59 protein-coding genes, 1 other RNA gene and 1 pseudogene (2 of these 61 only partly in view) are annotated in these 56,437 nt (G+C 62.4%); 39 read left to right on the forward strand and 22 right to left on the reverse strand.

The genetic code is table 11. The features are described 5' to 3' along the window. Positions 1 to 693, reverse strand: partial view of an FAD-dependent oxidoreductase gene (locus A5673_RS07180; protein WP_068229117.1) — the 5' portion only. Its footprint begins 669 nt before the window's first position; 693 of the gene's 1,362 nt are visible here — the first part of the coding sequence; the start codon lies at positions 691 to 693; the stop codon falls past the left edge of the window. A gap of 90 nt (positions 694 to 783) precedes the next feature. Between A5673_RS07180 and prfB the strand changes: the two genes are divergently transcribed. From prfB to A5673_RS07245, 13 genes are all read left to right on the forward strand, one after another. Further along, a complete protein-coding gene (gene prfB / locus A5673_RS07185; protein WP_068229120.1) occupies positions 784 to 1,896 on the forward strand; it encodes a peptide chain release factor 2 in 1,113 nt (370 codons plus the stop codon). After that, on the forward strand, positions 1,886 to 2,881 hold the full coding sequence (locus tag A5673_RS07190) for a mechanosensitive ion channel family protein (RefSeq protein WP_068229123.1): 996 nt from the start codon (positions 1,886 to 1,888) through the stop codon (positions 2,879 to 2,881). Before prfB ends, A5673_RS07190 begins: the two co-directional genes overlap by 11 nt. Then, positions 2,878 to 3,345, forward strand: coding sequence for a hypothetical protein (locus A5673_RS07195; RefSeq protein WP_068229126.1), 468 nt, complete (start codon positions 2,878 to 2,880; stop codon positions 3,343 to 3,345). The genes A5673_RS07190 and A5673_RS07195 overlap by 4 nt, the downstream gene beginning before the upstream one ends. Positions 3,346 to 3,388: 43 nt before the next feature. After that, on the forward strand, positions 3,389 to 4,078 hold the full coding sequence (ftsE, locus tag A5673_RS07200; RefSeq protein WP_066908895.1) for a cell division ATP-binding protein FtsE: 690 nt from the start codon (positions 3,389 to 3,391) through the stop codon (positions 4,076 to 4,078). Beyond that, on the forward strand, positions 4,079 to 4,972 hold the full coding sequence (ftsX, locus tag A5673_RS07205; RefSeq protein WP_068229129.1) for a permease-like cell division protein FtsX: 894 nt from the start codon (positions 4,079 to 4,081) through the stop codon (positions 4,970 to 4,972). It begins immediately after the preceding gene. Positions 4,973 to 4,974: 2 nt separating this feature from the next. Further along, a complete protein-coding gene (gene smpB, locus A5673_RS07210) occupies positions 4,975 to 5,484 on the forward strand; it encodes an SsrA-binding protein SmpB (protein ID WP_068229132.1) in 510 nt (169 codons plus the stop codon). 92 nt (positions 5,485 to 5,576) lie between these two features. Further along, entirely contained in the window at positions 5,577 to 6,326 is a 750-nt protein-coding gene (locus tag A5673_RS07215) for an EamA family transporter (protein WP_197518320.1), read from the forward strand. Positions 6,327 to 6,346: 20 nt separating this feature from the next. Continuing rightward, positions 6,347 to 7,192: a maleylpyruvate isomerase family mycothiol-dependent enzyme gene (locus A5673_RS07220; protein WP_068229138.1), complete on the forward strand. Its 846-nt coding sequence runs from the start codon at positions 6,347 to 6,349 to the stop codon at positions 7,190 to 7,192. 134 nt (positions 7,193 to 7,326) lie between these two features. Then, on the forward strand, positions 7,327 to 8,289 hold the full coding sequence (locus tag A5673_RS07225) for a hypothetical protein (protein WP_068229141.1): 963 nt from the start codon (positions 7,327 to 7,329) through the stop codon (positions 8,287 to 8,289). 151 nt (positions 8,290 to 8,440) lie between these two features. Continuing rightward, positions 8,441 to 8,808: a transfer-messenger RNA gene (ssrA, locus tag A5673_RS07230) on the forward strand. An 87-nt stretch (positions 8,809 to 8,895) separates the two neighbouring features. After that, positions 8,896 to 10,011, forward strand: a complete 1,116-nt coding sequence (locus A5673_RS07235) for a site-specific integrase (protein WP_068229144.1) — start codon at positions 8,896 to 8,898, stop codon at positions 10,009 to 10,011. 910 nt (positions 10,012 to 10,921) lie between these two features. Beyond that, on the forward strand, positions 10,922 to 11,935 hold the full coding sequence (locus A5673_RS07240; RefSeq protein ID WP_068229147.1) for a hypothetical protein: 1,014 nt from the start codon (positions 10,922 to 10,924) through the stop codon (positions 11,933 to 11,935). Positions 11,936 to 12,508: 573 nt separating this feature from the next. Continuing rightward, positions 12,509 to 12,865 (forward strand): hypothetical protein, encoded by a 357-nt coding sequence (locus A5673_RS07245; RefSeq protein WP_068229151.1) that lies wholly within the window; start codon positions 12,509 to 12,511, stop codon positions 12,863 to 12,865. Positions 12,866 to 13,109: 244 nt separating this feature from the next. Here A5673_RS07245 and A5673_RS30560 read toward each other — a convergent pair whose 3' ends face one another. Together A5673_RS30560 and A5673_RS28195 are read right to left on the reverse strand one after the other, a co-directional pair. After that, on the reverse strand, positions 13,110 to 13,388 hold the full coding sequence (locus A5673_RS30560) for an excisionase family DNA-binding protein (protein WP_068229154.1): 279 nt from the start codon (positions 13,386 to 13,388) through the stop codon (positions 13,110 to 13,112). Positions 13,389 to 14,011: 623 nt separating this feature from the next. After that, entirely contained in the window at positions 14,012 to 14,740 is a 729-nt protein-coding gene (locus A5673_RS28195) for a GIY-YIG nuclease family protein (protein WP_197518314.1), read from the reverse strand. Between the two features lie 415 nt (positions 14,741 to 15,155). Here A5673_RS28195 and A5673_RS30565 point away from each other — a divergent pair, with 415 nt between their 5' ends. Beyond that, entirely contained in the window at positions 15,156 to 15,311 is a 156-nt protein-coding gene (locus A5673_RS30565; RefSeq protein ID WP_082958589.1) for a DUF4236 domain-containing protein, read from the forward strand. Between the two features lie 329 nt (positions 15,312 to 15,640). Then, positions 15,641 to 15,874, forward strand: coding sequence for a hypothetical protein (locus A5673_RS28925; protein WP_156747962.1), 234 nt, complete (start codon positions 15,641 to 15,643; stop codon positions 15,872 to 15,874). A 219-nt stretch (positions 15,875 to 16,093) separates the two neighbouring features. Here the strand turns inward: A5673_RS28925 and A5673_RS28930 are convergent, their stop codons facing one another. Together A5673_RS28930 and A5673_RS28935 are read right to left on the reverse strand one after the other, a co-directional pair. Beyond that, positions 16,094 to 16,870 carry a hypothetical protein gene (locus A5673_RS28930; protein ID WP_156747964.1) on the reverse strand — a complete coding sequence of 259 codons (777 nt, stop codon included), beginning with the start codon at positions 16,868 to 16,870 and terminating at the stop codon, positions 16,094 to 16,096. Positions 16,871 to 16,882: 12 nt separating this feature from the next. Beyond that, a complete protein-coding gene (locus tag A5673_RS28935) occupies positions 16,883 to 17,125 on the reverse strand; it encodes a hypothetical protein (protein WP_068229157.1) in 243 nt (80 codons plus the stop codon). 292 nt (positions 17,126 to 17,417) lie between these two features. On the opposite strand from A5673_RS28935, the gene A5673_RS28940 reads away from it, so the two are divergent. Both A5673_RS28940 and A5673_RS07265 read left to right on the forward strand, forming a co-directional pair. After that, positions 17,418 to 17,870 (forward strand): hypothetical protein, encoded by a 453-nt coding sequence (locus A5673_RS28940; RefSeq protein WP_156747966.1) that lies wholly within the window; start codon positions 17,418 to 17,420, stop codon positions 17,868 to 17,870. Next, positions 17,867 to 19,219 (forward strand): hypothetical protein, encoded by a 1,353-nt coding sequence (locus tag A5673_RS07265; protein ID WP_156747968.1) that lies wholly within the window; start codon positions 17,867 to 17,869, stop codon positions 19,217 to 19,219. Before A5673_RS28940 ends, A5673_RS07265 begins: the two co-directional genes overlap by 4 nt. Here A5673_RS07265 and A5673_RS30570 read toward each other — a convergent pair. After that, positions 19,216 to 19,335, reverse strand: a complete 120-nt coding sequence (locus tag A5673_RS30570; RefSeq protein ID WP_082958590.1) for a helix-turn-helix domain-containing protein — start codon at positions 19,333 to 19,335, stop codon at positions 19,216 to 19,218. The two genes, A5673_RS07265 and A5673_RS30570, sit on opposite strands and share 4 nt — an antisense overlap. Positions 19,336 to 19,415: 80 nt before the next feature. Further along, entirely contained in the window at positions 19,416 to 20,240 is an 825-nt protein-coding gene (locus tag A5673_RS07270) for a GIY-YIG nuclease family protein (RefSeq protein WP_068229166.1), read from the reverse strand. A 159-nt stretch (positions 20,241 to 20,399) separates the two neighbouring features. Between A5673_RS07270 and A5673_RS07275 the strand changes: the two genes are divergently transcribed. After that, positions 20,400 to 21,101, forward strand: coding sequence for an endonuclease NucS domain-containing protein (locus A5673_RS07275; protein ID WP_197518315.1), 702 nt, complete (start codon positions 20,400 to 20,402; stop codon positions 21,099 to 21,101). Positions 21,102 to 21,179: 78 nt separating this feature from the next. Here the strand turns inward: A5673_RS07275 and A5673_RS30575 are convergent. The 4 genes and pseudogenes from A5673_RS30575 to A5673_RS07280 all read right to left on the reverse strand — a co-directional run. Further along, positions 21,180 to 21,506: pseudogene (locus tag A5673_RS30575) on the reverse strand (HNH endonuclease); the annotation flags it as partial. A gap of 33 nt (positions 21,507 to 21,539) precedes the next feature. After that, on the reverse strand, positions 21,540 to 21,995 hold the full coding sequence (locus tag A5673_RS28210; protein ID WP_082958591.1) for an SHOCT domain-containing protein: 456 nt from the start codon (positions 21,993 to 21,995) through the stop codon (positions 21,540 to 21,542). Positions 21,996 to 22,259: 264 nt separating this feature from the next. Further along, positions 22,260 to 22,865 (reverse strand): hypothetical protein, encoded by a 606-nt coding sequence (locus A5673_RS28950; RefSeq protein ID WP_156747970.1) that lies wholly within the window; start codon positions 22,863 to 22,865, stop codon positions 22,260 to 22,262. 620 nt (positions 22,866 to 23,485) lie between these two features. After that, complete coding sequence (locus A5673_RS07280; RefSeq protein WP_082958592.1) at positions 23,486 to 25,642, reverse strand: AAA family ATPase; 2,157 nt, start codon at positions 25,640 to 25,642, stop codon at positions 23,486 to 23,488. A 362-nt stretch (positions 25,643 to 26,004) separates the two neighbouring features. Between A5673_RS07280 and A5673_RS07285 the strand changes: the two genes are divergently transcribed. After that, entirely contained in the window at positions 26,005 to 26,541 is a 537-nt protein-coding gene (locus A5673_RS07285) for a helix-turn-helix transcriptional regulator (protein ID WP_231970916.1), read from the forward strand. Positions 26,542 to 26,622: 81 nt separating this feature from the next. Here the strand turns inward: A5673_RS07285 and A5673_RS07290 are convergent, their stop codons facing one another. Continuing rightward, positions 26,623 to 27,213, reverse strand: coding sequence for a recombinase family protein (locus tag A5673_RS07290; RefSeq protein WP_068229175.1), 591 nt, complete (start codon positions 27,211 to 27,213; stop codon positions 26,623 to 26,625). A 255-nt stretch (positions 27,214 to 27,468) separates the two neighbouring features. Between A5673_RS07290 and A5673_RS28955 the strand changes: the two genes are divergently transcribed. Continuing rightward, entirely contained in the window at positions 27,469 to 28,347 is an 879-nt protein-coding gene (locus A5673_RS28955) for a hypothetical protein (protein WP_156747972.1), read from the forward strand. 29 nt (positions 28,348 to 28,376) lie between these two features. Here the strand turns inward: A5673_RS28955 and A5673_RS28960 are convergent, their stop codons facing one another. Both A5673_RS28960 and A5673_RS07295 read right to left on the reverse strand, forming a co-directional pair. Beyond that, positions 28,377 to 28,532, reverse strand: coding sequence for a hypothetical protein (locus A5673_RS28960; protein ID WP_156747974.1), 156 nt, complete (start codon positions 28,530 to 28,532; stop codon positions 28,377 to 28,379). Between the two features lie 79 nt (positions 28,533 to 28,611). Further along, on the reverse strand, positions 28,612 to 30,645 hold the full coding sequence (locus A5673_RS07295) for a serine/threonine-protein kinase PknH/PknJ (RefSeq protein ID WP_082958593.1): 2,034 nt from the start codon (positions 30,643 to 30,645) through the stop codon (positions 28,612 to 28,614). A gap of 54 nt (positions 30,646 to 30,699) precedes the next feature. Here A5673_RS07295 and A5673_RS07300 point away from each other — a divergent pair, with 54 nt between their 5' ends. Together A5673_RS07300 and A5673_RS07305 are read left to right on the forward strand one after the other, a co-directional pair. Further along, on the forward strand, positions 30,700 to 31,761 hold the full coding sequence (locus A5673_RS07300) for an HNH endonuclease domain-containing protein (protein ID WP_197518316.1): 1,062 nt from the start codon (positions 30,700 to 30,702) through the stop codon (positions 31,759 to 31,761). After that, entirely contained in the window at positions 31,743 to 32,063 is a 321-nt protein-coding gene (locus A5673_RS07305) for a nucleoside triphosphate pyrophosphohydrolase (RefSeq protein ID WP_068229184.1), read from the forward strand. Before A5673_RS07300 ends, A5673_RS07305 begins: the two co-directional genes overlap by 19 nt. A 1,059-nt stretch (positions 32,064 to 33,122) precedes the next feature. Here A5673_RS07305 and A5673_RS28965 read toward each other — a convergent pair. Next, positions 33,123 to 33,584, reverse strand: coding sequence for a hypothetical protein (locus A5673_RS28965; protein ID WP_156747976.1), 462 nt, complete (start codon positions 33,582 to 33,584; stop codon positions 33,123 to 33,125). A 67-nt stretch (positions 33,585 to 33,651) separates the two neighbouring features. Next, a complete protein-coding gene (locus A5673_RS07315; RefSeq protein ID WP_068229190.1) occupies positions 33,652 to 33,882 on the reverse strand; it encodes a helix-turn-helix domain-containing protein in 231 nt (76 codons plus the stop codon). Positions 33,883 to 34,316: 434 nt separating this feature from the next. Between A5673_RS07315 and A5673_RS28215 the strand changes: the two genes are divergently transcribed. From A5673_RS28215 to A5673_RS07350, 11 genes are all read left to right on the forward strand, one after another. Continuing rightward, complete coding sequence (locus A5673_RS28215) at positions 34,317 to 34,637, forward strand: DUF732 domain-containing protein (protein WP_156747978.1); 321 nt, start codon at positions 34,317 to 34,319, stop codon at positions 34,635 to 34,637. A 249-nt stretch (positions 34,638 to 34,886) separates the two neighbouring features. Next, the gene (locus tag A5673_RS28970; RefSeq protein ID WP_231970918.1) at positions 34,887 to 35,078 is read left to right on the forward strand and encodes a hypothetical protein; all 192 of its coding nucleotides are present in this window, start codon (positions 34,887 to 34,889) and stop codon (positions 35,076 to 35,078) included. 995 nt (positions 35,079 to 36,073) lie between these two features. Beyond that, positions 36,074 to 37,267, forward strand: a complete 1,194-nt coding sequence (locus A5673_RS07320) for a PE domain-containing protein (protein WP_068229193.1) — start codon at positions 36,074 to 36,076, stop codon at positions 37,265 to 37,267. Between the two features lie 155 nt (positions 37,268 to 37,422). After that, the gene (locus A5673_RS07325; RefSeq protein WP_156747981.1) at positions 37,423 to 40,455 is read left to right on the forward strand and encodes a patatin-like phospholipase family protein; all 3,033 of its coding nucleotides are present in this window, start codon (positions 37,423 to 37,425) and stop codon (positions 40,453 to 40,455) included. A 388-nt stretch (positions 40,456 to 40,843) separates the two neighbouring features. Beyond that, positions 40,844 to 41,146 carry an RNA 2'-phosphotransferase gene (locus A5673_RS07330; RefSeq protein WP_231970919.1) on the forward strand — a complete coding sequence of 101 codons (303 nt, stop codon included), beginning with the start codon at positions 40,844 to 40,846 and terminating at the stop codon, positions 41,144 to 41,146. Between the two features lie 9 nt (positions 41,147 to 41,155). Continuing rightward, positions 41,156 to 43,003, forward strand: coding sequence for a WXG100 family type VII secretion target (locus A5673_RS07335; protein WP_068229199.1), 1,848 nt, complete (start codon positions 41,156 to 41,158; stop codon positions 43,001 to 43,003). Positions 43,004 to 43,005: 2 nt separating this feature from the next. Next, positions 43,006 to 43,431 carry a hypothetical protein gene (locus tag A5673_RS28975; RefSeq protein WP_156747983.1) on the forward strand — a complete coding sequence of 142 codons (426 nt, stop codon included), beginning with the start codon at positions 43,006 to 43,008 and terminating at the stop codon, positions 43,429 to 43,431. A 10-nt stretch (positions 43,432 to 43,441) separates the two neighbouring features. Continuing rightward, the gene (locus tag A5673_RS28980; protein ID WP_156747985.1) at positions 43,442 to 43,852 is read left to right on the forward strand and encodes a hypothetical protein; all 411 of its coding nucleotides are present in this window, start codon (positions 43,442 to 43,444) and stop codon (positions 43,850 to 43,852) included. Continuing rightward, on the forward strand, positions 43,812 to 44,624 hold the full coding sequence (locus A5673_RS29895) for a hypothetical protein (RefSeq protein ID WP_231970920.1): 813 nt from the start codon (positions 43,812 to 43,814) through the stop codon (positions 44,622 to 44,624). The genes A5673_RS28980 and A5673_RS29895 overlap by 41 nt, the downstream gene beginning before the upstream one ends. Before the next feature lie 130 nt (positions 44,625 to 44,754). Further along, positions 44,755 to 45,087 (forward strand): Imm63 family immunity protein, encoded by a 333-nt coding sequence (locus A5673_RS28220; protein ID WP_082958599.1) that lies wholly within the window; start codon positions 44,755 to 44,757, stop codon positions 45,085 to 45,087. Between the two features lie 62 nt (positions 45,088 to 45,149). Further along, entirely contained in the window at positions 45,150 to 45,539 is a 390-nt protein-coding gene (locus A5673_RS07350) for a hypothetical protein (RefSeq protein WP_068229205.1), read from the forward strand. Positions 45,540 to 45,695: 156 nt separating this feature from the next. Here A5673_RS07350 and A5673_RS07355 read toward each other — a convergent pair whose 3' ends face one another. From A5673_RS07355 to A5673_RS07380, 6 genes are all read right to left on the reverse strand, one after another. Beyond that, the gene (locus A5673_RS07355) at positions 45,696 to 46,457 is read right to left on the reverse strand and encodes an enoyl-CoA hydratase/isomerase family protein (protein WP_068229209.1); all 762 of its coding nucleotides are present in this window, start codon (positions 46,455 to 46,457) and stop codon (positions 45,696 to 45,698) included. Continuing rightward, positions 46,454 to 47,218 carry an alpha/beta fold hydrolase gene (locus tag A5673_RS07360; RefSeq protein WP_068229212.1) on the reverse strand — a complete coding sequence of 255 codons (765 nt, stop codon included), beginning with the start codon at positions 47,216 to 47,218 and terminating at the stop codon, positions 46,454 to 46,456. The genes A5673_RS07355 and A5673_RS07360 overlap by 4 nt, the downstream gene beginning before the upstream one ends. Further along, on the reverse strand, positions 47,206 to 48,270 hold the full coding sequence (locus A5673_RS07365) for an acyl-CoA dehydrogenase family protein (RefSeq protein WP_068229215.1): 1,065 nt from the start codon (positions 48,268 to 48,270) through the stop codon (positions 47,206 to 47,208). Before A5673_RS07365 ends, A5673_RS07360 begins: the two co-directional genes overlap by 13 nt. Continuing rightward, positions 48,267 to 49,403 carry an acyl-CoA dehydrogenase family protein gene (locus tag A5673_RS07370; protein WP_068229218.1) on the reverse strand — a complete coding sequence of 379 codons (1,137 nt, stop codon included), beginning with the start codon at positions 49,401 to 49,403 and terminating at the stop codon, positions 48,267 to 48,269. Before A5673_RS07370 ends, A5673_RS07365 begins: the two co-directional genes overlap by 4 nt. A 106-nt stretch (positions 49,404 to 49,509) precedes the next feature. Next, the gene (locus tag A5673_RS07375; RefSeq protein WP_068229221.1) at positions 49,510 to 49,740 is read right to left on the reverse strand and encodes a hypothetical protein; all 231 of its coding nucleotides are present in this window, start codon (positions 49,738 to 49,740) and stop codon (positions 49,510 to 49,512) included. A 95-nt stretch (positions 49,741 to 49,835) separates the two neighbouring features. Beyond that, the gene (locus A5673_RS07380; protein WP_197518318.1) at positions 49,836 to 50,564 is read right to left on the reverse strand and encodes an N-acetylmuramoyl-L-alanine amidase; all 729 of its coding nucleotides are present in this window, start codon (positions 50,562 to 50,564) and stop codon (positions 49,836 to 49,838) included. Between the two features lie 212 nt (positions 50,565 to 50,776). Here A5673_RS07380 and A5673_RS07385 point away from each other — a divergent pair, with 212 nt between their 5' ends. The 6 genes in view from A5673_RS07385 to A5673_RS07410 are tightly spaced (at most 8 nt apart) and all read left to right on the forward strand, a layout consistent with a single transcriptional unit that may run on beyond the window. After that, positions 50,777 to 51,775, forward strand: coding sequence for an ABC transporter permease (locus A5673_RS07385; RefSeq protein ID WP_082958595.1), 999 nt, complete (start codon positions 50,777 to 50,779; stop codon positions 51,773 to 51,775). Continuing rightward, positions 51,775 to 52,635, forward strand: coding sequence for an ABC transporter permease (locus A5673_RS07390; protein ID WP_068229224.1), 861 nt, complete (start codon positions 51,775 to 51,777; stop codon positions 52,633 to 52,635). Before A5673_RS07385 ends, A5673_RS07390 begins: the two co-directional genes overlap by 1 nt. An 8-nt stretch (positions 52,636 to 52,643) precedes the next feature. Continuing rightward, positions 52,644 to 53,681: an MlaD family protein gene (locus A5673_RS07395; RefSeq protein ID WP_068229264.1), complete on the forward strand. Its 1,038-nt coding sequence runs from the start codon at positions 52,644 to 52,646 to the stop codon at positions 53,679 to 53,681. Then, positions 53,678 to 54,688 (forward strand): MlaD family protein, encoded by a 1,011-nt coding sequence (locus tag A5673_RS07400; RefSeq protein WP_068229227.1) that lies wholly within the window; start codon positions 53,678 to 53,680, stop codon positions 54,686 to 54,688. Before A5673_RS07395 ends, A5673_RS07400 begins: the two co-directional genes overlap by 4 nt. After that, entirely contained in the window at positions 54,679 to 55,710 is a 1,032-nt protein-coding gene (locus A5673_RS07405; protein ID WP_231970922.1) for an MlaD family protein, read from the forward strand. The genes A5673_RS07400 and A5673_RS07405 overlap by 10 nt, the downstream gene beginning before the upstream one ends. A gap of 1 nt (position 55,711) precedes the next feature. Next, positions 55,712 to 56,437 carry the 5' portion of an MlaD family protein gene (locus A5673_RS07410; protein ID WP_068229233.1) on the forward strand. It continues 432 nt past the right edge of the window, so 726 of the gene's 1,158 nt are visible here — the first part of the coding sequence; its start codon is at positions 55,712 to 55,714; its stop codon lies beyond the right edge, outside the window.

Below are 56,437 nucleotides of genomic sequence, written 5' to 3' on the forward strand. Positions count from 1 at the left end.
CTCCAGTTGCGCCGGGTCGACGATCACGTCAACCCCCTCGAGGTCCGCGAGTTCGCGCAACTCCAGCGTCGTGAACGCCGTCTGCAGCGGCCCGCGGCGGCCGATGATGACCACCTCGTCGACACCGCAGGGGCGCAGCGACTCCAGCGCGTGGTCGGCGATATCGGTCTGCCCGAGCACATCCGGGTCGGTGACCAGGATGCGCGCCACGTCGAGCGCCACGTTGCCGTTACCCACGACGACGGCCCGGGTGCCCGACAGGTCGGGAGTGCTGCGCTCGAAGCTGGGGTGAGCGTTGTACCAGCCCACGAAGTCGACGGCGGCGACGCTGCCTTGCAGGTCCTCACCGGGGATGTTCAGCGCGCGGTCGGACTGTGCCCCCACGGCATAGACCACGGCGTCATACCGCTCGGCGAGTTCGGCCGCCTCCACATGCTCGCCCACCACCACGTTGCCGAAGAAGCGGAACCGGGGGTCTTCCGCGGTCTTCTCGAATTGCTTGCTGATCGACTTGATCTTCGGGTGGTCGGGGGCGACGCCGGAGCGGACCAGCCCCCAGGGCGTCGGCAGCATCTCCAGCATGTCGACGGCCACGTCGACGTTGTCCGACGCGTCGGCGGCCTTCAGCAACGATGCCGCGGCGAAGAATCCCGACGGTCCGGAGCCGACGATCGCGACGTGATATGGGCGCATCCTCGAGCCTTCTGTTCGTGTGGGGGCTGTCACTTGATGCTAAACGCTGGCGCCCGGGCCACGACCTGAGCATTGGTAACGTGGGCGCCTGTGGAACCCGACCGTCAAGCCGATATCGCCGCCCTTGACTCCACCCTGACCACGGTGGAGCGGGTGCTCGATGTGGACGGTCTGCGCAGCCGCATCGAAAAGCTGGAGCACGAGGCGTCGGACCCCAAACTGTGGGACGACCAGACCAACGCGCAGCGCGTGACCAGCGAACTGTCCCACACGCAGGGCGAGTTGCGCCGAATCGAGGAGCTGCGGCAGCGCCTCGATGACCTGCCGGTGCTCTACGAGCTGGCGGCCGAGGAGGGGGAGGGCGGCGCCGACACCCTCGCCGAGGCCGATGCGGAGCTCAAGGCGCTGCGCGCCGATATAGAGGCCACCGAGGTGCGCACGCTGCTCTCGGGTGAGTACGACGAGCGCGAGGCGCTGGTCACCATCCGCTCGGGCGCCGGCGGGGTGGACGCCGCCGACTGGGCCGAGATGCTGATGCGGATGTACATCCGCTGGGCCGAGCAGCACAAGTATCCGGTCGAGGTGTTCGACACCTCCTACGCCGAAGAAGCGGGCATCAAGAGTGCCACCTTCGCGGTGCATGCTCCGTTCGCCTACGGCACGCTGTCCGTCGAGCAGGGCACCCACCGGCTGGTGCGGATCAGCCCATTCGACAACCAGAGTCGACGGCAGACTTCGTTCGCCGAAGTCGAGGTGCTCCCCGTGGTGGAAACCACGGACCACATCGATATTCCGGAAGGCGACGTGCGGGTGGACGTCTACCGTTCCAGCGGTCCCGGCGGTCAGTCGGTGAACACCACCGACTCCGCGGTGCGTTTGACCCACATCCCGACGGGTATCGTCGTGACTTGCCAGAACGAAAAATCGCAACTGCAGAACAAGATCTCGGCAATGCGAGTGCTTCAGGCAAAGTTGTTGGAGCGCAAGCGATCAGAAGAGCGCGCTGAGCTGGACGCCTTGAAGGGTGAAGGCGGCAGCTCCTGGGGTAACCAGATGCGTTCCTACGTACTGCACCCGTATCAGATGGTCAAGGATCTGCGAACCGAGTTCGAGGTGGGCAATCCGACCGCCGTCCTGGACGGGGACATCGACGGATTCCTGGAAGCGGGGATCCGGTGGCGCAATCGAAAAGATGCTGACTAACACGACAGTTACTGCCGCAACCGCCTCGATCCGGGCGCTGGGCTGGCACGAATTCTGGCGCGGCGACGCCGGCCAGTGGATCATCACCCGCGGTCTGCGGATCGTCATGGTGCTGATCGCGGCGGTGCTCGCGGCCCGCTTCGTCAACTGGGTGGCGCAACAGGTCACCCGCCAGCTCGACCTGGGCTTCGCCGAAAGCGACGCGCTGGTGCGCTCGGAGGCAACCAAGCACCGCCAGGCCGTGGCGTCGGTGATCTCCTGGGTGTCGGTCGTGATCATCGGCATCTGGGTCATGCTGCAGATCGCCGACATTCTGCGGTTTTCGGTGGGCGGCCTGGTCGCGCCGGCCACCGTGGTGGGCGCGGCGCTGGGCTTCGGCGCGCAGCAACTGGTGCGAGACCTGCTCTCCGGGTTCTTCATCCTGGTGGAGAAGCAGTACGGCTTCGGTGACCTGGTCACCCTCACGGTCGTGTCGGCGACGGAAGCCAGCGGCACGGTCGAGAACGTGACGTTGCGGGTGACCCGCCTGCGCTCGCCCGACGGCGAAGTGTTGACCATTCCCAACGGCCAGATCGTCAAGGTGGTCAACCTGTCCAAGGACTGGGCGCGCGCGGTCGTGGACATCCCGGTGTCGACGGGCGCCGACCTGAACCGGGTCAACGAGGTCCTGCATCAGGAGTGTGAGCACGCGATGGACACCCCGGTGCTCGGGGAGTTGCTGTTGGATCCGCCCACCGTGATGGGGGTGGAAAGCATCGCGGTCGACACCGTCACTCTCCGACTGGTGGCCCGCACCCTGCCCGGTAAGCAGTTCGAGGTGGGCCGGCAGTTGCGGGTGCTGGTCATTCGTGCGCTGGCCCGCGTCGGAATCGTGACCTCGGCCGACGCGACCGTGGGCCTGGTCGAAGATCCGTCCGTCCCCGTCGCCCAGGCCGCCGAGGAGCGGTCCGACGGCGAAACCAAGGACGCGGTACAGCGCCAGTGAAGTTCACCGTGAACGTCCTCGAGAAGCGCACCGACGGTACGCGACGGCGCTGGAGCCACCTCTTCGGCGGCCGGATACGCACGTCGACGCTGCTGCTGATCGCCGCGTTCTTGGCGGTGTGGTGGGTCTACGACACCTACCGGCCGGAACCGGCTCCCAAGCCGGCCCCGCAGGTGGTACCGCCGGGTTTCGTGCCGGACCCGAACTACACCTGGGTGCCGCGCAGCCGGCTGCAGCAGCCCCCGGCCACCGTCACCTTCACCCCGACCCCGACGACGACAGTGCCGAGCACCACGGTGCCGCCGCCGACGACGACCACGACGCCGCCGTTCGCTCCGCCACCCCCGCCGTGCCTGCTGCCGGCGCCCTTCTGCCCGCCGAGCACCAGCCCCACGCCGACCCCGCCGCAGCTGCCCCAGCCGGGGCCCGGCCCGGCCCCGAGTTCACCGGCGCCGGCCGGCTGACTTCGCTTGCCAGCGAAATTCACCGCTACACTGGCGTGCCGTGATGATCACCCTTGACAATGTCAGCAAGAAGTACAAAGCGTCGGCCCGTCCGGCGCTCGATGACATCAACGTCAAAATCGACAAGGGCGAATTCGTCTTCCTGATCGGCCCCTCGGGGTCGGGGAAATCGACGTTCATGCGGCTGCTGCTGGGCGAGGAGTCGCCCAACACCGGTGACATCCGCGTCTCGAAGTTCCACGTGAACAAGCTGCCCGGACGCCACATCCCGAAGCTGCGCCAGGTGATCGGTTGCGTGTTTCAGGATTTCCGGCTGCTGCAGCAAAAGACCGTCTACGAAAACGTCGCTTTCGCGCTGGAGGTCATTGGCAAGCGCCGGGACGCGATCAATCGGGTGGTTCCCGACGTGCTCGAGACGGTCGGCCTGTCCGGCAAGGCCAACCGGCTGCCGCAGGAGCTGTCGGGCGGTGAGCAGCAGCGGGTGGCGATCGCCCGCGCGTTCGTCAACCGGCCCCTGGTGTTGCTGGCCGACGAGCCGACCGGCAACCTCGACCCGGATACCAGTAAGGACATCATGGATTTGTTGGAGCGGATCAATCGCACCGGCACGACGGTGCTGATGGCGACGCACGACCACCACATAGTGGACTCGATGCGGCAGCGCGTCGTCGAGCTGTCGCTGGGCAGGCTGGTGCGCGACGAGCAGCGCGGCATCTACGGGATGGATCGCTAAGTGCGCTTCGGCTTCCTCCTCAACGAGGTCCTGACCGGCCTTCGCCGCAACGTCACCATGACGGCCGCGATGATCCTGACGACCGCGATTTCCATCGGCCTGTTCGGCGGGGGCCTGCTGGTGGTGCGGCTGGCCGAACACTCCCGGGCCATCTACCTCGACCGCGTGGAGACGCAGGTCTTCCTCACCGAGGACGTCTCCGCCAACGACCCGTCCTGCACCGCCAACCCGTGCAAGGCGCTGCGGGAGAAGATCGACAAGCGGGAGGACGTCAAAGCGGTTCGGTTCCTCAACCGGCAGGACGCCTACGACGACGCGATCCGCAAGTTTCCGCAGTACAAGGACGTTGCCGGAAAGGATTCCTTCCCAGCGTCTTTCATTGTCAAACTAAATAACCCCGAGCAGCACAAGGACTTTGACACCGCTATGCAGGGTCAGCCGGGGGTGCTGTCGGTGCTCAACCAGAAGGACCTGATCGACCGCCTGTTCGCGGTCCTCGACGGGTTGAGCAACGTCGCGTTCGCAGTCGCCCTGGTGCAGGCCGTCGGCGCGATCCTGTTGATTGCCAACATGGTCCAGGTGGCGGCGTTCACCCGCCGCACCGAGATCGGGATCATGCGCCTGGTCGGCGCCAGCCGCTTGTACACCCAGCTGCCGTTCCTGGTGGAGGCGATGGTCGCGGCGGCGGTTGGCGTGGCCATCGCGGTCGCCGGCCTGATTCTGGTTCGGGCAACGTTTTTGGACAACGCGCTGAACCAGTTCTATCAAGCCAATCTGATCGCCCGGGTCGACTATGCCGACATCATTTACATCTCGCCGATCCTTTTCCTGCTCGGCGTGTCGATGGCCGGACTGACCGCCTACGTGACGTTGCGCCTGTACGTACGGCGGTAGCTGTGGCCAAAGACTCTCCCCGGAGCAAGGCGGCGGGCGACAAGCGCGGCAGCAAACAGATCGTGGCCACCAATCGCAAAGCGCGCCACAACTATTCGATCGAGGAGCTTTACGAGGCCGGGGTGGCCCTGCAGGGTACCGAAGTCAAGAGTCTGCGCGAGGGCCACGCGTCGTTGGCTGACGCGTTCGCAACGGTTGACGACGGCGAAGTGTGGTTGCGCAACCTCTACATCCCCGAGTACCAGCACGGTAGCTGGACCAACCATGACCCGCGCCGCAATCGAAAGTTGTTGTTACATAGGCAACAAATCGACAGACTGGTCGGCAAGATACGAGATGGTAACCTCGCGCTCGTGCCAATGTCTCTGTATTTCTCCGAAGGAAAGGTCAAGGTCGAGCTCGCGCTCGCGCGCGGCAAGCGAGCCTACGACAAGCGCCAAGACATGGCCCGTCGCGATGCCAATCGCGAACTGCATCGAGAGTTGGGCCGGCGAGCCAAGGGCATGAACTGATCGGGGCGGCTTACGCCCAGCTGTCTGCCGTTACCTACGGGGTCAGCGATTTCGTGGGCGGTGTAGCCGCTCGACGGGTGGCCGCGCTGCGGGTGATGCTGGTGGCCTACCCGCTCGAGGCATTGATTCTGGGCGTGCTGGCCATCGCCGTGGGCGGCCCGATCCAGTCCGGCGCGATCATTTGGGGCAGCCTGTACGGCATTGGTATGGCGTTCGGCATGTGGGCGTTCTTCGCCGCGCTGGGCTCCGGGCCGATCTCGGTGGTCTCGCCGCTGGCCGCCGTCCTGAACGCGGCCGTGCCCGTCGCGGTCGGCGTGGCGCTGGGGGAGCGACCCGGCCAGGCGGCGTCAGTGGGCGTCGTCCTGGCCCTGATCGCGGTGACGCTGGTCAGCCGCGAGGCCACCACCGATGGCGTGACGCCCTACCGATTCACCCCAAAAGTGGCCTGGCTCACGGTGCTGGCCGGGTCGGCGATGGGGCTCAACATGGTGTTCCTGCATCAGGCGCCGCATGCCACCAAGCTCTGGCCGCTGGTATTCGCCCGGCTGGCCGCCACCGCGGTCGTGTTCGGCATGTCCGCGCTGAGCAACAATTTGCGGCTCCCGCGCGGCAAGCCGATGAAGATGGCGCTCACGGTGGCCCTGCTGGACGCCTGCGCCAACGTGACGATGTTGGCGGCGCTGCACACCTGGCTGCTCTCGCTGGCGAGCATCCTCATCTCGCTGTATCCGGCCGCGACGGTCGTGCTGGCCATGGTCGTGCTGCGCGAGCGGGTCAGTCGCCTGCAGGGCGTCGGCATGGTGATGGCCATGGGATCCGTGGCGATGATCGCCGCAAGCTAGCGACGGCCTAGTATCCGACCATGGCCGATCGACCGGTGACCAAGCTCGACAAATCCGAGGTGCTCGCTGGCCTCTTCGCGGTGTGGGACGGCATCGACGCCCTCCTGGACGGGCTCACGGAGGCCGAATGGCAGGCGGCCAGTCCGCTGCCGGGCTGGGACGTCAAGGCGCTGGTGGCGCACATGATCGGCACCGAGTCCTTCCTCGCCGGCGTCGCTGCACCCCAGCCCGACATCGACCTCTCGGCGCTCGAGCATGTCCGCAACGACATCGGCGTCATGAATGAGTGCTGGGTCCGTCACCTCAGCTCGGAGGCTGGCGCCGACGTGCTGGCACGGTTCAGGGACATCACCAGCGACCGGCGCAAGGCCTTGACGGGCATGTCCGACGAGGACTGGGACGCGGTCACGCCGACGCCGGTGGGCCCGGAAAGCTATGGGCGGTTCATGCGGGTCCGGGTGTTCGACTGCTGGATGCACGAGCAGGACATGCGGCAGGCACTGGCGCGCCCGTCGTCCGACGACGCGCTGCGCGGCCCGGCCTCGGAACTCTCCCTCGACGAGATCGCGGCCACCATGGGGTACGTGGTGGGCAAGCGCGCCAAGGCGCCCGACGGTTCGCGCATCCTCTTCGAGCTGACCGGCCCGGTGGCCCGCGACATCCGCGTCAACGTGGACGGTCGCGCTGCGCTGGTCGACGACTTCGGCGGCCAGGAGCCGACGGCCACGATCCGGCTGGACGGGCTGCAGTTCACCCGGCTCTCCGGCGGCCGCCCGATGAGCCCGGCCCGCGACCAGGACATCGAACTCGGCGGCGACAAAGAGGTCGCGTCCCGGGTCGTCGAGAACCTCAACTTCGTGATCTGACAGCGTTTTTCGCCGCGACATAGATCACACCGCGCGGCGTAGGTGTAGCCACGCGGCCTCATTGGGTAGCCGAGAACGTACCGGCGCGCCTTGCGCCGACACCGAATCGTCAATGCCAGGAGGGCTGAGAGTCCATGACCGCACCCGATACCACCCGTTTGCTCGCGCAGCTGCGCACGCTGCTCGATCTGACCAACACTGAGATCCAGGTCGCGGAAACCCGCGTCGTCCAGGCACGCACCGAGGCGGTGCGCCGCGAACTGTCGCAGAACGCCGCGAACGGCCGCAAGCGCGCCGAGGCCCTTGAGACCGCGATCCGCAAGCTGGGCGGTTACCCCGACGTCATCGGTCCTTTCCTGGGACGCGCCGCGGCGGCGGTCAAGGCGCTGACCGAGCAGGCGGAGCCGTTCGACGAGGCGCTGCTGGGCGACCTGGCGCTGGAGGACCAACTGCTGGACCGCGCCCGCTACACCAAGGCGCTGGCCGTCGCGGCCAAGCGCCAGGACATCGAGAACTTGGCAGAGCGCCTGATCACCGCGCACTCGGCCACGGTGGACTGGCTGACCACCGTGCTGGCCGAAGACGCGCTCGGCGGGCCGGCCGCGCTGCGGCGCACGCCGTTGCAGGCTGCCGCCGGCACCGCGGTGAAACTGGTCAACCTGCCCATGTCGTGGTCGGCCCGCGGGTTGGACAGGGCCGTCGACACACTGCGCTCCACCGGCCCGGCGCTGGGCGACCTGGTCAAGCGCGGCGGCAATGCGGGCGAGGTTGCGGCGAAGGCGCTGTCCGCGTCGCAGAGTGCGGCGTTGAAGGCCGCGGAGCGGGTCACCCGTTCCGAGGGGGCCGACGGCGCCGCCGACGCGCTGCACGCGGGCCGCACGGCGGCCGGTGTCCTGGACGCCAAGGAGCTGCCCATCCGCAAGTACGACGACCTGAACGTCAGCGAAGCGGTGGCCGCGATCAAGGAGCTGACGGCCCCCGACGACGTTCGCGCGATCCTCGCCTACGAGGAGGCGCACAAGAACCGGCAAGGCATCGTCTCGGCGGCGCAGACCCGCGTGGCTGCCATCGCACAGGACGTCGTGGGCATCAAGTAACGGCTAGCCGCCTTGGCCCGAGGGCCCCCCTGGAGTCGTCTGACCGGGGGGGTTCTCGGGTCTGGCGGCCGGCTCGGGAAGGTAATTCCGTTGCCCGTTGTTGTGCACCGCGTACCATTGATAGTCCTGCCGAAAGTCGGCGGGGATGCGAGGGGCTGAACGGCTTCGACTTCGCGCATCGAATCAAGGGAAGCGTGCCGGTGCAGGCAAGAGACCACCGTAAGCGTCGTTGCAACCATATAAGCGCCGATTCACATCAGCGCGACTACGCTCTCGCTGCCTAAGCGACAGCTAGTCCGTCAGACCGGGAACGCCCTCGACCCGGACCCTGGCGTCAGCTAGAGGGATCCACCGGTGAGTCCGGTCGCGGGACTCATCGGGACATATACAGCGACTGGGATCGTCATCCTGGCTGGTTCGCGTGACCGGGAGATCCGAGTAGAGGCATAGCGAACTGCGCACGGAGAAGCCTTGAGGGAATGCCGTAGGACCCGGGTTCGATTCCCGGCAGCTCCACTGTATAACTGCAGGTCAGAATACTAAATATAACCGAAGCTAGAGCCCCGTCAACGATCTGGTCAACATCGGGAGTGTAAGCTCCGGCTCGTGGCGTCCACGAAGATCCGTTACCGTGCCGACGGGAGCTCCTACACTGCCGTCCTGTACCGGCACGGCGGCAAACAGACCAGCAGCAGTTTCGGTGACCATGCCGAGGCCCTGCGATTCCAAGACGTCTGCAACCGGCTGGGTCCAGCCGAGGCCCTGAGGATCTGGGAATCCAAACAGCCGAAAGAGGGGCTCAGTGTCGCGGAGTTCATCGAGCGGCACATCGATTCCCTGTCCGGGTTGGAACGGAAAACCCTCGCCGAGTACCGGCGATATCTGACCCGCGATATCGATCCTGCCCTAGGTCCCATCCCTCTGAGCACCCTGGGCCGTACTGACGTGAGCCGGTGGGTGAACACGATGCGCGATGATGGTGCCTCGGGGAAGACCATCCAGAACAAGGTGGGCTTTCTCTCCGGTTGCCTGAATGCTGCCGTCCAGGATGGACTGCTACCTGCTAACCCTGCCATCGGTGTCCGGCTGCCGAGGACAGTCCGACGCGAGATGACCTTCCTGACGATGGACGATTACAGATTGCTTAAGGCCGCCTTTACTGAGCATTGGCATCCATTCTTGGACTTCCTAGTTGCCTCCGGCTGCAGGATCTCAGAGGCCACCGCATTGACCCCTGGTGACGTCGACACCGCCAGAGAAACCGTCCGCATCACCAAGGCCTGGAAGAGGATCCCCGGTGGTGTCGACGCCAAGTACGAGCTCGGCGCACCGAAGAGCCGGAGGTCCAACAGGACCGTGGCCGTCCCCAAGTCGATTCTGGAACAGCTGGATTACTCCAAGGAATATCTGTTCACCACCACCAAGGGTCTGCCCATCCGCGTCTACTCCTGGCGTACCAATGTCTGGATGCCCAGCGTGGCCAAGGCTAAGACAAAGGACGAGAAGAACCCGGACAAGGTGTTGCTTACTAAGCCAGTTCGTATCCATGACCTTCGCCATACTGCTGCGAGCTGGTGGCTTGGCAAGGGCGTCCCGCTGATTACCGTTTCGGCCCAGCTGGGCCATGACGACACCTCCGTCACGGCGAAGATCTATGGCCACCTGGACCAGGCTGCAGGCCAAGCTGCGGCAATTGCTATGGCTGAAATGATGAGCTTCTAAATGTGATGTTCGCCACCGTTTCTGACAATTGCGAGGGCTGCGTTATTTCCCACCAGGAGTTATGGGCGAACTCCCATAGTTGTCCGGCTTGTGTATTAATTACGTCTTTTGCCCAAATTAGCTGAGCGGTCTGCAGCGTAAGCTCCTGCCGTGTTGTCGAAGTCCCTGGCCGAGGCTGCAGCGGAAATCCCCTGCAGTGAGAGGTGGCTGGCCGATAACCTCAGGGCTGGCAAGTTTCCTGGTCGGAAAATTGCGAGGCAGTGGAGACTAACCGAGGACGATCTGCTGGCCATCCTTGATATCTGCCGGGTGAGACGGGATTCTCCTGGAACCTCGGCCACCCCCACAACTGCCCGCAAGCTCAGGAGGCGCTAGCTACAGCCCAAGAGCGGCTGAAAGATCCCCGAGAGAACCGCAGAGTTACGGGCAACTCGGGGTCTAATCAATTAAAACCCTGCGTATATATAGAGGTACGCGATCTGTAGATAAGATTATCCGTAAAAAGAATGGCTCGCAGCGGATGCTCCGAGCCAATCCAAGTAAAGGTTCCCCAACCTTATATAGGTTCTCCGCAAGAAAGAAACCCGTAATGACCATTCACCCTCAACCAGAAGTGAAGCAGTCAATGAAGAGTATACACGAACCAGAACAATTTAGTCAGTCTAAGTTATTTCCCACGATCACGCTAGCCGATCTTTTCTCGGAGCTAGATGATCGGATATTCGATGATCATTCTAAGCTGATCGGAGGGTGGTCCAAGGACCAGTTGACTCTCGATATCGACAAGGTGTGGCGGGACCTATTCCCTGGGCGCACCACAAGGCGGCTGCTGGCCATCGCTAGGTTCGCCAGATCGGTATATGTAGCCGAATGCCATCACCCTGGCCAGGGGTGCCACTACTCCCGAGCTATGTCGTCCTACAACGACCGCTACCGGCGGACCAATGACCCCTTCGATAGTTACCGGCTGACGACTGGTGCAGCCGATGACCTGCAGTCTCTGGGCCTGATTGATCAGGTCTGTGGCAGGCGCTGGGGGAAGGAAACAGCCGTCTACCCGACCCGTGAGCTAATGGATTTTCTTGCCTACATCGACCCCCAGGAGGCACCAGCATCGCCCCCAGTCCCTGAGATGCTCTTCCTGAAAAGCAAGAGCACTATCGGCAAAGACGGCAAGGAAATCCCCGGCTCCAACCTGCCATACCGGGATACCGCAGAGACTAAAGAGCTGAAGTCCAAACTGGCCATCATCCTGGCCAAGAGGCTGGGCACCACAATCAACTACCGGGAGGGCTCATTAGACGTCAGCAGGTTGCGAATGATCTTCGTGGAGTCGTTCGCCAGGATCGGCAGGATCTACGAGAAGTGGCAGAACATCGAGAGTTCCCAACGACAGCACTTCCGTTGGGTGATGAACGGCAAAGAGTACCGAATGGTTGAGCTGGACTACCGATGCATGATGCCCACTCTTGCTTACTATCTGTTGGGAGTACCGCCGCCCCCTGGGGACCTATATGAGATCCTTGGATGGGAAGGCAAAGAAGGAAGGAAGCTGGTCAAGCTGGGCATGATTGTGATGCTCAATGGCGGGGGAACAAGAAGTATCCGTCGGGAGGGCAAACTATTCCTGCAGGACGCCAAGCTGTTGGTGCAGGACATCAAGAAAGCACACCCAGCACTAGAACCTCTATTCGGTACAGATACCGGAGCTAACCTGATGAAGATGGATGGGCAGATAGCAATAGAAGTGATGCTCGCCATGATTGACAAGACTGGTATCTGTCCTTTGCAGGTCCACGATTCATTCCTCGTGCCAGACATCTATGAGGACATCCTCAGGGGCGTCATGAAAGAGAAGGGAAGGCCCTATGGATTGATCGTTGATGGGGGAGCAGGAGGGGAAGGAAGGAAGGAACCTTCATAATGGGGTTACATTATTTCTCATGCCTCTGAACTGCAGGAACACGAACCTTTGAGGCGAGGCGCAGACACGCTCAAGAGGTCAAGCACTTCTCGCCTTGCGACTTTGTGTCACTCGCTAGCAAGGTACCGAGTCAGGAAATTACGCAGGGGAGGCTGTCGTACGCCTGGGAACATGTAGGGCTTTTAGGACACGTCGGGAGGGTTTCCCCTACCGCAGGGTGGCGCACCTGGCTCTCCGGGATGACGGTGTCCTGATGTCACTAGTCACATAGATCCCTGACCTACTTACCCTCTCGGCTGTGAGGCCGATGAAATCCTTCCGCCCTAACACTAACTAGCCCCGTTTCGTGGCTCCTAGCGTCCATGCCACGGCAGCAATGGGGTGTTAAGGCTGCTGCCCGGTTCGGTCCTGCAGCCCAGGCTCCCAAGGATGCAGCGCGGCAACCCCGAAATAGGAAAAAGTCTTCCTGAGACCTGCACACCCGGAACATTCGTAAAGGAGTGGCCGCCGCGATGCTGAAGCAGATCGAACGCTTGTTGCTCACCACTGCCTGGCACTGCAAGACTCACGCCCATGAAGGAGGCGGAAGTTCAAGCTGCGTTCGTGGATTACCTCCAGGAACGCGGATGGAAGGTCAAGACCCACAACGACGATCACGCTGACGTCAAAGCGTGGCGCGGCGAGAATTTTCTGGTTGCCGAGGTAAAGGGAGCGACGACCGACTCTGGGCTGGATGTGGACACGGCGTACGGGCAACTGCTTCGAAGGATGGGAGATCGGTCCGACGGAATTCGATACGCGTTGGTCGTGCCCGACTCCGCCCGACGGGCTGCTCTGCGTGTCTCGGAAGAAGTACGGCGGCGGTTGGGAATCGACGTGTGGACAGTCGACGAGGCTGGCAACATTCAACTCGTTGACGACGTCTCCTAGCGGTTTGGGTGAAACGGTCGACGGCGTCATTCATTGCAGACCATCGGTGCCCTGGCCGCTTTGCCGCCAAAAGCTCAGGGTGTGAACCGACAACCCGCTCAGCTGGGCGACTTCAGCGGGAGTCAGGTTGTCCTTGCCCAGTGGCACCCGAGCGACAGCACACTCAACGAATCTCGGGCAGTCGCAGTCGGGAGCCGCGCAGGACGACCCGCCGGGGCGACCTCCACCCCCGCCGTGATGGACGTTAGCGAAGTGCCCGCACCGGCCGCAGCGGGCCATCCCTTTGATTGAGCCTGGCTGGTGGCTCACTGCGTTCGCCGTCTCTTGGTTCGTCGCGGTCGTTGATGGGGCGCATCAACTGTTCATCAATCTCGTTGAGGTCGACCCGAATCAGCCGACAGGACTTACCCATGCGGTATCCAGTCAGCTCGCCATCCTCAATGAGCCGACGCACGGTGTGGCCGCTGATCTGCAGGTACTCCGCAGCTTCGGCGATGGTGATGTAGCGGCGAGTCATTTGCATGGCCCAAGGCTTGTGTCGGCCTAACTGCAGCAGTGATTCCCGTTCAATTCGGATCAGGCGACCGGACGGATGGCCCCGTCACGCACTCCGATATGGCGCACATCAAGATCTCGCAGCACCTTGTAAATAGACCTCGCCACGGTCGACCCCGCAATATTCAGCCGCCTGGCCGATGGTCCACCACGGAGGGAGTACCACCGGCTAATTGTCGGCTGGCAAGACTCAACTCGCCACAGGAAGCTGGCGTTGCCGGTACGCCTCGGCAGCCCCCACGATCCTCCGGGCAGTCCTGTAGTACCTCCAGGATCGAAGGCCCGTTCCAACATCGCGCCAAACGACAAGCTGACTCCCAGCAGCGCGATAGCATCCGCGACGTGGCAGAAATGAGTGTGGCTGATTCCTGAGTTCAACGGCGATGGGCATCTCCCCCCCCAGGAGATACCGCACGACCCTGGAAATGGTTGAGGCCAGGTTCGTGGTCGATGGGCGATTCGCCGCTAGTAGAGAGCGCTTAAGTCTGTTCAATGGCCTGCTCAGGTACCTCACCGACTAGGGAAGCCGTTAGCTGCTGTTGGAGGCGAGCTCTCGGCGGAGTACCTAGGTGACGAACCTGTGCCGACGCGCTAGGCATCCTCTGGATGAGGTGCCGGTTGCGCAAAATAGGCACGAAGACGGGGCACGATGTCACTATCAAACAGTGGCGGCCCGGCGCGCCAGTCAATAGCCCGGTCTATTGCGGCCTGAAGCATCTCATCGTTGGTGCCCCCCATACCCGCTACCGCCGTACGCGCCATATGGACGCAGTTCTCGAAATACTCCGCCGAAGCATCGTCGCTGAGTTCCCGGATTGTACGACGTGCGACTACGGGGCTGTCTTTGCTGCCAGTCATCGCCTCAACCCACCACACACTGTTACGACGAACAAAGGACGCCCCCTGTCGGCTTCCACCCATGCTGTTCCATGGAGGCAGCTTGTGGTGATATTGAAGGAATCCTTCGAGTAGCTGGCCCTCGGCATTGCGCGCATACGGCTCGTACTCTTCGTCAGCGATCGCTTCCTGCAGGACCACGCTAAAGCCAAGACGCTGGTGATTCTCGAACCACTCGTTGACCTCGCGCCCCTTGTTTCCCTTCCCTGGCTTCGTGCCTTTCAAGGTGTTGTGTTGACCAAACCGGCTGGGCAGGTTGCTGGTCACCCCGATGTAGAGGGCCTGTCGAGTCGACGGATTCCAGAAGCAGTACACCCCTGCACGACTCCATTCATTCCCTCGTGTGAGCATTTCGAGCGCGTCATACATCGCTTTGCGTTCGTCGCCGGCATAAACGTCGCGGACAACTGTCCCAAATGGCATGAGCCAACTGTAGGGCTGCTCGTTAAGTAGCTCGGCCCGTGATTGGCTCGCCGTCATTCCCCGTCAAGCGCGACATGCTGTGCGGCCGTAGGCCTCCCAGGGGCGTAGCGGCCAGCAACACGCAACGGTAGCGCAATCGTTGCGGCAGGTCCTCGTGGGACCAGATGGTCCGGGTTCGTGGAATGCAGGAGGCGGCTTCCGTATTCGTAGCGGCCGCACCTCTGCCAGGCCCACGTCCATCCATTAGCGGTGGCGGGCGGGAAGCCCAGCGTTTTGGCCAGTGCAGCCTGCGTTACTTCAGTCATGGGGCGAGCCTTCATTCGCTTTTGCCGTTACCGACATCTTTCCCTAAGCAGCCAAATCCCTGTTTAATGCAACCCAGGACACGGTCAAGGAACCGCTCTAGGAGAAGCAGATGGTGCAGTACCGCGAGTCCAAGAAGGTCGGCCCAGTTCGTTTTACGGCAAGTAATCGCGGAATCTCGGCCAGCGTCGGGTCTGGACCGTTTCGGGGCACCCGGCGTGCGGACGGTCTTTACCAACGGATGGTGCGGGTTCCCGGCTCGGGATGAGGGACAACAGAGTCATCAGCAGTCAGCGCCAAGCCCCCGCTCCGGCGCAGCCGAACATTGCGGTGCAGTTGGGAAAGCTCTCCGGTGTGCCTCCTAGCCCTCGGCATGATTGTGAGCGTCCTATCGGGCAGTCTCACTTTGGGCTTCGGCATTGTCGGCGGCTTTTTCGTGGTCGGACTGATCGGCGTAGCGGTCTGGATGGTTGTGCTAATCCGCCGTCGTAATCAGGGGCAGTGATGAAGGTCGTTACAGTTGCAGCAATCGTGGCTATCACCTCGGGATGCACTGCGCCTACGGCAAGCGCCAGCCCAGGCGTGACGTGCGCAGAAGTGGGTGGCGTGTTCGTACAGCACTATGACGATGGACGCGGCACCTGTATGCCCGCCGATTCTCGTCGGAAGTGCCACATACCACCCGACGAGCAGGAGGCGTTTGACCCTACGGGCAATTATGTGTCGGAATTGCTGATGCACCCGCCTTATGCATACGGCGACGTCGACTGGTTCGACATCGGGATGATTAAGCTCGCGAGCAACGCCGACTGCTGGAAGTTGCCTTCGTGAGCCTTATCCGCCGACGGTGCGGCCCGGCTTCGCCTCGACGTTTATCCGCTTGTGCGGCTCGGCCTGCAGGGCGGTGTCGTTCGATTTGACTATCATGCCGCACGGGTTTTCTTCTGTGGGCCAATTGATCTCAGCGCAGCCCCTGATCGTGCTCGCTACGCCTGCGTTAGCGGCGGCCTCGGTCTAGTTGAGCACTAAGAGGATTGAGCTTTCGAGTGTCTACTCCGGTTTGCATAGTTCCCGCCAGATCCATCCGTCGGTTCGATTCCAGGTTAGAACTGCGTAGCCTCCGGCGGTGAGCCACACGTGCGTCGCGGGTAAGCCGTCTGGCATCTGGAACTGCGGTACATCACGCCGACCCATCCTGAGGTTGTCAAGGAGATCGAATCCTGAGCCGTAGATGTCAGGGACTCCAATCGCAAGGTGTCGCTCAGAAACACCCGGATGGTTGCGCAGCTTCTCCAGCTTGGTCGCGATGGCAGCACTGGACAGCAGGGCGGCCAAGTCCTCGTCGAGGCCCTCGGTACGAGGAAACGCAACGACTGGAGGCATATCTATGCGAATGGTGCCCGGTCTCCCGTCGACCGCATGAAGCCTGTTGTTAGTCGAGGCGAACCATCGAATATCGGCGTCGTCATGTGCTGCAAATGGTAAGTGAGTCGACGAGGTGACCCCGTGACAGTCACACGCCGCGACGATCGCTGGAAGCCGCCGCCGGAGATGATCGAGTCGTGTCCCTAGATCGACCACTACGGTCCATCCTCGTGGACTAGGGCATGCGATCGTCTCGCCATCATCAAGCTCGGTCCCCCAAGCTGCGGCCCGGCGATCTTGGACGGTGGTCATCTCGACTGCGCCGCTGGCCGATGGAGACATGAAGATATAGTCCACCGCGCCCTGCAGGCCGTCGCGGTCGTGCTGTGTGAGTGAGACTCCATGCAGCTGCTCGATAAGGAGTCTCAAGTACAGCTCCGAGTTGCGCTCAGCGGACCGCATGGTTCGCTGCTTCTAAGGCTTGCGCACGATGCGGTGCACCGTGGTACCCGACGGTCCCTGGATCACCCACGGATCTCCGCCGTCGACCGATTCAGATTCCAAAGCCCACACGGTCCCGGTTTCCGGTGTGAAACTGAATTTCTTGTTTTCTACCTGGAACAGCACCGCATGCCCATCGTGTTTCACTAGCAGTGACACACCGGTCTGGACTTCTTCGATCGGAATAGGTAGCACGTCAAGGTCTTCTGTCTCCATGTCCCTAACCATAGAACCGCGCATCGACACCAAGCGCGTATTCGTGCTGCCGGGTGTCGGACGTCGTGGTGTCGCGGCAGCGTCGCGTCCATGGGTTTTCCCGTGGTCCACACTGGGAAATCCTGGAAGACAAGTGCACGGAGCGTCGCCCGGTCTGTCCGTGCAACCTCACGGCTCAGTGGTACAACCTTGTCGGCGCTCTATGGGAGTATCGCGCGGATATCAGGGCAGGTAACGCCAGGCGCTTCACCGTAGCGATGCGGCACCGTCCCGATGAGCGAAGGGTAGATCCATGGCGACAGGACCCCAGTGTCAAGTCGAGCGTTGCAAGTTTCCGGCGACTGCGATGCAACGCCTTAAAGAGCGGAGTGGGGCATTCGATTTCCCGGCGGACGTGCCCGTCTGCGATATACATCGGGAGCAGCTATCTGACCCGGCGACGGAATGGGTTTTGCTTAATGAGCCAGAAGGCCGACGGCTCCTCGTGGGGGGCATGCTCGCCGAGTTGAACGAGTACATCCTGGTGGAGCCGATCAGCGAAATGGTCGGGCACAAGGCGAGCCGAGACTTCAGCCATCCAGAACACAACGGCTATCACGTGCCCATGAAGGTGCGTGTACGAGGCGGCGCTGAAGAGACCATCACGCTGGTGATCCCGCCAGACCTTCTATCGGCTAGCGCCGAGTTTTTGCATAGATTCGCAGAGCGGTTAGCGCCGAAGCCGAAGTCAAGCGATCAGCCATGACCAACCTAGATTCGCAATCCGACGAGCTTTGTTCGGCGATCGAGGTGCGGCTGGACCGCTTTGCGAGAACCATGAGCGAGGGCAACACAACCGCAGACCGCTACCGCCGGTTGTTTGCCGACCATCAGCCGGAAGGTGGCCGATGGGGTGCGTTCTGTACCGGTGCCCATCCGGCGAAAGTACCTTGGCCATGTCGAGAGGTCCGGCGACTCAACCAAGCAGACACCTATCCAACCAGCGTTCACGCTGCGGCTCGATGGCTTGATGTGGTGCAGCGAATGCGAGACATGATCGCGGCGACCATTCCGCAGGCGATCGACAATATCGAGCATCAGCTGCGAACCGGCGGCCCAAACGCCGAGTACAACCGGCGGTTTGCCTTCAGCGCATTCACGATGCCGTTCACATACGCTATTACTGCCACGCCACCCAGGGCTGGCAGTGAAGTGGAAGCCGCGATCGCACCCCTGAACCGGGCGGTACAGGATCTACTGACTGACTCCGATGTGCGTACCGCTATGTCGCGGTTGGAGGAAACGATGGCGGGCGCTGAAGAGGCGCTGGCGAGGCTGGTGGCGGATCCGGAACCAGCATCTCTCACGGAGCTTGTCGAAGAGTTAAAACGCACGGTCAAGGTCTCGATGCTGGCGGCGCTAGTCGGTGCTGCAGGGATCGTTGAGCTGGCCGACGCCGAGTTCGCCACTCGCCTCGAAGAGTTGAAATACCCTCCGCCACAATCACGTTGGGTAGAGCTTGCCCGCGAACCTGTCGCTGTGGTTGGTAGCCCGACGGACACGACCGTCAGCATCGAAGAGATCTACCAGGCGGCGACACCAGGAGTGCAGGGAATGCTGCAGGCTATGCGCGGCGAAGTCTCGCCACCCCGGAAAACTGAAGTGCAACAGATCCAAGGAGCACAGTGGATCAGCTTCATATTCGCGGAGTGGAATGACCACTACCGGTTCGAATTGGCGAAAGTTTGGGACTGCAGTCACCGGGACTATGTGTTTCCGTTCTTCGGAGAGCTTGCCAAGGTACGCAACGATTTCATCCACAACGGCGGTGTCGCCAAGCGTGCGACTGCGAACTGCCAGATTCTCGGTTGGTTCAATGAAGACGAGCAAATGTTTCTGACTCCGGGCATGTACGTCGATGTGGTCCGAAGCTGGCCTTGGGACGAGCTGCTCCATGAACCGAGCCCAAACCAAGATTCTCGCAATCAATATTCAGGTCGAGCACCAGTCACGTTGATCGATGCAGTCCAACGAGCAGCTGCAGCAGATGGGGTGAAACCGGATGACGTATTGGAAGAAGCTCTACAGCTTTGGCTGCAACGAAGTGGCGGCTAACTCGCCTCGGCGAGGTATCTGTGCAGAGTAGCCCGACTCACCCCAAGGTATTTAGCAACATCTCTGCCGGTGTGGCCGTCGGCCTTCATTCGCTTGGCGGTAGATGTCCTCAGCATTGGAGACCTTGCGGGGCCACCCGAATGTGGTGTCAATAGCGCGAGATGCTGCTCTCGGTCCGATGAGCCCGGCGGTCAAATTAGTTCTTGTTGAGGCCGAACTGCCGGGACATCAGCACATCTTTCCAGTAGCCCTCTCGGGCCAGTACCTCCTCGTCGGAGGTACGCATGGACCAGAACTCCAGCAGCGCGAAGCGCAAGTTAACCCGCGCGTACTCCGGCCCCTTCTGGCCAATGAGTTCTTTGAGGGCGACGTTGTGCCCGTGCAAACTATCGACGTACTGGCGCAGTCTGGCCCAGATTCCGGTATCACCATAGGCTGACCCGACGTATGCCTTGCCGGTTTCGACATCGTGGATGACGTAGACACCCTTCATGTACTGCAGGGCCCCGCGCCAGTCATTCCACTCCTGGGTGACGGCGGTCTCCAGCACCCCAAGGGAGTGGTTGATCCGATCATGGCCGGGGAAAGGCTCCCCCGCGTAAGGGAGACTGAGGATGGACACGACTTCGATGTGGTCCAGGTGAGTCTCCATGTTGAGTCGGATCGCGCGCCCTGGTGGGCGGAACTTCACCCAGAGCCGCTTTACGAAGGACCCCATTAGGTCTTCGCGTAGCGCGATCTTGTACGAGTAGGCGTTGGGCTTACTGCCGCGAGCCACGACCTCAAAAACACCGCCGAAAAGCCAGTGCGATGGATCATTTCGGTCTCGGGCCATCGTGAAGATGTATCGCCGGTTGAACTCGTCGCGGGCGGGCCGCCATCGGCTCCACTTAACCCACTCATCCCATGAGCGGGTAAGAACATCGAGGGGATGGTCCTCGCCGTTCCAGACTGCGCAGTGAAGCTTGCACGCCGTCGGATCGAGATCGCCGATCAGGCTCCTCAGTGGTATCACAGGCATCTCGCGATGGTGCCGGGTGTTACCAAATGACACTAGAGAACAAGGACCCCGTCGCGGATGAGAATCGCAGCCGGGCTGCCGGTGACGCGGTTTCGGGTCTGGTCACCGCTCTAACGAATTCAACGACCGATCGGCTTAGCTATGAGTAGCGTCGCAGCCGTGGCTGCAGACGATGAGAAGGTCGCCCAGTGCGTCGCGTACTACCGGAAGCTGCTGGACGCCCGGCCCAAGACGCCAGAGTCGCTACAGCAGGCCACCCGTAGCGGTCTCCAGCAAATCATCCATCGGGCGGGAGCCAAACGCCGTACCGACGTGCTCTTGGCCCGCCTCGACGAGGCCTTCGCCGAGAAAGGGATTGTTACCCGTCCGCGCCTGACTGATCCGAAGAACAGGCCCGACGAGCGCATCTACATGTTCGACCGCCGCCACCAGCTCAAAGGGCTGTCGAAGCTGACGCGCCAGTCGTTTCCCGATGAGAACAGCTTGCGCCAGTTCATCCTCGCCAACCTCCATGAGTTCGACGAGTTGCGTGGTCTCACTGTGGTGGAGAAAGAAAAGAGGCAGACCAGCGGTCGCCGATTTGATCTGCTTTGCAAGAGACCCCGACGCAACCAGTTGGTTGCGATTGAACTCAAGCTCAAGGCCGCCGACTACCGGACCGTCGGCCAATCCCTGCAGTACATCGACGACCTCATCATCGAGGCCGACAAGCAGGGTTGCTCACCCCACTTCATCCTGATCGCCGGTGGCCAACCAAATCCGGCAGCCCATGACCAGATCCAGGACTATGCCGAAGCCCGTGGTGTGGGCGTGACGTTTCTTCTCCACAGGGTCGAGATGAGCCTTCGACTACACCCATAACATGCCGATTTGAGACAGGCCACGAGACCTAGTTTCAGGTCAGTCCGAATTTCCAGCGACAGGGGATTCGGAGGCTGATCACCACCAGCATGCCGGTCCGTGCATCCCATGTCCGTCGGGACGGCTGATTACTTCAGTCCGGCTGCTCCACTCGGCCCAGTGGGCTGCGAGCCACTCGCGCTGCCCTCCTGTGGTGGCCACATTTGGACGTTGGCCGTGCAGCGCGGCGCACAACTCGTGTGACTCGAGTGAATCGGCGACGTAGATGGTTCCGTCGGCTGCGACCGCCAGCAGACCCCGATCGAACAGCTTGTGCGGATCGCGCCGCAACAGGAGTTCGCCCTCGATGTCGTGACGGCCAATCTCTGCGCCGCTGTAGAGGTGGCATGCTTCCAGCGCCTCGGCAGGAGCGTCTGATTGGCTGGGCGATCATTCCGTTCAGCCAATCAGCTTCGCCTTCTGCGCTTCAAACTCTTCCTGTGTGAGCACACCGGCATCCCGGAGCTGAGCAAGCTTCATCAGTTCGTCAGCGACGGACGTAGGCGCAATGTGTGGTGGAGTCTGCGGCCCTTGCGATTGAAGGGCAGATCCAAAGTCCGGACGCGCACGAAACCAGTCCTCGATCTTCTGAGCTGTCCCGTAGTTAATCGCAACCTCGGCGAGGTTCGTGCCAGACCCCTGTACAGTCAGCACTTCCTGCAAACTCGATGCCTTTAGACGCTTCTTGTCGTCCCGAGTCGCCTTCCGAACCGAGAATCCCACCACATCACGCACTCGCACTTTGAAGGCAGGCAAAAGCTTCCCGGTCTGCCGATACTCGACTGTCCCGTCGGGATACTCAATCAAGCTCCCGTTCCCGAAGCCCAGTCCATGTGAGGTCGGCTTACCTGCCATGCCAGTGGGTCCTCTCGCTATTGCAACTATTGCGATGAACAACGCTACGCATCCATACGACGTGCCCTTGGGCCAGAAAACGTTTCGATCAAGTTAGGCCAACACTAGTCCTGTCAACGGGCCCACAAGCTATGCAGCCTCATCGTTCAACAGATACCGATACAAGGTCGCTCGGCTCACCCCCCAGGTACTTGGAGATGTCCTTGCCGGTGTGGCCGTTGCCAGCCAGGCCTGGACGTCCATCATGATCGGTGTGGCATGGCATCACCGAGGAATCAGCGCAGAGAGTGCGTCAGGCAGTGTGTCGGGCGTACACAGAGTGACGTCGCTTTGGAGTGACGGCCTCAGCCCCTCGCCCCATACGTAACCCAGGCCATACGCTTTGTGCTGCTGATCTAGAACTGGGCCGAATGCTCGCCGGTAGCTAAAGAGGTCTAAAGTCGCTGCTCGTGCTGAATCGGCCACGGTACGTTTGTAGCCGCCCTTCACTTCGACTACTAGCCAACGGATTTCGCCAGAGTTGTTGGTCTTGATGATCAGGTCAGGGATCAGGCCGCCGATGCCAGAGAATTCGTGAGCGGCCTGGACTTCACGGTACTGAGACCCTGCAGACAGCGCACCCGGTGTTGCTTGATAGAAAACTTCCACTGTGGCCTCATCCCGCTGGCCTCGAAAGATGACCGGCGGCCAGAGTATCCCAGTAGGGGGTGCTTTCCACCCGAGGCGGCGGAGTGCCTTGATTGTGTCGAAGGCGCAATGCAATTCGAGCAGCACGCTGTCGCGACTGGCTATTAAGGCGCGGTGCTCTACAGCATCTCTGATCGCATCCCGGTCAAGGCGAGCGATGTAACGCTGATACAGCTCGACCACTTCTAGGGCTTTCTGGTAGCGGAGTCGCGCTCGGCATGTGCGCACACGGCTCATCGTGGTCGGCGTGGGTGGGCGGTTCGGCACTCCGACAAACTGGCGGGCTTGTAGCCATCGGGTAGCGTCCGCCACTCGATCATGAATGAGCCTTGGTGGCCCCGTGCTAGCTCCTCGATGCCAGCCGGTGCGCCTGCCAAACTCGGCGATAGAGAACAACGCGAAAGTCAGCACTTGGTTTTCAGGTGTGTTGAACGCTCGGCGAGTGGGCGTTGTGACGAACAAGTTTGGCGCTCCAGTCGCAGCTCGCTGGGCGTAAGTCTCGCTCCATCGTATGGAGCCTCGGATTCGCTGGCTACTCACTTCCACTTCGGATGCGGTTGTTGGCGTGAGCCTTCTGATCAACGATGGCATTTGCTCGAGAAGCTCTCGGACTGGTTCGCTCAGGATGAAGTCGAGTTGTGCCAGATACCGAACTTCCGCCGTGGGCATCTGTAGCAATGCACCTGCACGAAGCAGAAGCTCCTCGCCTCCTGGACGGTACTGCGCAGAATCAGGCGTGACATAGCGCCAGATATCCTCGCGGAGGCGCAAGATCACCCTCGAGCGATCCCACGTTCGGGTCTTCATGGCTCTGGAAGATCGAAGGTATCGTCTTCGTTTTCTTGCTCTGGTTGCTTTCCAGGAGGACTCAATGACTCCAAGCCCAGCACGGTGTTGAGTGTTTGGCCAAGACGATCCTTGCGTTCCGCAGTGCCGACTAAGCGGCGCATAATCTTGTACAGCTTCTCACCTGTCGGCTCATCGATACCTTCGAACTGCGGCAGAAGATAGCTATAGAAGGCCTCGAACATCAGCTGACCATCCTCGGCTTGCTGCAGGGAGATCCGCTCACGAAGGTACTTGGTGAGGTCCATAAACACTGCCGGGCCGAGATCCTTGATGTCGCGCAAGACGAGTAGTCGCTTCGCCAGTGATGCGGCCTTGGCTTCGCCCTGAGCGCTGTCATCGATCAGCTCTTCGAAGATCTCCGGGGGCGGCGATGCCACTTCGATGAAGGCGAACCGGCGCATGAGCGCGAACGACATCTCGAATAACAGCGACTTGTCGAAGACGTTCATCGTGGCGATGATGCGCCAGGACTTTGGAATGTTGAGGACATCGCCATCAGCGATTGGGCTCTGGGCTCTGGGCGGAAGCAGAACCAACGGCTTGCCGTTGGCCTCTGGACGGGAGTACGGCAGCACTACCGGCTGTCCAGATAGCACTGTGAACAGTTGGCCGAATGCTCGATCAAATTGTGAGCGGTTCAGCTCGTCGATGAGCAGCCAATGGTTCTTCCGTATTGCTTGGAGGAAGTGCCCCTCTTCGAACTCAAGCTTGTCGGTACCTCGCGGGCGCAGTCCTCCGATGGTCTCGTAGGTAGTCCAATCTGCCGTCGCGGTCGTGGGCATGAAACCAGTGCACAGTCCGGCCTTCTGCGCAGCTTCAGCAACCGCCTGAGCCAATGTGGTTTTTGCGGTGCCGGGTGGGCCAGTCAAGATGACGTGTTTGTCACTAGCGAGGGCGGCGAGAAGTTGCGTGTAGATCTCGTCATTCAGCTTCAGGTTTGCTTTGTCAGCAGCCTCGCGGATCAGATCCAGCGTCAACTCGTCTTGCTCTCGTACGTGGTGACGGGGCTGGCCCAATGGGTGTGACGCCGGGTTGACGTAGAACAGATCGCGGGCGTCATACTCAATGTTCGGCAACACAGCCAGGAGACTTCCGTGTGAGGAAGTCGACGGGGCGTGCCCTTCTGCCCCAGACGCACGAACCATGTTCCATATGTTGTGAAGCTCCTGTCTGGTAATCGAATCCGGTTTTTCGGTGCTTAGCCGCGTGTAGTTGATAGCTGTGTCAGTGATGCTGTCCAGTTGATACCGCTTCTGCTCGACCAATGACTCCCATCCGTGCGCCTCCGTGAGGTAGGTGCGCAGTTGCTCCCAGGCATCGTCGAACAGCTCATCGCTGCCACGATCCGGAGTTTCCCTCAGGCGGAAAACCAGCACCTTGCGCAAGGTGCTTCCGCCCGTATCAGGGGCCTCCCGCTCGATGTACGGCTCTATGTCATCCACGGCGAAGCGGCCCACGTAACGGACATTGCTACCGCCCGCCCCTTCGAACAGCCTTATCGCTCGCCCGTCTTGTCGATGATTAAGTATTGCCGCATTACCGCGAACTAGTTCCTGGTCTCCCCGCTGGCCCTCGCCGGTGTAGAGGAACACTTTCTCGTCGCCGTCGTCTACCCAGCCGTCGAAGACATAGCCATGCGGGCTGCCGGACGCCTTGTCGGTGAAGATCAGTATGTTGGGCGACATTCGGCATGGCGAGATGCCGCTTTGACGACTACCACCGAAGCGATCGTGGAGGGTCGAACGCTTTATCACCTGATCCACCTGATACGGCCAGTTATCCCCTGCATCGCCGTGAAGGTCTGCTGCCAATTCGCCCAACTGAGGTATCTCCTGGTCAAGGTAGGCGGCCAGCGCAGTCGAGATGCCTTCGGTGGCGCGCATGTGGCGTAGCCTCGGAAGTTGTTGAGATGCGCGCCAAGGATGCTTGGTCGGTTCGCCAAGAATCTGGGCGATGTCCCGCTCGTAGTAGACGACCTGACGGGCAGGGATTTCTTCGCCCCGGACACCGATTTTTTCACCCCTGGCGACATAGCCCATGTTGGTCGGGTCCTCGTTTAACCATCGGCGCATCTCGTCGCGTACCTCTGGCGGCACAGGAGTAATGCTCATGGCTGCTGCCTTCCTCGATAATTGCTATCTAGTTAAACAAACAGTCGAGTGCGAGAAGCTACCGTCGGCGGTCCATGACGCTTTTGCATCCGGCGAGTGGGTGCCGTTTCTAAAGATCCGAGGCCCGGGCGCGGCATGGACCCTAGGCATCAGGTTGGCGCAAGTCGCGCAGTGCGATTTCCTAGTGTCATAGGGCTAGTCGGAGTTCTCCTCATCACTTCGCGGTCGGCATGACATCGCAGGTGGGGCTCTGCTGAAAGATATGGATTCGCTTAGTCGTTAGTTGGCTATAGCCCTACTGACCGGAGTTTGAGGATATGTTGGTCAGCCTCTGGACGTTCGATTGCGGAGGAGACTAGGCGGTGGTTCTGAGCGCACAGCCTGAAGATGAGGGCAGGACTGGAGACGGTAAAGAGAGGCTTACCCTTGCCATCGTCGAAGCCCTCAAGAACAGGGGACTGTCGCAGTCAGAGATCGCGAGGCAATACGGCGTCACCCGACAACACGTGTCCTGGATCAAGCACACCTACGGCGGTAGGTTGACTCCGAGAGAGTCGGTGCTTCAACGCTTCCCGTTCAGGGTCCCGGTAAAGATGGGCAACACCTCTCCATTCAAAAGGCTCCGGGACCACGGGGAGTACGTGGTCACTGGTGGCGTGGGAATGTCCGAAGACAAGCTCCAACGACTCCGCAGCTTCTACCGCAAGCTGCGGGAAAACGACTTGGTCGTGGAGTTCAACCCCAACATCCCCCCGATTCCCGGGGTGAGCAGCAGGGGCGGCTGGGCCTTCCGAGAAAGAACGAAGGACGACGAAGATCTCCTAATCCGCGTGAACGAGTACACGCATATAGCCGACGAACTACGGGATATCTGGCGGTTCCCCGCAGTCGATCCCTAGAAGCTGATTGACGAAGGCGGCCCGACCAAGCCAGCGGGGGCGTCGTCCGACCTACTGCGAATGGCCCACTCCTCGCATTAGTCAACCGGTGGCGAGGTATCTGTACAAGGTCGCCCTACTGACGCCGAGGTACTTGGCGATCGCCTTGCCCGTGTGGCCATCGGATTTCATCCGCTTGGCAGTGGTGATGTGCTCGGCGTCGCCGACCTTTCGGGGGCGTCCGAACTTGGTTCCGTTAACGCGAGATGCTTCGCGTTTCAACGCAGTACGTTCTTTGATCAACTCTCGCTCGTACTCGGCCAGGGACCCGAGAACACCGATCATCATGCGGCCTGCAGGAGTGGACGAGTCGATGCCGTCGGTGACCGACACCAGGGTGATGCCACGCTCGGTAAGGGCCTTGACGGTCTCCAGGATGTGCAAAGTATTGCGACCTAAGCGGTCAAGTTTCCACACCACGATGGTGTCGCCCTCCCGGACATAAGCCATCAACTCGGCCAAGCCCGGACGGTCATCACGCGCTCCGGACAGGGCGTCGGAGAAGGTCTTCGTGACGCCTGCCGCTTCAAGGGCTTGGTTCTGCTGATCGAGGGTCTGGGCGACGGTCGAGACGCGGGTATAGCCGATCCGCTGACCCACCGTGTGTCCAATGACATTTGGGGTGTGACTCATAAGTATTGGAATCGCAGATTCGAGATGGTTATTTCCGAGACGAACTTTTGAGACAGCTCGACCTTGGCGAACAGGTGCGGGTTCGGACCGTCTACCCGGTGTCTCAAATGTGGTCTTTTCTGAGACGCCGGGCGGCGACGTTTCTGGCAAACCAAGGGCTAAGACATCGAGCGGTGGGAGCGGCTTCGGCTTGCGGCGACTAACGTGGGCCACTCGGCCCCGAACCCGCGACGGTTTAGGTGCGAGAATTCTCCGATGTCGGAACTTAACGATGCCGAACTCGCAAACTGGCGGGTCGACCTATCAAAGCGACATCCTCGTGTTGCTGGTCCACTCTTGGAGGCTGCGCTACGTCGGCAGCAGGCGGCTGCGGTTTGGAAGCCAGGAAGTGTACGGCTTCGCGGACTGAACCAGCTGCTCATGCACCTGGACTCTGTCGCTGCTGCGTTCGGCCCGAACCGGAGAGAACAAGCACTATCCAGGCTGGTCATGCGCACTGCGCGAGATTTCGAAGCGGCACTTGAGGCGGGCTTCTCAGGTTACCTATCTATCGCTGTTGATGCGATGAGGGACGTTCTTGAGGCAACGGACCTGGTATTGATGTTTTCGACGGATATTAAGCTGGTTGACGCCTGGTTGGGCATGCCGCCTGATGACAATCGGAAGTTCTCCCCGCAGAAAGTTCGAGGACGCTTACACAATAAGGGCGTTAAGTATAAGGAGAACTCGTGGGCGACCAGCGACTACAAAGGCCATAGCAGGGCGTTGCATGTAAACCCATGGTGGGAGTTGGTTGGCGAGAAGGGCATGTACCCGCGTGAGACACCGCTGTTCAGAGACGTCCATTTTTGGGAGATATTCGGGCACGCTCGCGAACTCGTTTATGCGTTAGATCGACTTCGTGACCAGTGCGAGTTCGACTGGCCAGAAGTGAGCCGAGCAGAGGATCTAGGCGATGTAGCCCAGGCCTACGCGCTAACCCACCATAGGGAGACAATCATGCTCACTGTGCTCGAAACTTATCGCCCGAGTTCTTGGCGTGACCTCGCCGTCGTGATCAAAGCAGCCTTTAGCGACTACGCCGAAAGGAACTCTGAGCGCCCAAGCAAAGCGATTTGGCGTGACTCAACGTAGCTGAATGCTCGCTTGCCCATTTAGAGCGGTCAACACTTCGTCGAATCCTCATGTTCAAGTGCCTCGACCAGGTTGTCGGCGGCGATCACGACCTTCAACAGTGCTGCCACATCGTTCTCATGTTGGAAGAGTTCGTTCCTGGTCTCTCTGTACAAGTCGAGGGCTTCGCTGAGTGCTTTGTTCATCGTGCTGCTCCTTCCCTGATCTGTCGGACTGGAAACTCCAGCGACCGTGTCTTCGAAACAAGCGCCACCACTGCAGGTTTCACGGTTGAACGTTTGCCCACATCGCTTTGGCTACCCGTTCGGCATCGGCGGTTGCCCAAGCCGGATCGCCGGGATAGCCGGGGTTGGCAGTCGCGTTGGGGCCGGGGCCCTGGCAAGTGCGGGCTTCAACAACTACGTTCTTGCGCACGCCCAGTGCCTGCTGGCAAGCGTCTGCACCGTTCTCACCGGGCGGCGATCCCATCGAGACGGTCATCAGGGTTCCGTCGTTTTGGACCTTACCCAAGGTGAACCCCCGTGCGTTTTCATAGCCGAGCGTTACGCCAACCGTCTCGTGACTGCAAGCCTCCCATTGGGTTTGAGAACTCGCGAGGAACGCCTGAGCCTGATCGGCGGACGGAAAAACGGCGGCTGTCTGTTGAAGCAGTTCGGGTCCGCGCATTCCTGGCCCATACATCTGGGAGAACGTCTGGGTCTTGATTGCCTCCAATTCTGTTTTGCTGTAGACATCGTGCTCGCCGGTGAAGGCCACTCCGACACACGACGGAGGTCTGACCTGGCCCGAATGATCGGATGTTCCATAAGAGGAGGAGTTCATAGCAAGTCCACCTGCCCCGCCGCCAGCGGGGTCGCCGGAGACGGGCACTCCCAGCAGCTTGCTCAGCTGGTCAGCGGTCAGCAACACTTGATCGATTGCCTTCGGCAAGAATAACGGTTGCGGTGGCGGTGTCGATGACGCAGTAGCTGACCCGACCCGCCCCGATTCGTCAAGCAGCAGTACACCATTCACCGAGACCATCTTGAGCCAACGATCTTCGGTATCGGACGCGCCGTCGCGCCGAACGTACTTGAGCTTGGCGACCACGCTGGTCGTGTCGCGCGGGCTAACCGAAAGAAGCGTCACCGATTGTATTGAGGCCCAAAAGTCTAGGAACTCACGCTGTCCGGTTTGGGTCTGACAGTGGGTATCGAGTTTTGCCCACGCATCCGTGGGACGGGCTGGAAGGTCGGCGTAGTAGTTAGCGACAAAGTCTCGCATGCTCTCGAAAGTGATTGGTGACGCAGCGGACGCCGCCGTAGTGGTGGCGCTGTTCGCTGCTAGGTCATGCTGTGGTCGCCGCATTGCAGCCTTGACTACGCCGACTGAAGCAACCAAAAGTATGGCAAAGAAGACCGCTAGGAATACTGGTCGTCGCCACGGTGGTTGCATCCGAGCCGGGGTAGGGGCTTCTTTGGTGTCGGCCATGATGGTGTCAGCCTGGGCTTGGTTGAGCGCCCTCCGGGCCGCCTGTGCCAAATCTTTCGGTCTCGAGTATCGCTGCCGGGGATCCTTCGCCAGGCCAGTGGCGATCACATCATCCATTGCCATGGGGATCCCGTGACGCCGTGCGGAAGGCTTTGGAGGCGGGGCGGTCATATGCGCCATTGCCACCTGTTCCAGGGTGGTGCCGGGGAACGGAGGCTGGCCGGTGAGCGATTGGTAGAGCACGCATGCCAAGGCATAGATGTCGGAGCTTGGTTCTATCTCCCCGCCGCTAAAGCGCTCGGGAGCCATGTAGGACCAAGTGCCGATGGTCGCTCCCATGGACGTTATGGCAGTCTCGCCGGCGGCGCGAGCGATCCCGAAATCTATGAGGTAGGCGAAGTCGTCTTGCGTGATGAGGATGTTGGACGGCTTGACATCTCGATGCACCAGGCCGACCTGGTGAGCAGCCTGCAGCGCTGAGCCGATCTGCTCGATGATCCGAACCGCCCGCTCAGGGCCTAGGGGTCCGTCGTCGAGAAGGGTGGACAAGTCCTGACCATTGATGAGGCGCATCGCCACATAAAGGCGTCCGTCGATCTCACCGACGTCATAGAGGGGAACGACGTGCGGTTCGTCCAGGCGGGCGGCTGCACGCGCCTCCCGGCGGAACCTCTGCTCGAACGTTCTGTCCTGGGCGAAATGCGGGAGCAGCATCTTGATTGCCACCGTCCGATCGATAACGGTGTCGTGTGCACGCCATACCTCGCCCATCCCGCCACGACCCAACAGCTCGATAAGGCGGTACCTCCCGAATGGCGTTCCGTCCAAGTCATCCCTCCATGGCAACTGTTCGCTCCGGGTAACCCTAAGCCGAGGCTCCCGGTGCGAAAGCTGAAGGAAGAAATTGGCGGTCAGTTGTCACTGAGATTGAGTACCGTCACCGGCGTGGACACGACCACCCCGTCAGCAGACTTTCGAAGCATCGTTCTGCGGGGAGCCAACGTTGCGTCCTACAAGTTTGCGCTCGCCAAATCGGTACTGGAGCTGGCCCAGGCGGGTGTCACCGAAGCCGCTCTAGAAGACCTTGCTGTCCCGTTCAGCCGGGAGCTGTGCGCTCATCTGAAGGAAGTCGATACCCAGTCGACGTCCTCGGGTAGCCGTTTCCTGGATGCCTGCCGACACTTCAACGCGGGCAGAATCACCCAGACCGAACTGGTGGAGACGACAGCCTTGCTGGGCTTCAACAACGTCATCGACGCCTTCCACGTCGTTGACAGAGCCGATGTCGGAACCCGCTTTTTCGTCGACGAACGGCATCAGTCCTTGCGGGGAATCCGGTTCACGGACGAGCTACTGACGCTGGCTTCCGACGGGACCACAAGAGATCCCCTCGATGCGGAGGCTGAATCTCGTTGGCAGCTCGTCGAGAGCGCCTGGGACGAACGCCGCTCTACCGGGAAAACGCTTGTCGTAGAGTATGACCGGCCAAGTGAGATGATCGTGCGTGGCATGCTCGGACATCGCCGCTCCATCACTTGGGTTCGTCCGGGACTCAGCGGCTACCAAGCCAGTACATGTTTCTATTGCGGCACCACGATTACACCCCTTCTGGGCCTTGACTACTCTGCCGATGTCGACCACTACTTCCCCCACATGCTGATGAGCCGAGGAGTTTTCGTTGACCTTGATGACGTCTGGAACTTGGTTCTAGCCTGTGCCGTGTGTAACCGGGGCCCATCCGGGAAGTTTGACCGGCTCCCTCACGGCGATTTCCTCGAAAGGCTTTGGCAGCGCAATGAGCAACTCATCAACAGTCACCACCCCTTAAGGGAATCGATCATCGCCGCTACGGGAGCCACACCCGAGGCACGGCTGCAATTCCTGCGCTCCGTCCAGACCCGCGCCACCGAGCACGCTCGTGCGGATTGGCGGCCACCGAGGTGACCGAGGGAAAACTGGTCCGCGACTTGATACCCGAAATCATCCGGAAATCCGGCAGGCACCCGGAAGTGCGATATTTATCGGGTACCGAGTTGGTGGGCGCTCTGGTCGCCAAGCTCTGTGAGGAAGCACGCGAGGTCGGGGAAGCGTTCAAGGACCGAGAGTGTCTGGTGCAAGAACTGGCCGACCTCACGGAGGTGATCTCCGCACCAATGTCGGTGGGCGGCGTTGGGCAACAGGAGGTCTTCGACGTCGTGGAGGCGAAAGCTGCACTGCGGGGGCGGTTTACCACGATCCCCGGTTGATGTCCTCCGACGGATTTATGTCGCAGGATCTCCTTCCGTTACCGGGCCGCGCTGCCCGCCTACCTCAAGCCTCCCAGCGCCAACGGTCGGCGAGGTGACTAGGTCGCCACCGGAATGGACGGGGTCGGCTCTTTTAGTGCTCGGCCTTTGTGCTTGACGGTTATTGTGGTGGCGGCGGCGGAGGCGGCATCCCCGGCACGGGCGGGGTGAAGGTCGGCTGCCCTCCCATTTGAGGGGGGGCCGGGTAGTCCCAGCACGTCCCCGGTCCTTTACCGTCCGTCCCGAGGGATGTGCACACACGATAGCTACCGTCGGGATTGAAGCAGGTCGTGCGGACCCCGATGGGCACGTTATACATAGTGTTCCACTCGGTCCTGCAGTTCTGGCCGGGATCAGCCGAGGCGGTTTCAGCTGCCACCACAGTGGCCGTAATGAGCACTGCTCCGATACAGGCCGCAGCGATGACATTCTTCATAGTTCGGTGCTCCTTTCGGGCCGTACGGATGCAGATTCTGCACCTTCTCATGCGTAAATGAAATGGTTAGCCCGTGCTGCTGCGCGAACGAATTCCCGGCTCGGGATATCGGCATGTGATATTACGTCCAGTAGCGGTTAGGACGTCGCCTAGGCAGGGACCCTACGAAGAGGGATGCCGCAAGCCGAGTAGAGGGAAGCCGGGCGAGGAGCGCACTTCCTAGTTTTTAGGGTTGCCAGCGCAATCGAACCAAGCTGGAAAATCGGCGCAGACTGGCCGGTTTACGTCGACCCAGCCCAGGTTTGTGCAGATGGTGTAGGTCGTCCCGCCGTTCGGGCCGACTGTTCCTAAATGGGCGCAGTCCCCACTTGGGTCCGGTCTGACCGGCTCGTTGACGTGAATCCAGCCGACGCTTGTGCACAGCGTGTAGGCATGAGCTTCCGGGACGAGTGTTCCTATGTCGGTACGGGCACACGATCCCGAGGGGTATGCGCCTGCTACCGGTGCAGCAATCAGGCCTGCAGCAATGAGCGTCGATGGCGGGATAGCTTGCAGCGCAGCAAGTCTCATAATCCACACCTTGATCAGAAAGGCGCAACGTTGTCGATGCTGACAAACATGCCGTGCCCAGTGCCGTCGTTGGTGAAGCGGGTGCCGTCGCTGTTCGGGAGGATTGTCCAGCCCAGCACGTTATAGGCCTGGCCGTAGTTAAGAACGATGTCGTTCTGAGGGCTGGCACTGCCGCCAGCGGCGATGTTCCCGTTCATCCAGGAGAACGCTCCGCCTGACGTGACGTTTGCGATGTCCCAGTGAATAGCCTCACCGCCGCAGCGCAAGTATGTGCCGGGCGGAGGGGGACAACGGGGAGGTGGATCAACCGGGGCTTGCGCGAATCCCGGAAGGTATTGGCAACCCACCCTGTCCGGCTGGACGTCGCAGCGAACCTTGCCAGACTCGGTCCTGACACGTTGGTCAGCGTTAGCCGCCGGTAACCCGACGAAACCTAATGCGATAACGACAGCGACCACAAACGCGATCCGCTTCATGGGTCTGAGGGTAATGAGCCGGTGTCTCTACCCGCAGCAGATCGAACGACCAGGGTGGCGACTGAGATCAGTCCAAACGCGAGACCACGATCTCAAGGGTTGTGCCGATTGCCTCGGCTACGTGGCGGAGTTCGATTACATCCAGGCGGCGTTCACCTGACTCATACTTGCTGACGAACGACTGGGGTACGTCTAACCGCTCAGCGACCCGCGCCTGGGTGAGTCCAGCTTCTCGGCGCAGCTGCCGCAGCAAGGTGCACAGCTGCTGGTACTCCGCCGAGTAGATGGATTTCTCCACCCAGCCAGCGCACCGTGGGCCTGCTAATATCCCAATTTAGGATATTCGAGCGTTCATCCAATAAGCCAGGAGTCATGCACCGATGCTCCAGCAAAGTTGTAGACGGGCGAACGCATTACTCCTGGCGGTCCCGGCGGCAATGACGATCGGCATGATGTCGGCCCCCTCGGCCCACGCCGTGCCAGCCAACTGCAACGCGGTGACAAATCCGCAAGTCGTTTATACCCCGTGCTGGCAGAGCTACGTCCACGGCGAGCAGTGGGCATTCGACGCAATCAAGCAGTTGGGACGACCACCCCGAACCATTCCGGGATTTGGAACAGACCAAGTAGTTGTGATATGCCGCCAGGGACTAAGCCAAGAGAACCCACCCGATCGTGCTGCCTGGGCGGACGGGTGCTCCAGCGTGTTTGCTGCACAGCTGGGCTGATTTCGTGAGGAAGTTGGCGTTGATTAGCGTCCTTGCTGGCGGTGCCCTGGTGGTCAACATCAACGCTATGGCCCACGCCGATGTCAACGATTTTATCGAAGATGTTCATGGAGAGCTGGGAGTTTCGAACTTTACTAGCGGAGACTCGGGTCTGGCCGCTCAGGGCGTGTGGATCTGTAACCAGCTTGACAATGGGGCGCAGTTTAGTGTCGTGCTGCAGCGGTTTGTTCAAGCCAATCCTGGAATCCTGCCCTTTACTGCTGGTCGACTCGCAGCTATTGCCGTAAGGGATATCTGTCCTTGGCATCGAAATGACATCTACTAGACGATGGCGCAGCGTCGGTCCTCCGAAGTGGCGTGCCACTCGCAGGGGAACTCTCCGACCCTTTTCCAGGGGAGGGGCTTGGGTGCGGCCATTATCAGTATCTTCGTCTAGGAGTCATTGGTGATGAAGAGAGCAGTAAGCACCGCCATCATGGCCCTGGGTGTGACAGGAGCTGTCATCTCTGCCCCTCCGGCTAACGCCAATCCCGGTAGCTACCTTGTTTGCGTGCAGAACTCTGTTCCTTGGGCAGTGAGCGATCCCGACCTAGTGGCCCAAATGGGGAGAGTCGTCGAGGCCCAGATGGATGCCGGGCATAACGCGAATGAACTGGTCCCCGCAGCTAAGCAGGCCTGGAATCTTTCATTCCACGATGCCGACATCGTCGTGGTGTGCGCCGGAGCGGCTCGCATCTATCACTGGCCTCTGACGCCGACAGGCTGAGCGATGAGGAAGAAGTCCTGAGCTTACCTCGGCACGCGCCAAATAATGACCCTCGGCAAGGTCGGCGTACTTTGGATCGGTTTTTTGCGAGGGTTCTGGGAACTTTGAGACACAAATTCGCAGATCACAGTTGTAAGTACTCAATTCGTCCTGGGCTCTGATCGTGTACTGGGATTGTGAGACTTTCCCACCGAAATGTGTAGGTACGTCAGGAGGATTCATGTCGACTGCCCTTGAGGCCACCTTCTCGGCCAGGGAAGCAGCGGTTATTCTTGGGCGCTCATATTCTTGGTTGGATCAGCGTCTTCGCAATAGGAAATTCACTTTGCCTGACGGTACTGTGCTGCAGCCCTGCCGAACCACAGGAGGCTACAGACGCTTCGATGTGGAGACAATCAAAGAGATAGCGTTCTGCTGCTATAGGAACAACTGGTTTACGACGATGCAGGAATTGAGAGGCAGCCTTCGCCGGCTGTGTGTAGCTGCCTACACGTAAAGGACCCTCATTCCCGCCCGCCTAGACGTGCTCAGAGCCACGTTTGATGATCTCCGGGCTTTCCCCCTACCCTTGACCGACCGACCCCTACATCCTCACCACAGGATTACCACGGCATCATTGCCGCCCGTGCAACGAACAGAGTTGACAGTCGCAGGACCACGGATGCCATTCGTGCATTCTCTAGGGCTTCCCGCAAACTGAGGGCCCACTGCTCCGAGGACACAAACGGGTCGCGCTTCTGACTCTTGGCGCATGACTTGCTCCTGCTCGACGGGTAGTTGACGCCGTCAACCCTCCAGGACGAATCCGCTGGAAACCAACCGGAACGAAAGGGAATGAGATGGAATGGACCTGCTGGTCAGCAGGGGTTTTGCCCAGTAGATGCTCGGTTTCGATTCCCGGCAGCTCCACTTAGCTTGTCCTTGCAAACTCCTACGCTGCTCAGCGCGGCGGGCATAGGCTCTGGCTATTCGGCGATGGGTATTGGGAGTGCGCGATGTCGTATGTTCTTGCGTTGCCCGAAATGATGTCCGCCGCGGCCACGAACGTGGCCTCGATCGGCTCGGAGGTCACGAAGGCAAACCAAGGCGTGGCGCAGGCCACCACCGGGGTGTTAGCCGCAGCCGAGGACGAGATCTCCGTAGAGATCGCCGCGTTGTTCTCCGCCCACGGCCAGGGCTTTCAAGCGCTTGGCTCACAGGCGGCGGCTTATCAACAGTGGTTTGTGCAGGCCTTGACCGGCGCGGCCGGTGCGTATGCCGGCGCCGAGGCGGCCAACGCGTCACCGCTGGCCGCCCTCGAGCAGGCGGTGCTCGGTGTTCAGCAGGAAGTTCAGCAGATCCCCACGACGCTGGCGGCCGGGATCACCCAGGAATTCGATGTCCTGTTTGCCGACCCACATTCGCCGCTACTGGCTCTGCTGACCGGCGACAATCCGCTACTCGGTCTCGTTGGGAGCAACACACCGCCGCGGTTGTTGCCGTTGCTGTTCGGGGAGACGGTGCAGCACACCACCTATAACGGGATGCCCGTCGTGCAGATCACGCCGGCCCATCCCAACGGGGACTACGTAGTGGCCATTCACGGAGGCGCGTTCATCTTGCCGCCGTCGATCTTCCACTGGCTGGATTACACGGTGATGGCGTATCAGACCGGCGCGACCATCGAGGTGCCGATCTATCCGCTGCTGCAGCAGGGCGGCACCGCCGGCACGGTGGTCCCCACCATGGCCGGCTTCATTGCCCAGGAGGTCGGCCTCTACGGGACCTCCCACGTCAGCGTGATCGGTGACTCCGCGGGCGGCAACCTCGCATTGGCGGCCGCCGAATACCTGGTGGCCAACAACCCTTCTGGCGTACCGGGGGCAATGGTTCTGCTGTCGCCCTGGCTGGACTTGGCGCGGTCCGGGGGGCAGATCGGCAACGTGTGGGCGAACGGACTTTCCCTGACCAACCCCGAGGTGAGTCCGCTGTACGGGTCGCTCAGCGGGCTTCCGCCGACGTATGTCTATTCGGGCTCGCTGGATTCGCTCTTCCCCGAGGCGCTTGCCCTCCAGCAAGAAGCCATCACGCAGGGGGCCCCGATGGGCTTCGTTCTGGCGCAGGGCCAAGTTCACGACTGGATTCTGCTCACCCCGACCGGCCCTCGATACTGGGCGCAGATCGACCAGGAACTCGGCATCGCGCACTGACGCGACGAACGTCAAGTAGTCGACTACTCTAGCTGGCCCGGCAGCCGCGGCGGAATCTGACGAGCGGGACAACGCAATACCGTCGTTTCGCGATGCGAAGGGGTTGTCATGGACGCCCAAGAGTCGAAAAACCTGCGCGCCACAAAGGGATTGGTGTGGTCATCATGACCGCGGCGGTGACCCCACGCGGTATCGTGCCGAGACGATTTCGTTGGTGGTCCGCCTCCGCATGCGCCATCTTGATCGGCGTGGGCGCCTACCTCTTCGCCGCGTATTGGAGCAAGGCCGACGCGGAATACCTGTTTACGGTGGTCTTCAGCAAGAATCCAGAGTTCCTCTTGAAGGGCATACCTCCCTTCGTGGCGCAGGCGCTGAGCGACGCCCTGCACTTCGACCACTGGGTGATCCCCGGTTATTGCCTGGCGCTCATCACCTGTGCGGCGGTCTTCAGGTTTCTGGCGTTCTCCGAATCGGGCAAGAAGCTGAGCTGTTACATCCTTGCTGCGGCGGGAGTCGCCACGGCCGCACACATACTCGAGGACGCGTTGATTTACTGCGTGCTGAACCGCACGCCGGGCGGGTTACTCAGCCGAGTGCCCAACGCATTCTGGATTTATGCGCCCGCCGCTGTGGCAACCGTAAAATGGTGCGCGCTCATCGTCGCCGTGACGGCGATACCGGCAGCTGTTTTCTCGGTGATCCGGGTGGCCCTGTCGCACTTGTGCCTGCGCAGGTACCGCCGACGACACGGCGGCCGGAACTGGTGGGACGACGCGTTGCCGGCGCCGGCGCTCGAGCCGACGGAGGGTGACGTCGAGGCGGCCTGGCGCCGGGCTTATTACATCCCCGACGGCGAACCCGAGGGCGGCAAACACCGTGACGGCTCCTCGCCGACCCCAACGGCGCTGTGCCTGTCCGGCGGCGGAATCCGCTCTGCCTGTGTGGCAATGGGTGCGATGCAGCAGCTCGCCGGCCAGCGGGGCGCCGTCACGGACGCATGGCCGGCGGCGCCGGCGCTTGACGATTTCGACTATGTGATCTCGGTGTCCGGGGGCGGGTTCAGCGCCGGGGCGCGGGTGCTCGGCGTTCAACGTGAGCCAGCCCGCGACGGCCGAGGCGGTGGCGCGATTGCGCGGCTGTCTGAGCGCTTCAGCCCGGGCTCAGTCGAATTCGACTCGTTGCGCCGCCGGTGCGACTACCTCGCCGATTCGCCGCTCGCGTTATTGCGGGCGCTCGCCGAGGTTTTCAAGAATCTGGTGGCATCACTGCTGATCGTGGCGTCGTCGGCCGTCATTCTGGGCTGGCTGCTGGGCATATTCGTCAACTATTTTCCGTTCAAGGCCGTGGTCCCCTATAGGGAAGGGGCATCGCCGCTCAACCCTGGTGCGCACCCGCGAGTGGATATCGAAGCGCTTCATGCCCGGCCGGTGGCCGCGTTTGCGGCGATCGCGATTCCCGTTGCCGCAGTGGTTTTCTGCGTCATTGGAGGTCTGATCTGCGAGTGGGCCTCCACGTCGCGGCGGAGCACCGCGTGGCAAGACAGGTTCGGCTGGTTGGGTCGCAGGGCCGCGTTGCTGGCTTTGCTGGTGTTCGGTCTCAGCGTCGCCGGGCCCGCGCTGATGTGGCTGTGTTTGCAGCGACCGGACAAGGGGCCCATCGGCGCGGTTGGCGGTATCGCGGCGGTGGTCGGCCTGCAGTACTCGACGACACTTCTGTCGATGACGTCGAAGAAGGACAGCCCGGTAAATCCCTCGCGGTGGCTGAAATTCGTTCCGTCGGGAGTCGTGCGCATTGCCTTGGTCGTCTTGACGCTGGGCGTGCTGCTGATCGCGTGGCTGCTACTGCTCGGCATCGTCGCCGGCCACGTCTTCAACATGGAGATCAATGAGGCGATCCTCAATCCGGGCCGCAGCCGCCAGCCCTTGACGTCGGACATTCAGTGGCTGTACCTGGGTGGGATCGCGCTGCTTGCGCTGCTGCTCAGTAGCTTCGACGTGACCTCGCTGAGCCTGCACCCTTTCTATCGGCAACGATTGGCGCACGCGTTCGCCGTCCGCCGCCTCGGCGGGAAGGCCGTGGAGTACGAGCCCAGCGAGTCGACGTGGCTTGACCAGTACGGCAAGGCGCAGACGGGTGGTCCGAAGTTCGTGTTTGCCGCGGCCGCCGCCGTCTCTGACGGTGACATTCGGCCGGCACCCGGCCTCAATGCCGTGTCCTTCGTCATGACCGCCGATTATGTTGGGGGACCGTGCCTTGGCTGGCTCAAGACCGCGGAACTTCGCCAAGCGTCACCCCCGCGCATTCAACGCGACCTCACCGTAGAAGCGGCGATCGCGGTGAGCGGAGCGGCGTTCGCCTCGGCAATGGGAAGGGAAAGCCGGGGGATTCAGTCGCTGCTGGCGCTGTCCGGTGCGCGGCTGGGAACCTGGCTTCCCAACCCGCTTTTCGTGAGGAACGCCCAACACAAGGCCGCCGATCCTTCGTTTCCCAAGGCGCTGCCCTCGGTGCGGGGAGCCGGGTACTTTTACCGAGAGCTGTTGGGGATCAACAAGTTCGATGCGCGACTCGTTCAGGTCACCGACGGCGGTCACTACGAGAATCTCGGCCTCGTCGAGGCCCTGCGTCGGCGGTGTCGACTGATCTACTGCATCGACAGCAGCGGCGACTGCCCTCCGTTGCTGTCCGGTCTGTCCGAAGCGATCAGGCTCGCCGAATTCGAACTCGGCGTCGAGATCATCATGGAGAACGGCGGACCGTTCGGTGTGGAAAACCTCGCCCCGGGATCCGGCGACCACTTCGGCGACAACAACGCGTTTTGCAGCCTGAACGACCGCATCACCAAATGCGCTGTGGCAAGGGGAAGAATCACCTATCCCGAAGCGGCCGGGATCGAGACGGAGGAAGCCAGAACCGGATGGCTGATCATCGCCAAAGCCGTGCTGTGGCAGGAGCTGCCCGATTGGGTGTTGACGTACGCCGCGGAGCACGGCGGCGCCGAGTTCCCCCACGACAACACATCCGACCAATGGTTTTCCGAGGGGCAGTTCGCTGCCTACACGGAGGTTGGCCGCAGCATCGCGGTGAGTGCGATGAAGGTCCCCGGCGACGGCAGCTTCCCCGCGACCCAACCCCCGGTGCAGGTGGTGGACGACGCCGTGGCCGCAGAGTCGCCCCGACCGGCGGCATGACTACACGAAGGAGCAATTCAATGACTACCCGCCCGACGACACGTCATCGCGGTCACGCAGGTGCCCGTCCGATCGCACGTGCCACTCTATTTGGCGCGGCACTTGCGCTTGCAGCCAGTCCGTTCGTAGCGCCGGCCACCGCGCGCGCCGACTTCAACCAGCAGTTCTACCAGTTCTGCATCACGAACCTGGGTCAGGGCAACGACTACTGCTGCGCGCACTCGGGGGGCGCTGTCAAGGGCGGTGGGTGCCTGGATCCGGCGAGCGGGAACATCACTTCGCCGGCGGCCGTGGTGAGGCAGGGCTGATCCCTCGAAGGTGAAGGGCGCGTGTTCCGGGAACGGGCTAAAATCCAGGACGCAATGCCGGTAGCCGAAGGGGGGCCATCGTGACCGATGGGTTCAAGGCCGATCCCGTCGCGTTGCACGTCGGCAGCAACGACATGTTCAACGCGATCGGCCAGGCCGCCGTGGAATTCCTCAGCCACGAGGAGGGGATTGCCGGGGCCGCGCCGGGCTGGGTCGGATCGTCACAACTGGCGTTGGCCGAGCTGGCGGCGCGGTGGGAGATCCGCCACGACCAGCACCAGCTTCGGGTGGACGGGCTGGGGTCGCACGTCGCCGAGGCGATGTTCAGCTATGCCACCAACGAGGACGACTCGGCGCGAGCGTTCAGGTCGTTGCGGGACTAGGGGTGGCGCGTGGGGCCGTTGACCCCGAATGACGTCAAGCGGTGGGATCTCGGCGCGATACAGCAGGTGTTCGAGACGGCCAACGGGCGTGCCAGCACTTTGCAGCGGTTGGGGGACAACCTGCAGCAGGTTCACAACGTGCTCGGCGGTTGGGACGGGGAAGCCGGTGACGCGTTTCGCGCCGACTTGGGCAAGGCGCGCCGCGACATCGAGGCGGACGGTCAGGAGTCCAGGCAGGTCGCCGCGGCGGTGTCACGCGCCGAGGCGGACGTGCGCGCGTGCAAGAACGAGCTGGCCGACATCGAGCGGGCCGCCGATGCCAAGGGCTGGAAGATCACGTCCGACTGGCGAATAGATGTGGGGGACACCTGGGTTGGGCGCGACACGTTGGAGTTCGCCGCGCAGCAGCAGGTGTTGCAGGACCGGCTGATCCTGTTGAAGGCGCACGCCGAGGCCGCCGACCACGAGCTGGCCGCCGCCATCCGCGCCGCGGTAAGCGAGGTCCCCTTGGACGCCGGGCGTCCGCCGGCCGGCGGCCCGCCGCCGCAGCAAGCCCGGCCCAAGCCGCCCGGAGTACGCCACCCGCGATCACTGGAGGACATGCTGTTGCCCGACGGCCCCGCGGACCCGGCGGCCGATAATGGGCCGCCGTCGGACGCGCCCGCTCCAGCGGCGGGCACTACGGGCAAACCGCCGTCGCTGCAGGACATGTTGCTGCCCAGCGACAAGCAGCCGGGGACCGGCCAGGGCGACCAGCCGCAGCCGGGCAGCCTGCCGGACCTTCTGAGCCGGCTTCATCAACCCGTGGTTCCCGGCCCGCCGCCGCGGCTCAAACCCGCTGACATCGAGAGTTTCAAGGCGATGGCCCGCCCATCCATGATCCGCGACGGCGTGCTCCCGGAGCAGGTCGAGGCGCGCCTGAACGACATCGTGGGACGCACCCAGCAGTGGATCGACAACGGGATGCCGAATTACGTTCCGCCCGAGCCCAAGCCGGTACCACCCCCGGGATTCGGCGAAGGGTTCGCCGACCGCTGGTTCGCCACCGAGCAGGGCATCCACAACCTCCTCGGGGTCGGAGGCCCCGGCGCGCCGGGTGTGCTCGAGTCGTGGCAGCAGATGCTCAAGGGCACCGTCGAGACGGCTGTAAACCCGGTCGGCACGGCGTTCGGCGAGGTCAAGAACGCGCTTGATTCACCGAGCCCGGCCTATTACTTGGGAGGCAAAGCCTCCGACGGCGCCTACGCCCTGCCCGGATTGCTCTTCGGTGGCGAAGGGGCCGGCATAGGCCGACTGGCCGACATCGATGCCGCCGCCGCAGTCGATTACGGCCCAACGCATTTGCCGCATGTGCCGGTCGGGTTGGATCACCCCGGCGTCTATCAACCGTTTGCAGACCAGGCGGGGCAGGATCTCTATTACGCGTTCGCGCACGGAGAACCCACCGCGGGGCTCAGCCAGCAGCTCGCTGACATGTCGACGCACTACGTTGGCGAGAACCCGGACCGAGTCGTCCTCGGTGCATGGGACGGCCAGGACGGTGGATACATCGGGGACGCCAGAGCTCACGGCGGGATCTACTACGACACAGGAGGAGACGCTTGGCAGGCCCTCACCCATGGTTTAAGCGCCACGGATCAGACGGCTCTTGGATGGCAAGCCAATGAGCATTTTCTTCGAAGCCAAATGGAGCACGGCGTGCCCCGCATTGACTATGTGTTGGGCGATTACTCCTCCATCGAAGAAGTCCTCTTGAAACGTCAAGGCTCGTTTTCCGCGAAGGAGATTGAATTTCTCACGGAAAATGCGGCAAAATATGGGTACCACCGCGTTGGCGCTTCATGGGTGAAGGATTGATCGTGGAAGACGACTTTGCGCAGGGGGTTCAACAAATTGTGGGACCCCTCCTGTCCGGCATGGGCTTCACCCTCGATGCCATTGACAATGATGTCGACGAAGGAGGGCCTAGAGGTTCGGTTGTGTTCTACAGATCGCCAGATAGCAAGATACAAATCTACCGGTCGTCCCGAGAAGGCGAGATCAACGCGATGATCGGTCCATTAGATGCGCCGAATGAGCACGGATTATACGATCGATCGAAGAAGTGGCACTACTTCAATGATTTCGCCGATGAAGCCAAGCTTCCGCTTGAAGAACTAGTGCGGAAGCTTCGGGACGAGCGCGATAACTTTGAAACCACTACTAAGTGGCTCGAATGGATCAAGAGAGAACGCATAGCGCGGTACTTCGAATCGGCGCATGCAGCGATAATAGCAGGACGCTGAGGTCGCAGAAATGATGTCGGACTTTTCCGCAGAAGTTCAAGCGACCGTCGGGCCCCTGCTGGCGGAGCTCGGTTTCGCTTTGGATGAGGTTGACGACAGTCCTGATCAGGGCGGCATCGAACGACATATCACCTATTACCGGTCAAACGACTGCAAGATGCAAATCTACGAATCATCCCGGGCGGGGGAGGTGAATTGTATGATTGCTACGCTTGACGCGCCAAATGAGTTTGGTTTGACAAGCAAGCAATGGCATTACATTAGCAAGTTCTCAAGACGATCGGATATTCCATCTGACGAACGCCTGCGACTTGCAATAGCTGGAGCAAAGTCTTACGCCAATCCGCTGGAAGGGGTGCGCGATCGCATTGCTAAGCACTATGAGGCGGCGCACGCTGGCATCCTCGCCGCCAGGCAATAAATCCGGTGCCGATATGCGGGAGAAAAAGGCTTTTCGAAGAAAAAGTAAGCAACGTGACATCGACTGGACTTGGGCGGCGACGACACAGAAATTCCTCGCCGCAGTCCGTTCAATTGTTGAGCCGCTACTGATCCAGCTGGGATTCCAACTAGATGAGTTCGGCGATGCGGTCTATTATGATCGGAAGGCCTACGTCGTCTTCTTCCGTTCGATGGATTGCAAGATCCAGGTCTACAACGCGCCACGCGAGGGTTCGATCAATTGCATGATCGCCCCGCTGGATGCCGCGAATGTGTTTGGTCTATACGATCGTTCCGGCAAGTGGCAGTACCTTCCGATGTTCGCCATTCGCCAAGGCGTTCCTCCCGAAGATACAAGGGACGCTGGTTCGCCAAAGTTTCCGACGACTGCTCAGTCGCTTGAATCGGTGCGCCGTCGGATCGAGAAATTTTTTCCAATCGCGCACGACGGCATACTCGAGGCGACGAATGATGAGGTCGACCTGAATGAAGCGGTCGTTTTGTACCTGAGCCGGTACCCCGCAAGCAATCGTGCTGAGTTCGACTCGCGCTTTGGACCAGCGGCGGCGGCCGTGATGGAGTGGGTACGGTCGGTCCTCAACGAAGCAATGAGGGTAGAGCCCGATTGGGATCGCATGACCCTCAATGACGCGGGAGAGTATGTCGAAGCGGTGATGCGCGAACGGCATCCCAGCCTCACGCCGCAGGCCCTCGAAGCAATCGGCAACTACTACACTTTTCAGACGCGTTAAGTTGATGCGAGAGCTAGGCAACAGCGAGACAAGGGCATCTTTGACGAATACGGACGATTTCTTGCACGGTAGATCTGCCGAACTACAAGCCGAGCTCGATCGGTTGTCGCAAAAGCTCGGAGTTCGTTCCATTCCTGTCGGATTCCGAACGAAAGATGACCTCAATATTTACATCGCCGACGACGGCTCGTATCACTTCACGTTCTACGAGCGAGGAAAGGTGGGTTTCGATCGGGTAGGCAGTCTCGATGACGTTCTCTACTGGTATTGCCAAGGTCTGGTTACCAGTCGAGCGGCCAAACGGGTGGGAGACCGAGCGGAACGCTTTAAATACGAGTACCAGGTGCTAAGGCAGTTGAATGCTAACTGGGCTAAGAGAAACGTCCGCGAGCTCGCCGCTCTTTTCCGTAATCGACAACCCGAGGATATTTCCCTACTTCCCGATATCGGGGAAGCCCTATGACGCCAGCTCTCGCGTCCAGGCACATCGGTAGCTCCAGGATGCGTGAGGTCGGATAACAGCCGATGAGCTTCAGCGACGTGGAACGCTACATGGGTTCAACCTTGGCGGCCCTCGGGTTTCAGCTTGATCAGGTCGACGCGAGCGTCGGGTATGGGGAGCGTCCGGCATGGGCAGTCTTCTACCGCGGACCTGACTGCAAGCTTCAGATGTGCTGGTCTGCTCGAGAGGGCGGAGTCGACTTCATGCTCGCCCCGCTAGATGCCCCGAACGAGTACGGCCTCATGAACAGCTCGAAGAAGTGGCGCTTCATGCTGGCCCTCAGCGATGCGACCGATGACTTGGGCACACCGCCCTTGGCGGCCGGCACCGACGAAGTATGGGCGTGGCGCAAAGCACTGTTCGGCATACATTTTGAAGCTGCCCGCAATGCCCTGCTGAGGGATGCTGAATAGTCTCTCGTTGTCCCCGACGACGTAAACGTCGCGATCCATGGCCGCTCGATCGGCCTCGACGACGACGGTCTCGACCGAGCCGCCGACTGCTGTCCGCTTATACCGCTCCGCCAGATTGCCCCGAGGTCCTGCAGCGTGGTGGCGGCATTCCGGCCGTCAGCTGCCGGTGAACATCGGAGGTCGGCGCTCGGCGGCTGCCGCCACACCTTCGCGAAAGTCGGAGGTCGTCTGTAGTCGGGTTTGTTCTTCGAGTTCGCGTGCGGTGGCCGCGGCGACAGCCTCCGCGAGGCCGGTGCGCATGGTGGCACGGATGCTCGTCAGCGCCAACGGAGCCGAGGCCGCGATGCGTTCGGCGAAGCGAATCGCGGCCGGGCGCACGTCACCATCGGCGGCCAATTCATCGACCAACCCTGCCGCGCAGGCGGTTTCACCGCCGAAACGCTCACCGGTGAGCGTCCACTCGAGTGCCCGTTGCTGACCGACGACACGTGGCAACGTGGCGGTGATGCCGAAGCCGGGATGAAACCCGAGGCGACTGAAGTTGGCCGCAAATCTCGAGGACGGCGCGGCCACTCGGAAGTCTGCGCTCAGGGCAAGCCCGAGTCCGCCGCCGATCGCGGCGCCGTGCACCGCGGCAACGACGGGCTTGCTGGTGCGGAACAACCGGATGGCCTGAGCGTAAAGCTCGTCGGGTGAAACGCGATCGTCGGCGGGCCGGGAAAAGTCGGCACCGGCGCAGAAGTGCTTTCCCTCCGCGCACAACACAACGGTCCGGCAATCGACGTCGCCGTCCAGTCGCTCGTAGGCGTCGGCGATGCCCTTGATCAACGCGGTGTCAAAGTAGTTGTTCGGCGGCCGATGAATCTCCACGACGGCCACGTGGCCGGTGAACTCGATCGTGACATCTGGGGCGGTCATAGCTGTTCCAGTAGTTCGCGCACGGCGGCGTTGAACGCATGCGGCTGGTCCATATTCGCCGCATGCCCCGCGTCGTCGATGACGACCTTGCGCGAGTTGGGAATGTGGCGGTGCATGTAGTCGGCCCCGGCCAGAAAGTCGGTGTCGTTGGCGCCGACGATGACCAACGTGGGCACCGTGATGCCGTCGAGCGAGGTGATCACGCGAGCGTCCTTCTGAGCCATGACACCGCGCGCAGCGCGAGGCAGCCCCTCGGGATGCTCGTGCACCGCCTGCGCGACTTCCGCGGAGAAGTCGGTCGCCGCTTCGCCCCGCTCCAGTTGCCGGGCGCGTCGTTCCACCCACGCGTTCCACTTGCCGCGGGCTTCGTCGTTGCGATAACCCGGCCCCGTATCGACGAGGACCAACGCCGCCACCCGCTGCGGATGAGCGAGATGGAAGGCCAGAGATAGATAGCCGCCCAACGACATCCCGCCGAGCACGGCGCGATCGGCACCCGCCGCGTCGAGAATCGCCGCCATGTCGGCGACGCTGATCTGCTCGCTGTAGCGGTCCAAGCCCTCGGGTGCGTCGCTGCCGCCGTGGCCGCGCTGGTCCCAGACTATCACGGGCCGATCGGCGCTCAAGGCATCGATATTGCGATCCCACATCCCCGAGGTCGCGCCGAAACCGTGCGTGAGCAAAAGCGGCACACCCGGCGCCTGGGGGTTGTGCACATGGAAAGCCAGCGTGACGCCGTCTGGGCGCTTCAATCGGTCCACGCCACCACCTCCGATCCGCACTGGATGGCCGGATACAGAGCGTCGGGACCGCAGGCTACCAAGGCCGTGCCGAGCCGGTCCGCCCAGCGGTGATGCCCCCCGCCTTCGTCGCGCCAGGCCCACAGTCGACGGGTCAGATAATGCAACGGGTACTCCTTCGTCATGCCGATGGCGCCGTGTGTCTGGTGGGCGGCCGCCGTCGCCAGCTGCGCGGCCCGGTCGGCAAGCATTTTGGCGCAGGCGATTTCGAAGCCACCCCGCCCGAACTCGACCGCTTCGACCGCGCCGTCGATCGCCGATGACACCACGGCGTCCTGCTGGTGGATGGTGACCAAATGGGCTTGCACGGCCTGGAAACGCCCGATAGGGCGGCCGAATTGCTCGCGTTGGTTGCTGTAGCGCGACGTCATGGCCGCGACGGCACTTATCGCGCCGGCCATCAGCGCCGCGCGCCCCAGCGCGGTGCGCTCGCAGAGCCTCTGTTCGGTGAGCCCGTCCGGTGCGTCGGCGTGCGCGATCACCGGCACACCATCGAAAACCACTGTGTCCCGGGGTTCATCGGCGAGATTGACCGCGCGGCTGACGGCCGGACCGCCCGAGGGCGCGGCCGGGCCGGGCGCGAGCACCACGACGCCGTCGATCAGGCCGACGACGTGTTCGGCGCGGTGACCCCACGCGACATCGGGCACCGTACCGAACAGCCGGTCGCCGTCGAGACGGAGCGCCGCGAAGGGGGGCAGTATGGTACGAACACCATCCGGCAGGGCGAGACCCGCGGATGCGAGGAGCCAACCGCCGACGAACCCGGCCTCGGCCAGCGGCACCGGAGCCGCGTGTGCTCCCGCGGCACGCAACAGCTGGACGGCATCCGCAACACCGCCCCCGGCTCCGCCCAGCTCCTCTGGGACGGGGACATCACTGAACCCGCTCTGCTGCAACGCTTTCCAGAGTCTCGGGGCCCAGCCGGTGGCTTCGGCTTCGCTGACATCCTCCCAGCGGCTGTGTGCGGCGAACAGCTCGACAGCAGCGCCATAGAGTTCGTTGTCGCTCATGACAACCCCTTGACGGCGACCGAGCGCAACACTTCATTGGTACCGCCGCGAATAGTGAACGACGGCGATTCCAGCACGGCGCGGCGCAGCAACCGCTCGAACAGCGACGGCTCCGGGCCGCGTATGAGCTCACGGTCCAACAGCTCCCGCAGCGCGGTCACCACGTCTTGTTCGAACCGGGTGCCCATCTCCTTGATGAGCGCCGCCTCGGCCGCGGGGGTGCCGCCCGCGTCGATCGCCCTGGCCACGGCCAGCGAAAGCCGGTGCAGCACCCAGTACTGGGCCGCCAGCTCGCCGATCAGCCGACTCCCGGCGGGACTGGCGGCCAGGTCCGGCCATTCGCGAATGAACTCCTGAACCAGCAGAAACGTCGAGATCCACCGATCCGGGCCGCTGCGCTCGAAGGCCAGCTCGCTGGCGTTCTGCGCCCAGCCCTGCCCGATCTCGCCGATGACCATCTCGTCCGACACCGCCACGCCGTCGAGGACCACTTCGGCGAAGTGGTCGGTGCTGCCGTCCAGGAAGGGGATTGGCTTGACCGTCACGCCGGGGCTGCGCATATCGATCAGGAATCGGCTCAGTCCGGCATGGCGTTCGCCCTCGCCCGTTCGGCACAGCGCGATCATGAAGTCGGCGCGCATGGCGTTGCTCGTCCATACCTTGACGCCCGACACTCGCCAGCCGTCCGTGTCGCGCACACCGCGCGTCCGCACCGACGCGAGGTCGCTTCCGGCATCCGGCTCGCTCATGCCGATGCAGAAGCACAATTCACCACGGCAGATCCGCGGCAACAGCCACCGCTTCTGTTCCTCGGTGCCATAACGCAGCAGCACTTGGGCGATCTGCCGGTCGGCCACCCAGTGATGCCCCACCGGCGCGCCCCAGCGCAGCAGCTCCTCGACGACGACGAAGCGGTCGACGGCGGTGGCGCCGCTGCCGCCATAGCGTGCTGGGACCGCCATGCCGACCCATCCACGCTCGGCCAGCGCGGCGGAGAAGGTTGGATTGACCTCGGCGCCCATCCCGAGGCCGGGCTCGAACGTCCCCCAGGGCAGTGCCTCGGCCAGGAAGGTGCGCACCCGCTCCCGCAGATCCCGCTCTGCGGCCGTGAGCGCGGCAGGCGACGTGATCATACTTGGCAGGCTAACCACTCGCGTCGACGCAACGAAAGTGGCCACCGCCCAGTCCTTGCAGGACAAGGACTTTCGCCGTCGCGATCGCGGGCGAGACGCGAGGCGGCTACGAAGCGTCCCGCAGTCGGGTCTCCACGTCCTTGATCCCCTGGCGCAGGTGCTCGGCCAGGTACCATTCCTCGCCGCTATGAGCGGAGCGTAAGGCCTCGTTGACTGCCAACTTCGCGTCGGAGAGGTGTCCCCGGCGTTCCTCCCCGCCGGTGGTGATGGCGTGTAGGACCGCCCGCACGGCCTCCTGACAAGCGGTCCCGAAACCGCTGAGATGTGTGACCGACACGCTGGCCCCTTCGTAGTGGATGCAGTCAACCGTTCAGAGCCATGCCCGCTTTAGATGACTGCAAACATTTCGTTCGCCGCCTCCCGGCTCGTTGGTCAGCTGCCCGCCTCGATGGCCGCGACCCGTGCCGCAGCGTCGGGTCCGCAGAAGCGCTGAAGATCCACGGGACCGGCGGACACCAGCTCGTTGACGCGGCGTTTCAGGTCACCCGAGGTGAGATGGGCGTACAGGTTCGCGCCGGGGCAAGACGTCTGGGCCAGGTCGCGATGGCCGGCCAGCGTGTCGGTCGCGATGCGGAAGTTCTGCACGGCCCACGCGAACGCGAGAGCCGCTCCATTGAGCTGGGCCTCCGACACCGCCTCTTGATCGAAGTCGCCTTCGCAGAGCACCAGGAAATGGCCCGTCGTGTTGTAGTCCGTCGCGGTGTCGCCGGCGATTTCGGTGCTCCGCAGTTCGTAGATGTTGCCGTTGCGGTCGACGCCGACGTGGTACGCGATGTCGATCCAGCCCTTCTGGTCTTGGTGGTACCGCTGGTCCGCTCGGAGGCGTTCGGGGGCGTTGCGGTTGTCGCCGAGGACGACGGCCTCGTGGTGCAGCGTCATGCGGGTGATGGTGTGCGGCTTGCCACCGGGGCGGGCGGCCCGCGCGCCCCAGGCGTCTCGGCACAGCAGCTGAGCCGAGGTCGCGGCGGTCAGCCGGACACCGGTCGTCGACGTCGAGCATGCGCCGAGCACCGACGCCACGCCGAGACCACCGGCCAGCGTGAGGAGCTGACGGCGGTCGAGCAGGCCGGGGAGTTCGCCGGGCGGGTCGGGTGCGGGCATACCCGTTGAACCTCCCCTCCGCGCTCGATGCGGTCAAGGCCTCAGACCGCACGCATCCAACAAGGATGTGACGTACGTCACACTCACTGGCTTCCGCCACCGGACCCCCGCTGCCGCTGGTAGAACGCACCTACCGCTGATAAACACACGTCAAACACGCGTAATCTTTGCTGGGGGCGAAGTCCTGACAGCGATCAGGAAGGAATTTGCCGTTGACCGCAGGTGTCCACGACGCGACAGCGGCCGAACCAGCCACTGAGACAGAAGACCAGGAAGTCTCTGTCGACGTCGATGCGAGCACCACCACCAACGGCGAATACCTCTCGGACCTGCTGACGGCCGCCGAGCCGGAAGATCGATGCGCTGCCGCAGAGCCAGCGGGCGGCCGCCGCTTTGCCACGGTGCTGGGCAAGCCGCTGCGGTACGGCGTCAACCAGCTCGACTCCTCGTTGCAGACGCTGGGCCGCTTCTTCGACCTGGCCGCTCAGTCCTTCGCGTATCTGCTGAGGGACTTGATGAGGTTGCGGCACCCCTGGCGCGACACGCTCAACCAGGCCTGGTTCATCATCAGCGTCACGGCGATACCCGCGTTGTTGGTGTCCATCCCGTTCGGGGTCATCGTGGCGGTGCAGGTGGGCAACTTCATCCAGCAGGTCGGCGCCTCGTCGGTCTCCGGTGCCGCCGGCGGCCTCGGGGTCATCCGGCAGGGCGCCCCGGTCGTCGCCGCGCTGTTACTGGGCGGTGCGGCCGGGTCCGCGGTCGCCACCGACCTCGGCGCCCGCACCATTCGCGAAGAGGTCGACGCGCTGCGCGTGATGGGCATCGACCCGGTGCAGCGGCTGGTCACCCCGCGGCTGGCGGCGATCGTGATCGTGGCGCCGGTGCTGTGCTCCTTCATCATCTTTATGGGGCTGGCGGCGGGCTACGCCATCAACGTCGGCTTCCAGTCCGGCACCCCGGGTAGCTATATCGCGTCGTTCGCGTCCTTCGCCAGCGTCAACGACGTCATCGTCGCCGTCCTCAAGACGTGGCTGTTCGGCGTGGTGGTGATCCTGGTGGCCTGCCAGCGTGGTCTCGAGGCCAAGGGCGGTGCGCGCGGCGTGGCCGACGCCGTCAACGCCTCCGTGGTCATCGGCATCGTGGCGGTGTTCGTCCTCAACCTGCTGATCACCCAGGGGCTGTCGATGTCCATGCCGCTAAGAGTGGGCTGATGGCTTCGCCGGCACGGTACCTGCCTATGCCCCTGCGGGCCTCGTCCTGGGTCGCCGGCCGGGGTGACTCGGTGATTCAGCGCCTCGGTTACCAGGTGACCTTCCTGTTCCAGGTGCTCGGCGCGATTCCCCACACGCTGAAGCGTTACCGGCACCAGACCGGCGTGCTGTTGGTCGACATGATCTGGGGGAACGGGTCGCTCATCGTCGGTGGCGGCACCATCGGCGTACTAATCTTCATGGGCGCGGCGGTCGGCGGTTCGGTGGGGATCGAAGGATACGGGGCCCTCGACATGGTCGGGATGGGCCCGCTGACCGGGTTCGTGTCCGCGTATGCGAACACCCGGGAGATGGCGCCGATGATTGCCGGAATCGGCTTCGCGGCGCAGGCGGGGTGCCGCATGACCGCCGAGATCGGCGCCATGCGAATCTCGGAGGAGATCGACGCGTTGGAAGCCCTTGGCATCCAGTCGATCCCGTTCGTGGTCACTACCCGGGTCATCGCGGGGATGATCACCATCGTCCCGCTGTACGTGGTGACGCTGGCGTTGAGCTATGTGTCGTGCGCGTTGGTGGTCAACGTGCTGCACGGGCAGTCCTCGGGCACCTACTACCACTACTTCGACTCGTTCATCCACCCGTCCGACGTGGTGTTCTCGGTGCTCAAGGCCGTCATCTTCGTGACGCTGATCATCGCCATCCACTGCTACCAGGGCTACTTCGCCAGCGGCGGCCCCGAGGGCGTCGGGCGGGCCTCGGGGCGGGCCATCCGCGCCAGCATCGTCACCGTGGTCGCCGCCGACATGGTCCTGACGCTGTTGTTCTGGGGCAACAACCCCGGCATCCGGATATCGGGGTAAGCGTGCCGATGTTTCCCGACCAAGGAGCGCGGGCGCCCACTTCGCGCTCGTTGCGGATCCGCGGACTGATCGCCGTGCTGGCGCTGAGCATCGCGGGCGTAGCGCTGTATCAGCTGGGCAACGGCGGCTACGACGACACGTTCAAGCTGACGGTGGTGGCCGATTCGATCGGTGAGGGTCTGACGCCGGGCGCGGAGGTGAAGTTCCGCGGGCTGACGATCGGATCGGTGAAAACGGTGCAATCGGCCGGATACAACCGTCAGAAGATCACGGTGGAACTCGAGCCGCGCCAGGCGAGGGCCCTGGCCGCCGACACGACGGCCAACTTCATGTCGTCCAACACTTTCGGTCTCGCCGCGGTCGAACTGGTCAGCAGCGGCGCCGGCGCCCGGCTGAGGGCGAATCAGACGCTGCTGATCGGCGCCAACGTCCGGTCGACTTCCATCACGGGGCTGCTGCGTCAGGGGCAGAAAATCGGCAAGATGGTGGACTCGCCCGACGTCGACCACATCATCGAGATAGTGCGCCGGCACGCGGACCTGACCGAGCCCGTGACCCGGTCGTACTTCGACCTGATCAAGATGCTCGTCGACGCCCAGAAGGTGCCGTTCTCGCGGTCGCTGTCGGTGTTCGCCTCGGTGGTCAACGGCGCCAGCGACGCCATCCCGCTCATCGGATTGGCGTATGACCTCCTCAATGGGATGGAGTTTCTGGCCCATCCCGACGGGGTCGAGCGCATGAATGTGATCCTGGACCAGACCGCGAAGCTCCTCTTCAATACCGACCAGATCTTCGCGAAGAACATCGCGTGGCTCGCGCCGTTCATGAAATCGATGATGGACGTCTTGCTGCCACTGTCATACCTGCAGGGCAGCCAGGCGCCGGTCTATGACCGGCTCTCGGGTCTGCTGGACCGCACCAGTGCCGCGTTTCCGATCATCGACGGCAAGGTCCGCATGAAGATCGAGGTCACCCTGGACGCTATGCCGGGACTGGCTGCGGCACTACCGCCCCCGCCGCCCGCGCCCCAGGGGGGCGGCCGATGAGAAGCGTTACCAAATCGGTGATTTGGCTGACCATCTTCACCGCGGTATCGGTGGTCTGCACGCTCATCGTGCTGACCGCCCTGCGTAGTCCCGTCACCGGGGCGGTTTCGCGCTACACCGCGGCGTTCTCCGATGTGTCGGGTCTCTACGCCGGTGACGACGTGCGCATTTCCGGCGTGCAGGTCGGCAAGGTGCAAACCATCCGCCTCGACGGCCGGATCGCCAAGGTGGATTTCACCGCGCAAGACGATCACCCGGTGTTCGCCAACACCGTTGCCGCGGTGCGCTATCAGACGCTGGTCGGTCAGCGCTACGTGGAACTCATCCAGCCGGCCAAACCGGATCATCGGCTGCCGGCCGGGGGCACCCTCGGCCTCGGACAGACGATTCCCTCCTTCGATGTGGCCAAGCTGTTCAACGGCTTTCGGCCGATATTTCAAACCCTCGACCCGGCCCAGTTCAACCTGCTGGGCGAGAACCTGCTGCGGTTGATCCAGGGCGATGAGAACGGCATCGGCCCGTTCCTGCACGACCTCGACGTCATTTCCAAGCTGGCGGTGAACCGCCAGGCCGTCATCACCGCGGTGCTCCGCAACCTCAGCGCGATCTCGGCGGACCTGGGCGGCAAATCGCAGCAACTGTTTCACCTCATCGCCACGCTCAACGACGTGGTGACGAAGTTCGGTTCCAAGGCCGAGGAGTTCCGCGCGGCGATGGACATCGGGCTGCCCGTGCTGCGAAATACCACCCACATCCTGCAATACACCGAGCACACTTTCGACGGGACGACGGTTCCGCTCTACGACCTGACCAGCCGGATGTGGCCGCAGACCGCGACGATCATCGCGGGCCTGTCCCTCGCGCCGTCGCTGATCCAGGGAATGCGGGACTGGCTGGCCGACGACCAGCCCGCCAGGCCGGCGTTTTCCTGCTCGCACGGGGAAGTCACCCTGCCGGGTATCGGGCAGGTATCGTTCGCGCAGCAGAACTTGGTGGTATGCCGGTAATGCTGTTCGGGGACAAGAGCGTACGACGGCGGCGCCCGGTGCTCGACGAGCGCGCCGCCGCGGTCCGCAGTCGCCGGCACGGCATCGTCGGCGTCGTCGTCATCGTCGCGGCGTTGGCCGCCACCGCGATGGCCTACCTGAATCCGACTGGCCAGACCGGTTACGTCGCGCGTTTGTCGAACTCCGGCGGTGTGCGTGCCGGCGACCAGGTTCGTATCGCCGGCATCCCGGTCGGGAAGGTCACCGGCGTCCGGCTCGACGGCGCCGTCGTCGAGATGAAGTTCGACGTCGAGCGTTCGGTGATGGTCGGGTCGGAATCCACGCTGGACGTCAAGCTGCTGACCCCGCTGGGCGGCCACTACGTGGCGCTCGACCCGAAGGGCGCTCTGCCGCTGGGTCACAACGTGATTCCGCCGCAACGGGTCACGCTGCCGTTCGAGGTCAACGACATCATTCAGGCGGCAACCCCGAAGATCAAGGAAGTCAACGGCGACGTCATCCACGACACGTTCACCGAGGTCGCCAACGCAGCCAACAAGTTTCCGGACGCGGTGCGCGACCTGCTCCGGTCGGCCAATGCGTTGACGACGTCGATGAGCAAGTCCACCGCCGACTTCCACCGCAGCCTGGACTTCACGAACAACGGCCTGCGGGCCACGGTCGCCGCACGTAAGCAGCTCATCACGCTGTTCGAGCAGCTGGACATCATCGGCCAGTCCTACACCTCGAAGGCGGTCGACATCGTCGAGTTCTTCGGCCTGTTCAGCGAATTGGCCCGCATCATGGATCGCATCGTGGTGTTTTACGGCCGGGAGGTCGGGCCCGTTGTCAACGGGCTCGAAGACATCACCGACACGCTGAACGCCCATCCCGAGCGGTGGGGCGAGGCGCTCGAGGGCCTGGGGCAGAGCTTGAACATCGTGTTGCCGATGCTCAGCGGCAACGGGGTCGTCTTCGACAAACACAGCCGGCTGGTCCCCGGACAGGACCTGTGCCTGCCCAACATCATGAGGAACTGTTGAGATGAGCAGGGTGTCGGCGGTCGGCTCGCGGCTGCGTTCCCCGTGGGGTATCGCCGCGGCGGTGGCCGTCGTCGCGGCGATCGCGGCGGCGGTGGTCTTCGGCGCCAAGATGGTGATGCCCGAACGCACCCGCGCGATGTGCGCGGAATTCACCGACGCGGTGGGGCTTTATCCGGGCAACAAGGTGGCACTGCTGGGTATCGAGGTCGGCACGACGACCGCGATCGTCAACAAGGCCGATCACGTCGAGGTCGACTTCACCGTGCCCACCGACCTTGACCTACCGGCCGACGTCGGCGCGGTCACCTACTCGCAATCGATTGTCACCGACCGCCACATCGAACTGACCAAGCCCTACACCTCGGGCCCGAAATTCACCGGGCCGGGGTGCATCGGGCTGAAGTCCACCAAGACCCCGATCAGTATCAGCGAAACATTCACTGCCATAGGCAAGCTCGCCGACGCCATCATGGAACCTCAACGCGGCCAGGACCCGTCCCGGGCGCCGGGCGTGCAAGCGATCAATGACAGCCTGCGCGCGGCCAGCCGCTCGCTGGACGGGACCGGGGCGGGGCTCAACCAGACGCTGCGCAACCTGGTCACCATGCTCGCCGACCCCTACAAGGCCGACGCCGACTACCGGCAGCTGTTCGAAAACAGCGAGATCCTCACCTCGGACTTCCTCAAGAACTGGGACAGCTTCGCGGGCTTTGTCCAAACGCTTCCG

Origin of the sequence: Mycobacterium sp. E3198 (assembly GCF_001667015.1) — a bacterium.
GTDB lineage: Bacteria > Actinomycetota > Actinomycetes > Mycobacteriales > Mycobacteriaceae > Mycobacterium.

What these genes read in the sequence shown, in the direction of transcription:
- A5673_RS07190 (WP_068229123.1), top strand. Translation starts at nt 1,886, where the DNA reads ATGCTGACTAACACGACAGTTACTGCCGCAACCGCCTCGATCCGGGCG.
- ftsE (WP_066908895.1), top strand. Translation starts at nt 3,389, where the DNA reads ATGATCACCCTTGACAATGTCAGCAAGAAGTACAAAGCGTCGGCCCGT.
- A5673_RS07220 (WP_068229138.1), top strand. Translation starts at nt 6,347, where the DNA reads ATGGCCGATCGACCGGTGACCAAGCTCGACAAATCCGAGGTGCTCGCT.
- A5673_RS07225 (WP_068229141.1), top strand. Translation starts at nt 7,327, where the DNA reads ATGACCGCACCCGATACCACCCGTTTGCTCGCGCAGCTGCGCACGCTG.
- A5673_RS07240 (WP_068229147.1), top strand. Translation starts at nt 10,922, where the DNA reads ATGTCGTCCTACAACGACCGCTACCGGCGGACCAATGACCCCTTCGAT.
- A5673_RS07245 (WP_068229151.1), top strand. Translation starts at nt 12,509, where the DNA reads ATGAAGGAGGCGGAAGTTCAAGCTGCGTTCGTGGATTACCTCCAGGAA.
- A5673_RS30560 (WP_068229154.1), bottom strand. Translation starts at nt 13,388, where the DNA reads ATGCAAATGACTCGCCGCTACATCACCATCGCCGAAGCTGCGGAGTAC.
- A5673_RS28195 (WP_197518314.1), bottom strand. Translation starts at nt 14,740, where the DNA reads ATGCCATTTGGGACAGTTGTCCGCGACGTTTATGCCGGCGACGAACGC.
- A5673_RS30565 (WP_082958589.1), top strand. Translation starts at nt 15,156, where the DNA reads ATGGTGCAGTACCGCGAGTCCAAGAAGGTCGGCCCAGTTCGTTTTACG.
- A5673_RS28930 (WP_156747964.1), bottom strand. Translation starts at nt 16,870, where the DNA reads ATGCGGTCCGCTGAGCGCAACTCGGAGCTGTACTTGAGACTCCTTATC.
- A5673_RS28935 (WP_068229157.1), bottom strand. Translation starts at nt 17,125, where the DNA reads ATGGAGACAGAAGACCTTGACGTGCTACCTATTCCGATCGAAGAAGTC.
- A5673_RS28940 (WP_156747966.1), top strand. Translation starts at nt 17,418, where the DNA reads ATGGCGACAGGACCCCAGTGTCAAGTCGAGCGTTGCAAGTTTCCGGCG.
- A5673_RS07265 (WP_156747968.1), top strand. Translation starts at nt 17,867, where the DNA reads ATGACCAACCTAGATTCGCAATCCGACGAGCTTTGTTCGGCGATCGAG.
- A5673_RS30570 (WP_082958590.1), bottom strand. Translation starts at nt 19,335, where the DNA reads ATGCTGAGGACATCTACCGCCAAGCGAATGAAGGCCGACGGCCACACC.
- A5673_RS07270 (WP_068229166.1), bottom strand. Translation starts at nt 20,240, where the DNA reads ATGCCTGTGATACCACTGAGGAGCCTGATCGGCGATCTCGATCCGACG.
- A5673_RS28210 (WP_082958591.1), bottom strand. Translation starts at nt 21,995, where the DNA reads ATGGCAGGTAAGCCGACCTCACATGGACTGGGCTTCGGGAACGGGAGC.
- A5673_RS07280 (WP_082958592.1), bottom strand. Translation starts at nt 25,642, where the DNA reads ATGAGCATTACTCCTGTGCCGCCAGAGGTACGCGACGAGATGCGCCGA.
- A5673_RS07290 (WP_068229175.1), bottom strand. Translation starts at nt 27,213, where the DNA reads ATGAGTCACACCCCAAATGTCATTGGACACACGGTGGGTCAGCGGATC.
- A5673_RS28955 (WP_156747972.1), top strand. Translation starts at nt 27,469, where the DNA reads ATGTCGGAACTTAACGATGCCGAACTCGCAAACTGGCGGGTCGACCTA.
- A5673_RS28960 (WP_156747974.1), bottom strand. Translation starts at nt 28,532, where the DNA reads ATGAACAAAGCACTCAGCGAAGCCCTCGACTTGTACAGAGAGACCAGG.
- A5673_RS28965 (WP_156747976.1), bottom strand. Translation starts at nt 33,584, where the DNA reads ATGAAGCGGATCGCGTTTGTGGTCGCTGTCGTTATCGCATTAGGTTTC.
- A5673_RS07320 (WP_068229193.1), top strand. Translation starts at nt 36,074, where the DNA reads ATGTCGTATGTTCTTGCGTTGCCCGAAATGATGTCCGCCGCGGCCACG.
- A5673_RS28980 (WP_156747985.1), top strand. Translation starts at nt 43,442, where the DNA reads ATGATGTCGGACTTTTCCGCAGAAGTTCAAGCGACCGTCGGGCCCCTG.
- A5673_RS29895 (WP_231970920.1), top strand. Translation starts at nt 43,812, where the DNA reads ATGAGGCGGCGCACGCTGGCATCCTCGCCGCCAGGCAATAAATCCGGT.
- A5673_RS07350 (WP_068229205.1), top strand. Translation starts at nt 45,150, where the DNA reads ATGAGCTTCAGCGACGTGGAACGCTACATGGGTTCAACCTTGGCGGCC.
- A5673_RS07355 (WP_068229209.1), bottom strand. Translation starts at nt 46,457, where the DNA reads ATGACCGCCCCAGATGTCACGATCGAGTTCACCGGCCACGTGGCCGTC.
- A5673_RS07365 (WP_068229215.1), bottom strand. Translation starts at nt 48,270, where the DNA reads ATGAGCGACAACGAACTCTATGGCGCTGCTGTCGAGCTGTTCGCCGCA.
- A5673_RS07370 (WP_068229218.1), bottom strand. Translation starts at nt 49,403, where the DNA reads ATGATCACGTCGCCTGCCGCGCTCACGGCCGCAGAGCGGGATCTGCGG.
- A5673_RS07380 (WP_197518318.1), bottom strand. Translation starts at nt 50,564, where the DNA reads ATGCCCGCACCCGACCCGCCCGGCGAACTCCCCGGCCTGCTCGACCGC.
- A5673_RS07390 (WP_068229224.1), top strand. Translation starts at nt 51,775, where the DNA reads ATGGCTTCGCCGGCACGGTACCTGCCTATGCCCCTGCGGGCCTCGTCC.
- A5673_RS07395 (WP_068229264.1), top strand. Translation starts at nt 52,644, where the DNA reads ATGTTTCCCGACCAAGGAGCGCGGGCGCCCACTTCGCGCTCGTTGCGG.
- A5673_RS07400 (WP_068229227.1), top strand. Translation starts at nt 53,678, where the DNA reads ATGAGAAGCGTTACCAAATCGGTGATTTGGCTGACCATCTTCACCGCG.
- A5673_RS07405 (WP_231970922.1), top strand. Translation starts at nt 54,679, where the DNA reads ATGCCGGTAATGCTGTTCGGGGACAAGAGCGTACGACGGCGGCGCCCG.